This window comes from Pseudomonas sp. xss_4, assembly GCF_043104125.1.
GTDB lineage: Bacteria > Pseudomonadota > Gammaproteobacteria > Pseudomonadales > Pseudomonadaceae > Aquipseudomonas > Aquipseudomonas parafulva_B.
This window is the reverse complement of sequence record NZ_JBICKJ010000093.1, coordinates 55796-109417: the sequence shown is the minus strand read 5'-3', so window position 1 is coordinate 109417 and position 53622 is coordinate 55796. Positions and strand designations below refer to the sequence as shown.

59 protein-coding genes, 3 tRNA genes and 2 pseudogenes (1 of these 64 running past the window's edge) are annotated in these 53622 nt (G+C 60.0%); 26 read left to right on the top strand and 38 right to left on the bottom strand.

What is annotated here, in order from left to right; translation table 11 throughout:
- Window positions 1-56: 56 nt before the first annotated feature.
- The 8 genes from ACF8GB_RS21270 to thrS all read right to left on the bottom strand — a co-directional run bounded on the left by ACF8GB_RS21270 (window position 57) and on the right by thrS (window position 7356).
- A complete protein-coding gene (locus tag ACF8GB_RS21270) occupies window positions 57-413 on the bottom strand; it encodes a MerR family transcriptional regulator (RefSeq protein WP_003250681.1) in 357 nt (118 codons plus the stop codon).
- Window positions 394-696: an integration host factor subunit alpha gene (gene ihfA, locus ACF8GB_RS21265; RefSeq protein ID WP_003250679.1), complete on the bottom strand. Its 303-nt coding sequence runs from the start codon at window positions 694-696 to the stop codon at window positions 394-396. Before ihfA ends, ACF8GB_RS21270 begins: the two co-directional genes overlap by 20 nt.
- Before the next feature lie 4 nt (window positions 697-700).
- Window positions 701-3082 (bottom strand): phenylalanine--tRNA ligase subunit beta, encoded by a 2382-nt coding sequence (gene pheT, locus ACF8GB_RS21260; protein ID WP_392527610.1) that lies wholly within the window; start codon window positions 3080-3082, stop codon window positions 701-703.
- Between the two features lie 33 nt (window positions 3083-3115).
- On the bottom strand, window positions 3116-4132 hold the full coding sequence (gene pheS, locus ACF8GB_RS21255) for a phenylalanine--tRNA ligase subunit alpha (protein ID WP_058603341.1): 1017 nt from the start codon (window positions 4130-4132) through the stop codon (window positions 3116-3118).
- A 109-nt stretch (window positions 4133-4241) separates the two neighbouring features.
- On the bottom strand, window positions 4242-4598 hold the full coding sequence (rplT, locus tag ACF8GB_RS21250) for a 50S ribosomal protein L20 (RefSeq protein ID WP_003250671.1): 357 nt from the start codon (window positions 4596-4598) through the stop codon (window positions 4242-4244).
- Window positions 4599-4625: 27 nt separating this feature from the next.
- On the bottom strand, window positions 4626-4820 hold the full coding sequence (gene rpmI, locus ACF8GB_RS21245; protein WP_003250667.1) for a 50S ribosomal protein L35: 195 nt from the start codon (window positions 4818-4820) through the stop codon (window positions 4626-4628).
- Window positions 4821-4882: 62 nt separating this feature from the next.
- On the bottom strand, window positions 4883-5434 hold the full coding sequence (gene infC / locus ACF8GB_RS21240; protein WP_178091251.1) for a translation initiation factor IF-3: 552 nt from the start codon (window positions 5432-5434) through the stop codon (window positions 4883-4885).
- Entirely contained in the window at window positions 5434-7356 is a 1923-nt protein-coding gene (gene thrS / locus ACF8GB_RS21235) for a threonine--tRNA ligase (protein ID WP_196186773.1), read from the bottom strand. The genes infC and thrS overlap by 1 nt, the downstream gene beginning before the upstream one ends.
- 334 nt (window positions 7357-7690) lie before the next feature.
- Here thrS and ACF8GB_RS21230 point away from each other — a divergent pair, with 334 nt between their 5' ends.
- Both ACF8GB_RS21230 and ACF8GB_RS21225 read left to right on the top strand, forming a co-directional pair.
- The gene (locus tag ACF8GB_RS21230) at window positions 7691-7996 is read left to right on the top strand and encodes a hypothetical protein (RefSeq protein WP_058637782.1); all 306 of its coding nucleotides are present in this window, start codon (window positions 7691-7693) and stop codon (window positions 7994-7996) included.
- Window positions 7997-8158: 162 nt separating this feature from the next.
- Window positions 8159-8371: a cold-shock protein gene (locus ACF8GB_RS21225; protein WP_038413369.1), complete on the top strand. Its 213-nt coding sequence runs from the start codon at window positions 8159-8161 to the stop codon at window positions 8369-8371.
- 106 nt (window positions 8372-8477) lie between these two features.
- Here the strand turns inward: ACF8GB_RS21225 and ACF8GB_RS21220 are convergent, their stop codons facing one another.
- Window positions 8478-8798: an I78 family peptidase inhibitor gene (locus ACF8GB_RS21220; RefSeq protein ID WP_058637784.1), complete on the bottom strand. Its 321-nt coding sequence runs from the start codon at window positions 8796-8798 to the stop codon at window positions 8478-8480.
- Between the two features lie 259 nt (window positions 8799-9057).
- Here ACF8GB_RS21220 and ACF8GB_RS21215 point away from each other — a divergent pair, with 259 nt between their 5' ends.
- Complete coding sequence (locus ACF8GB_RS21215; protein WP_058637785.1) at window positions 9058-9270, top strand: hypothetical protein; 213 nt, start codon at window positions 9058-9060, stop codon at window positions 9268-9270.
- Here ACF8GB_RS21215 and ACF8GB_RS21210 read toward each other — a convergent pair.
- The 7 genes from ACF8GB_RS21210 to ACF8GB_RS21180 are packed head-to-tail and all read right to left on the bottom strand — an operon-like array spanning window position 9242 to window position 16157.
- A complete protein-coding gene (locus ACF8GB_RS21210) occupies window positions 9242-10243 on the bottom strand; it encodes a nucleoside hydrolase (protein ID WP_058637786.1) in 1002 nt (333 codons plus the stop codon). The two genes, ACF8GB_RS21215 and ACF8GB_RS21210, sit on opposite strands and share 29 nt — an antisense overlap.
- Before the next feature lie 49 nt (window positions 10244-10292).
- Window positions 10293-10691, bottom strand: coding sequence for a D-ribose pyranase (gene rbsD, locus ACF8GB_RS21205; protein WP_182138751.1), 399 nt, complete (start codon window positions 10689-10691; stop codon window positions 10293-10295).
- Window positions 10688-11596: a ribokinase gene (gene rbsK, locus ACF8GB_RS21200; RefSeq protein WP_058637788.1), complete on the bottom strand. Its 909-nt coding sequence runs from the start codon at window positions 11594-11596 to the stop codon at window positions 10688-10690. Before rbsK ends, rbsD begins: the two co-directional genes overlap by 4 nt.
- A 9-nt stretch (window positions 11597-11605) precedes the next feature.
- Window positions 11606-12628: a LacI family DNA-binding transcriptional regulator gene (locus ACF8GB_RS21195; RefSeq protein WP_078478397.1), complete on the bottom strand. Its 1023-nt coding sequence runs from the start codon at window positions 12626-12628 to the stop codon at window positions 11606-11608.
- A gap of 3 nt (window positions 12629-12631) precedes the next feature.
- Window positions 12632-13627, bottom strand: coding sequence for an ABC transporter permease (locus ACF8GB_RS21190; RefSeq protein ID WP_058603349.1), 996 nt, complete (start codon window positions 13625-13627; stop codon window positions 12632-12634).
- Window positions 13624-15177, bottom strand: a complete 1554-nt coding sequence (locus ACF8GB_RS21185; protein ID WP_392527607.1) for a sugar ABC transporter ATP-binding protein — start codon at window positions 15175-15177, stop codon at window positions 13624-13626. Before ACF8GB_RS21185 ends, ACF8GB_RS21190 begins: the two co-directional genes overlap by 4 nt.
- Before the next feature lie 20 nt (window positions 15178-15197).
- Window positions 15198-16157, bottom strand: coding sequence for a sugar ABC transporter substrate-binding protein (locus ACF8GB_RS21180; RefSeq protein ID WP_196185403.1), 960 nt, complete (start codon window positions 16155-16157; stop codon window positions 15198-15200).
- 374 nt (window positions 16158-16531) lie between these two features.
- Between ACF8GB_RS21180 and ACF8GB_RS21175 the strand changes: the two genes are divergently transcribed.
- Window positions 16532-17620, top strand: a complete 1089-nt coding sequence (locus tag ACF8GB_RS21175; RefSeq protein WP_196185402.1) for an asparaginase — start codon at window positions 16532-16534, stop codon at window positions 17618-17620.
- A gap of 48 nt (window positions 17621-17668) precedes the next feature.
- Here ACF8GB_RS21175 and ACF8GB_RS21170 read toward each other — a convergent pair whose 3' ends face one another.
- The gene (locus ACF8GB_RS21170) at window positions 17669-19711 is read right to left on the bottom strand and encodes a TonB-dependent receptor family protein (protein ID WP_392527618.1); all 2043 of its coding nucleotides are present in this window, start codon (window positions 19709-19711) and stop codon (window positions 17669-17671) included.
- Between the two features lie 266 nt (window positions 19712-19977).
- On the opposite strand from ACF8GB_RS21170, the gene ACF8GB_RS21165 reads away from it, so the two are divergent.
- Together ACF8GB_RS21165 and ACF8GB_RS21160 are read left to right on the top strand one after the other, a co-directional pair.
- Window positions 19978-20223 carry a DUF1654 domain-containing protein gene (locus ACF8GB_RS21165; RefSeq protein ID WP_058603354.1) on the top strand — a complete coding sequence of 82 codons (246 nt, stop codon included), beginning with the start codon at window positions 19978-19980 and terminating at the stop codon, window positions 20221-20223.
- Window positions 20224-20229: 6 nt separating this feature from the next.
- Entirely contained in the window at window positions 20230-20919 is a 690-nt protein-coding gene (locus ACF8GB_RS21160) for an endonuclease (protein WP_058603355.1), read from the top strand.
- Window positions 20920-20937: 18 nt separating this feature from the next.
- Here the strand turns inward: ACF8GB_RS21160 and ACF8GB_RS21155 are convergent, their stop codons facing one another.
- The 3 genes from ACF8GB_RS21155 to ACF8GB_RS21145 all read right to left on the bottom strand — a co-directional run bounded on the left by ACF8GB_RS21155 (window position 20938) and on the right by ACF8GB_RS21145 (window position 21952).
- Window positions 20938-21507 (bottom strand): SPOR domain-containing protein, encoded by a 570-nt coding sequence (locus tag ACF8GB_RS21155; RefSeq protein ID WP_078478390.1) that lies wholly within the window; start codon window positions 21505-21507, stop codon window positions 20938-20940.
- A 133-nt stretch (window positions 21508-21640) separates the two neighbouring features.
- Window positions 21641-21717 (bottom strand) — tRNA-Val (locus ACF8GB_RS21150).
- Between the two features lie 158 nt (window positions 21718-21875).
- Window positions 21876-21952, bottom strand: a tRNA-Val gene (locus ACF8GB_RS21145).
- 199 nt (window positions 21953-22151) lie between these two features.
- Here ACF8GB_RS21145 and ACF8GB_RS21140 point away from each other — a divergent pair.
- On the top strand, window positions 22152-23435 hold the full coding sequence (locus ACF8GB_RS21140) for an FAD-binding oxidoreductase (RefSeq protein ID WP_058603357.1): 1284 nt from the start codon (window positions 22152-22154) through the stop codon (window positions 23433-23435).
- A gap of 135 nt (window positions 23436-23570) precedes the next feature.
- Here ACF8GB_RS21140 and ACF8GB_RS21135 read toward each other — a convergent pair.
- A pseudogene (locus tag ACF8GB_RS21135) lies at window positions 23571-24273 on the bottom strand (peptidase C39 family protein).
- Between the two features lie 204 nt (window positions 24274-24477).
- Between ACF8GB_RS21135 and ACF8GB_RS21130 the strand changes: the two are divergent.
- Window positions 24478-24654: a hypothetical protein gene (locus ACF8GB_RS21130; RefSeq protein ID WP_178091250.1), complete on the top strand. Its 177-nt coding sequence runs from the start codon at window positions 24478-24480 to the stop codon at window positions 24652-24654.
- A 49-nt stretch (window positions 24655-24703) separates the two neighbouring features.
- On the opposite strand, the gene ACF8GB_RS21125 is transcribed toward ACF8GB_RS21130, so the two are convergent.
- Together ACF8GB_RS21125 and ACF8GB_RS21120 are read right to left on the bottom strand one after the other, a co-directional pair.
- The gene (locus tag ACF8GB_RS21125) at window positions 24704-25456 is read right to left on the bottom strand and encodes a TerC family protein (RefSeq protein ID WP_027916097.1); all 753 of its coding nucleotides are present in this window, start codon (window positions 25454-25456) and stop codon (window positions 24704-24706) included.
- Between the two features lie 29 nt (window positions 25457-25485).
- Entirely contained in the window at window positions 25486-25725 is a 240-nt protein-coding gene (locus tag ACF8GB_RS21120) for a hypothetical protein (RefSeq protein WP_058637795.1), read from the bottom strand.
- Window positions 25726-25857: 132 nt separating this feature from the next.
- Here ACF8GB_RS21120 and nhaR point away from each other — a divergent pair, with 132 nt between their 5' ends.
- The 3 genes from nhaR (at window position 25858) to ACF8GB_RS21105 (ending at window position 28770) form a co-directional block, all read left to right on the top strand.
- Entirely contained in the window at window positions 25858-26751 is an 894-nt protein-coding gene (gene nhaR, locus ACF8GB_RS21115) for a transcriptional activator NhaR (protein ID WP_197843813.1), read from the top strand.
- 84 nt (window positions 26752-26835) lie between these two features.
- Entirely contained in the window at window positions 26836-28047 is a 1212-nt protein-coding gene (gene sstT, locus ACF8GB_RS21110; protein ID WP_058637797.1) for a serine/threonine transporter SstT, read from the top strand.
- Between the two features lie 75 nt (window positions 28048-28122).
- Window positions 28123-28770 (top strand): YceH family protein, encoded by a 648-nt coding sequence (locus ACF8GB_RS21105; RefSeq protein WP_058603363.1) that lies wholly within the window; start codon window positions 28123-28125, stop codon window positions 28768-28770.
- Window positions 28771-28773: 3 nt separating this feature from the next.
- Here the strand turns inward: ACF8GB_RS21105 and ACF8GB_RS21100 are convergent, their stop codons facing one another.
- The 8 genes from ACF8GB_RS21100 to ACF8GB_RS21065 all read right to left on the bottom strand — a co-directional run bounded on the left by ACF8GB_RS21100 (window position 28774) and on the right by ACF8GB_RS21065 (window position 36193).
- The gene (locus ACF8GB_RS21100) at window positions 28774-28962 is read right to left on the bottom strand and encodes a hypothetical protein (protein ID WP_058603364.1); all 189 of its coding nucleotides are present in this window, start codon (window positions 28960-28962) and stop codon (window positions 28774-28776) included.
- A gap of 146 nt (window positions 28963-29108) precedes the next feature.
- Window positions 29109-30671: an alkyl hydroperoxide reductase subunit F gene (gene ahpF, locus ACF8GB_RS21095; RefSeq protein WP_167339646.1), complete on the bottom strand. Its 1563-nt coding sequence runs from the start codon at window positions 30669-30671 to the stop codon at window positions 29109-29111.
- Between the two features lie 187 nt (window positions 30672-30858).
- On the bottom strand, window positions 30859-31422 hold the full coding sequence (gene ahpC / locus ACF8GB_RS21090) for an alkyl hydroperoxide reductase subunit C (RefSeq protein WP_028686434.1): 564 nt from the start codon (window positions 31420-31422) through the stop codon (window positions 30859-30861).
- A gap of 246 nt (window positions 31423-31668) precedes the next feature.
- Entirely contained in the window at window positions 31669-33024 is a 1356-nt protein-coding gene (gene gorA / locus ACF8GB_RS21085; protein ID WP_392514779.1) for a glutathione-disulfide reductase, read from the bottom strand.
- A 147-nt stretch (window positions 33025-33171) separates the two neighbouring features.
- Window positions 33172-34011, bottom strand: a complete 840-nt coding sequence (gene galU / locus ACF8GB_RS21080) for a UTP--glucose-1-phosphate uridylyltransferase GalU (RefSeq protein ID WP_392527603.1) — start codon at window positions 34009-34011, stop codon at window positions 33172-33174.
- Between the two features lie 183 nt (window positions 34012-34194).
- A complete protein-coding gene (locus tag ACF8GB_RS21075) occupies window positions 34195-35106 on the bottom strand; it encodes a c-type cytochrome (protein ID WP_058637801.1) in 912 nt (303 codons plus the stop codon).
- Window positions 35103-35753 carry a c-type cytochrome gene (locus tag ACF8GB_RS21070; RefSeq protein WP_392527601.1) on the bottom strand — a complete coding sequence of 217 codons (651 nt, stop codon included), beginning with the start codon at window positions 35751-35753 and terminating at the stop codon, window positions 35103-35105. Before ACF8GB_RS21070 ends, ACF8GB_RS21075 begins: the two co-directional genes overlap by 4 nt.
- 77 nt (window positions 35754-35830) lie before the next feature.
- On the bottom strand, window positions 35831-36193 hold the full coding sequence (locus tag ACF8GB_RS21065) for a hypothetical protein (protein WP_058637940.1): 363 nt from the start codon (window positions 36191-36193) through the stop codon (window positions 35831-35833).
- Window positions 36194-36352: 159 nt separating this feature from the next.
- Here ACF8GB_RS21065 and ACF8GB_RS21060 point away from each other — a divergent pair, with 159 nt between their 5' ends.
- The 8 genes from ACF8GB_RS21060 (at window position 36353) to csrA (ending at window position 42123) form a co-directional block, all read left to right on the top strand.
- Complete coding sequence (locus tag ACF8GB_RS21060; RefSeq protein ID WP_027916110.1) at window positions 36353-36655, top strand: DUF1883 domain-containing protein; 303 nt, start codon at window positions 36353-36355, stop codon at window positions 36653-36655.
- An 8-nt stretch (window positions 36656-36663) separates the two neighbouring features.
- Window positions 36664-36834 carry a hypothetical protein gene (locus ACF8GB_RS21055; protein WP_182138763.1) on the top strand — a complete coding sequence of 57 codons (171 nt, stop codon included), beginning with the start codon at window positions 36664-36666 and terminating at the stop codon, window positions 36832-36834.
- A gap of 39 nt (window positions 36835-36873) precedes the next feature.
- Complete coding sequence (locus tag ACF8GB_RS21050) at window positions 36874-37950, top strand: nitronate monooxygenase family protein (protein ID WP_197843817.1); 1077 nt, start codon at window positions 36874-36876, stop codon at window positions 37948-37950.
- A 107-nt stretch (window positions 37951-38057) separates the two neighbouring features.
- Window positions 38058-38810 (top strand): molybdate ABC transporter substrate-binding protein, encoded by a 753-nt coding sequence (gene modA, locus ACF8GB_RS21045; RefSeq protein ID WP_197843818.1) that lies wholly within the window; start codon window positions 38058-38060, stop codon window positions 38808-38810.
- Entirely contained in the window at window positions 38810-39490 is a 681-nt protein-coding gene (modB, locus tag ACF8GB_RS21040) for a molybdate ABC transporter permease subunit (protein ID WP_058637805.1), read from the top strand. The genes modA and modB overlap by 1 nt, the downstream gene beginning before the upstream one ends.
- A 1-nt stretch (window position 39491) precedes the next feature.
- A complete protein-coding gene (gene modC, locus ACF8GB_RS21035) occupies window positions 39492-40583 on the top strand; it encodes a molybdenum ABC transporter ATP-binding protein (RefSeq protein ID WP_197843819.1) in 1092 nt (363 codons plus the stop codon).
- Between the two features lie 71 nt (window positions 40584-40654).
- Window positions 40655-41677: a DNA topoisomerase IB gene (locus ACF8GB_RS21030; RefSeq protein ID WP_058637807.1), complete on the top strand. Its 1023-nt coding sequence runs from the start codon at window positions 40655-40657 to the stop codon at window positions 41675-41677.
- A gap of 254 nt (window positions 41678-41931) precedes the next feature.
- Window positions 41932-42123, top strand: coding sequence for a carbon storage regulator CsrA (csrA, locus tag ACF8GB_RS21025; protein WP_058637808.1), 192 nt, complete (start codon window positions 41932-41934; stop codon window positions 42121-42123).
- 41 nt (window positions 42124-42164) lie between these two features.
- Here the strand turns inward: csrA and ACF8GB_RS21020 are convergent, their stop codons facing one another.
- From ACF8GB_RS21020 to ACF8GB_RS21010, 3 genes and pseudogenes are all read right to left on the bottom strand, one after another.
- Entirely contained in the window at window positions 42165-42518 is a 354-nt protein-coding gene (locus ACF8GB_RS21020; protein ID WP_182138769.1) for a response regulator, read from the bottom strand.
- A gap of 11 nt (window positions 42519-42529) precedes the next feature.
- Window positions 42530-43975: an ATPase domain-containing protein gene (locus ACF8GB_RS21015; protein ID WP_058637810.1), complete on the bottom strand. Its 1446-nt coding sequence runs from the start codon at window positions 43973-43975 to the stop codon at window positions 42530-42532.
- Window positions 43976-43985: 10 nt separating this feature from the next.
- Window positions 43986-45138: pseudogene (locus ACF8GB_RS21010) on the bottom strand (nitrogen regulation protein NR(II)).
- A gap of 291 nt (window positions 45139-45429) precedes the next feature.
- Here ACF8GB_RS21010 and ACF8GB_RS21005 point away from each other — a divergent pair.
- Window positions 45430-45514, top strand: a tRNA-Leu gene (locus ACF8GB_RS21005).
- A gap of 59 nt (window positions 45515-45573) precedes the next feature.
- On the opposite strand, the gene ACF8GB_RS21000 is transcribed toward ACF8GB_RS21005, so the two are convergent.
- Entirely contained in the window at window positions 45574-45765 is a 192-nt protein-coding gene (locus ACF8GB_RS21000; protein ID WP_078478384.1) for a hypothetical protein, read from the bottom strand.
- A 435-nt stretch (window positions 45766-46200) separates the two neighbouring features.
- Here ACF8GB_RS21000 and adhP point away from each other — a divergent pair, with 435 nt between their 5' ends.
- The gene (gene adhP / locus ACF8GB_RS20995; protein WP_058637813.1) at window positions 46201-47211 is read left to right on the top strand and encodes an alcohol dehydrogenase AdhP; all 1011 of its coding nucleotides are present in this window, start codon (window positions 46201-46203) and stop codon (window positions 47209-47211) included.
- A 101-nt stretch (window positions 47212-47312) separates the two neighbouring features.
- Here adhP and ACF8GB_RS20990 read toward each other — a convergent pair whose 3' ends face one another.
- Complete coding sequence (locus ACF8GB_RS20990; RefSeq protein WP_058637814.1) at window positions 47313-47546, bottom strand: hypothetical protein; 234 nt, start codon at window positions 47544-47546, stop codon at window positions 47313-47315.
- A 365-nt stretch (window positions 47547-47911) separates the two neighbouring features.
- Here ACF8GB_RS20990 and ACF8GB_RS20985 point away from each other — a divergent pair, with 365 nt between their 5' ends.
- From ACF8GB_RS20985 to ACF8GB_RS20965, 5 genes are all read left to right on the top strand, one after another.
- Window positions 47912-48133, top strand: coding sequence for a hypothetical protein (locus ACF8GB_RS20985; RefSeq protein WP_144964533.1), 222 nt, complete (start codon window positions 47912-47914; stop codon window positions 48131-48133).
- Window positions 48134-48169: 36 nt separating this feature from the next.
- A complete protein-coding gene (locus ACF8GB_RS20980; RefSeq protein WP_392474930.1) occupies window positions 48170-48406 on the top strand; it encodes a hypothetical protein in 237 nt (78 codons plus the stop codon).
- Between the two features lie 129 nt (window positions 48407-48535).
- Window positions 48536-49522: a DUF1852 domain-containing protein gene (locus tag ACF8GB_RS20975; RefSeq protein ID WP_197843822.1), complete on the top strand. Its 987-nt coding sequence runs from the start codon at window positions 48536-48538 to the stop codon at window positions 49520-49522.
- A gap of 27 nt (window positions 49523-49549) precedes the next feature.
- A complete protein-coding gene (locus tag ACF8GB_RS20970) occupies window positions 49550-50587 on the top strand; it encodes a methionine synthase (protein WP_196185384.1) in 1038 nt (345 codons plus the stop codon).
- Between the two features lie 72 nt (window positions 50588-50659).
- The gene (locus tag ACF8GB_RS20965) at window positions 50660-51094 is read left to right on the top strand and encodes an N-acetyltransferase (RefSeq protein ID WP_145254811.1); all 435 of its coding nucleotides are present in this window, start codon (window positions 50660-50662) and stop codon (window positions 51092-51094) included.
- A gap of 124 nt (window positions 51095-51218) precedes the next feature.
- Here the strand turns inward: ACF8GB_RS20965 and hcnC are convergent, their stop codons facing one another.
- The gene (hcnC, locus tag ACF8GB_RS20960; protein ID WP_197843823.1) at window positions 51219-52457 is read right to left on the bottom strand and encodes a cyanide-forming glycine dehydrogenase subunit HcnC; all 1239 of its coding nucleotides are present in this window, start codon (window positions 52455-52457) and stop codon (window positions 51219-51221) included.
- 1 nt (window position 52458) lies between these two features.
- Window positions 52459-53622 carry the 3' portion of a cyanide-forming glycine dehydrogenase subunit HcnB gene (gene hcnB / locus ACF8GB_RS20955; protein WP_197843824.1) on the bottom strand. 231 nt of this gene lie beyond the right edge of the window, so only the last 1164 of its 1395 coding nucleotides appear in the window; its start codon lies beyond the right edge, outside the window; the stop codon is at window positions 52459-52461.

Genomic DNA, 53622 nt, shown 5'->3' with positions numbered 1-53622 from the left:
ACCTTTTGATTAATGGAAGCTTTTTTTCAAAAATTTCCACTCATCCTAAACAACGGTCACTTCTTCAGCACCACCAACACATCTTCCAACTCGACAATCATCTGACGAATCAGCTGTTTGTACTGGCTCGACTCATCCTTGGCCTCATCACTGGAAAGCCGCAACCTCGCCCCGCCAATGGTGAAGCCCTGGTCGTAAAGCAGGGCGCGAATCTGGCGGATCATCAGCACGTCTTGGCGCTGGTAATACCGCCGGTTGCCCCGCCGCTTCACAGGATTGAGCTGATCGAACTCCTGCTCCCAATACCGCAACACGTGCGGTTTTACAGCGCAAAGTTCGCTGACCTCACCAATGGTGAAGTACCGTTTGCCCGGTATGGGGGGCAGTTCGTCGTTATGGCTTGGTTCCAGCATAGGCCTCAACCCGGGCCTTCAACTTCTGCCCTGGACGAAAGGTGACGACGCGCCGTGCGGTGATCGGGATTTCTTCCCCAGTCTTGGGGTTGCGGCCCGGCCGCTGGCGTTTATCGCGAAGGTCGAAGTTGCCGAAACCGGACAACTTGACCTGCTCGTTCTCTTCAAGTGCGTGCCGAATTTCTTCGAAAAACAGCTCGACCAGCTCCTTGGCCTCACGCTTGTTAAGCCCCAGCTCCTCGTACAGCCTCTCGGCCATCTCAGCTTTCGTCAGAGCACCCATGCCGTTATTTCCTTAACGTGGTGTTCAACCTTTGTTCGAGCGAGGTGAGGATAGTGTGCAAGGTAGTGTTCACCTCATCGTCGTTAAGAGTGCGCGATGGATGCTGCCAGGTCAAGCCGACTGCCAGGCTTTTTCTATCAGGATCAATGCCTTTACCCTGGTAGACATCAAACAGCCTGAGGTCTGTGAGCCATTCGCCTGCATTGTCACGAATTACGTCAAGCACGTCTTGAGACGCTACATCACGACCTGCGATCAACGCCAGGTCACGACGGGTTTCCGGGAACTTGGACAACTCGCTGAATTTCGGCAATCGGCCTTCGACCACATCGGCCAGCACCAGCTCGAAAACGAAGACCGGGCGGTCCAGGTCCAGGGCTTTTGCAAGCTCTGGATGAAGCGCGCCCAGATAGCCAACGGTCTTACCTTCACGCTGGATTTCGGCGGTCTGACCAGGGTGCAAGGCTGGATGCTTGCCAGCGACGAAGGTGAAGTCGCCCAACGCACCAGAATAACCCAGCAGGGCTTCCACATCGGCCTTCACGTCGAAGAAATCGATGGTGTCGCGGCCGTTGGCCCAGCCTTCAGGCAAGCGGCTGCCTGTAGCGACGCCGGCAATCATCGGTTCCTGTGCCAAGTTGCCTAACTGGCCAACGAAACGTAGGCCACTTTCGAACAAGCGCACGCGGTCCTGCTGGCGATTGAGGTTGTGCTGCAATGCCTTGACCAGGCCCGGCCACAGAGAGGCACGCATGGCCGCCATGTCGCTGGAGATGGGGTTGGCCAACAACAGTGGCTCTACGCCTGGGCTGAACAGCTCGAACAGTTTCGGATCGATGAAGCTGTAGGTAATGGCTTCCTGGTAACCACGCGCAACCAGCAGACGACGCAGGTTTGGCAGCTCGCCACGGGTTTCCGGGCGTGCTTGCGGCGCCAGGCGCGCTTGCGGGTAGCGCACGGGCAGGTTGTTGTAACCGTACAGACGCGCGAGCTCTTCGATCAAGTCGACTTCGAGGCTGATATCGAAGCGGTGGCTCGGAACGTTGACCGTCCACTGCCCTACTCCGTCTGCCTGGGTAGCCAGACCAAGGTTGTTGAGCAACTGCTCGACCTGGGACGGGTCCATTTCCATGCCAAGCATCTGGGCGATGCGATCGGCACGCAGGGTAACCGGGGCAATGCGGGGCAAGTGTTGCTCGCTGACGGCTTCAACGATAGGGCCGGCTTCACCGCCTACCACTTCCAGCAGCAATGCGGTCGCGCGCTCCATGGCCTCGCGGGCCAACTGGGAATCGACGCCGCGCTCATAACGGTGCGAGGCGTCGGTGTGCAGGCCGTAGGAGCGGGCCTTGCCTGCAACGGAAATCGGCTCGAAGAAAGCGCTTTCCAGGAACAGATCACGGGTTTTAGCGGTGTCGACGCCGCTGTGCTCGCCGCCCATGACGCCGGCGATGGCCAGGGCGCGGGTGTGGTCGGCAATGACCAGGGTGTCGGCACGCAGTGCAACTTCCTGGCCGTCGAGCAGCACGAGCTTCTCGCCTTCCTCGGCCATGCGTACGCGAATGCCGCCGTTGATCTCTGCCAAGTCAAAGGCGTGCATCGGCTGGCCGAGTTCGAGCATCACGTAGTTAGTGATGTCTACGGCAGCGTCGATGCTGCGCACGTCGCTGCGGCGCAGACGCTCGACCATCCACAGCGGCGTCGGCTTGCTCAGGTCGACATTGCGGATGACCCGCCCCAGGTAACGTGGGCAAGCTGCCGGCGCATGGACCTCGACTGGGCGCACTTCGTCGTGCGCGGCAGCCACGGCTGGCACCAGCGGGCGGGTAACCGGCACGTCGTACAGCGCGCTGACGTCGCGCGCCAGGCCGGCGATTGACAGGCAATCACCCCGGTTGGGCGTAAGCCCGATTTCGATGCTGGCATCATCCAGGCTCAGGTACTGGCGAATGTCTTCGCCTACCGGTGCATCGCTGGCCAGTTCGAGCAGGCCATCGTTTTCTTCACTGATCTGCAGTTCGGCCGCCGAGCAGAGCATGCCGAATGACTCCACACCGCGCAGCTTGGCCTTCTTGATCTTGAAGTCACCAGGCAGTTCGGCGCCGATCATGGCGAAGGGGATCTTGATCCCTGGCCGTGCGTTAGGCGCGCCGCAAACGACCTGGAACGATTCCTGACCATTGCTGACCTGGCACACACGCAGCTTGTCGGCGTCTGGGTGTTGTTCAGTGGCAAGGATTTCACCCACCACAATACCGCTGAACTGGCCGGCAGCGGGGGTCACGCTGTCGACTTCCAGGCCGGCCATGGACAGGCGGGCCACCAGTTCGTCACGGGAGACTTGCGGGTTTACCCAACCGCGCAGCCACTGTTCACTGAATTTCATGCTGTTCTTCTCCTGAAGGTTGCGTCGATTGGCTTAGCGGAATTGGGCTAAGAACCGCAGGTCGTTGTCGAAGAACAAACGCAGATCGTTGACGCCATAACGCAGCATGGCCAGGCGCTCGGCACCCATGCCGAAGGCGAAGCCCTGGAATTGCTCAGGATCAATGCCCGACATGCGCAACACGTTCGGGTGCACCATGCCGCAGCCCATTACTTCCAGCCAGCCGGTCTGCTTGCACACGCGGCAGCCATTGCCCGAGCACATGACGCACTGGATATCCACTTCGGCAGACGGCTCGGTGAAGGGGAAGAACGATGGACGGAAACGCACCGCCAGTTCTTTTTCGAAGAACACGCGCAGGAATTCTTCGATGGTGCCCTTGAGGTCGGCGAAATTGATGCCACGGTCGATCAGCAGGCCTTCGACCTGGTGGAACATCGGCGAGTGGGTGATATCCGAATCGCAGCGGTAGACGCGGCCAGGACAGACAATGCGAATAGGTGGCTGGGTCGACTCCATGGTCCGCACCTGCACCGGCGAGGTGTGGGTACGCAGCAACATGTTGGCATTGAAGTAGAAGGTATCGTGCATCGCCCGGGCCGGATGGTGGCCGGGGATGTTGAGCGCTTCGAAGTTGTGATAGTCGTCTTCGACTTCAGGGCCTTCGGCAATGCCGTAGCCAATGTGCGTGAAGAACTGTTCGATGCGTTCGAGTGTACGGGTGATGGGGTGCAGGCCACCGGTGGCCTGGCCGCGGCCTGGCAGGGTCACATCAATGCATTCGGCAGCCAGACGAGCGCTGAGCTCGGCTTCTTCAAAAGCTGCCTTGCGTGCGTTCAGCACAACGGTGACGCGCTCTTTGGCGTCATTGATCAGCGCGCCCACTTTGGGCCGCTCCTCGGCTGGCAGGTTGCCCAGGGTCTTCATCACCTGGGTCAGCTCGCCCTTCTTGCCGAGATAGTTGACCCGGATCTGTTCCAGGGCATTGATGTCTTCAGCGCGCTCCACGGCCTCCAGGGCTTGGGAGACCAGCGCATCCAGGTTTTCCATGTACAGACTCCAGATACGAAAATAGGGGAAGAGCTTTGAAGGCTCTTCCCCTATCGATGACGTTCAATGCCCGGCGACGCAGGCGTCGCCGGGTGATTGTCGCGGGTACTTAAGCCAGAACGGCTTTAGCTTTCTCGACAATCGCAGCAAACGCCGCTTTTTCGTTCACTGCCAGATCGGCCAGAACCTTACGGTCGATTTCGATCGAAGCCTTTTTCAGGCCAGCAATCAAACGGCTGTAGGACAGACCGTTGGTGCGGGCACCGGCGTTGATACGAGCGATCCACAGTGCGCGGAACTGACGCTTCTTCTGGCGACGGTCGCGGTAGGCGTATTGGCCTGCCTTGATGACCGCTTGCTTGGCAACACGGAATACGCGCGAGCGTGCACCGTAGTAACCTTTAGCCAGTTTCAGAATTTTCTTGTGACGCTTACGAGCGATGACGCCACGCTTAACACGAGCCATGAGTAACTTCCTCTATCTTAACCAGAATTAACGTACGCGCAGCATGCGCTCGACTTTTGCCACGTCGGACGGGTGCAGCAAGCTGGCACCGCGCAGTTGACGCTTACGCTTGGTCGACATTTTGGTCAGGATGTGGCTCTTGAAAGCGTGCTTGTGCTTGAAGCCCGAAGCGGTCTTCAGGAAGCGCTTCGCAGCACCGCTCTTGGTTTTCATTTTTGGCATGTTGGAACTCCGCATTCGATAAAAATTACACAATAATCATCAGGCCTGCCGTGCCCGGGAGATTATTTCTTCTTTTTGGGGGCGATGACCATCATAAGCTGGCGTCCTTCCATCTTAGGATGCTGCTCGACGGAACCGTATTCGATCAGGTCAGCTTCAACCCGCTTCAACAGCTCCATGCCCAGCTCCTGGTGGGCCATCTCACGACCACGGAATCTCAGAGAGATCTTGGCCTTGTCCCCTTCGGTAAGGAAACGTACCAGGTTGCGTAGTTTTACCTGGTAATCCCCTTCTTCCGTCCCTGGACGAAACTTGATTTCTTTAATCTGGATCTGTTTCTGGTTTTTCTTGGCTTCGTTGGCCTGCTTCTTCTTCTCGAAGAGGTGCTTGCCGTAGTCCATCACCTTGCAGACGGGTGGAACCGCGTCTGCAGAGATTTCCACCAGATCCAGCTTCGCTTCTTCAGCGATACGAAGCGCTTCATCAATCGAGACGATGCCAACCTGCTCGCCGTCTGCGCCAATTAACCGAACCTCGCGGGCCGAGATATTCTCGTTGATCGGGGCCTTCGGTACAGCACGTTTATCATTTCTCATTTCACGCTTAATAGTCATTACTCCGTTGTTTGGCGACCACGCCGGGAAACCGCTTGCGTCAGGAGCTCAGCGAACTGGGCGACGGGCATGGAGCCCAGGTCAGCGCCTTCGCGAGTACGCACTGCTACGGTCTGCGTTTCGACTTCGCGGTCCCCTATAACCAAAAGGTACGGGACCTTGAGCAAAGTATGCTCACGGATTTTAAAGCCGATCTTCTCATTTCTCAAGTCCGACTTGGCACGGAAACCGCTACCATTCAGAGTTTTCTCAACCTCAAGGGCGAAATCGGCCTGTTTGTCGGTGATATTCATAATCACCGCCTGCGTTGGCGCCAGCCAGGCAGGGAATACGCCGGCGTAGTGCTCGATCAGCATGCCGATGAAGCGCTCGAACGAACCCAAAATGGCGCGGTGCAGCATGACCGGGCGCACGCGGCTGTTGTCTTCGGCAATGTAGCTGGCGTCCAGGCGCTCCGGCAGGTTCGGGTCGTACTGCAGGGTGCCGCACTGCCAGTTACGGCCAAGGCAGTCACGCAGGGTGAACTCGATCTTCGGCCCGTAGAAAGCGCCCTCCCCTGGCTGGTATTCCCACTCCAGGCCAGATTCATTCAGGGCATCGGCCAACGCTCCCTCGGCACGGTCCCACAGCTCTTCAGAGCCAACGCGCTTGGCCGGACGAGTAGACAGCTTCATGGCGATGTCGCTGAAGCCAAAGTCCTTGTAAACGTCCAGGGTCAGCTTGATGAAGTCGGCGGCTTCTTTCTTCACCTGTTCTTCGGTGCAGAAAATGTGGGCATCGTCCTGTACGAAGCCACGCACACGCATGATGCCGTGCAATGCACCAGACGGCTCATTGCGGTGGCATGCGCCAAACTCGGCCAGACGCAGCGGCAGGTCGCGGTAGCTCTTGAGCCCCTGGTTGAAGACCTGCACGTGGCACGGGCAGTTCATCGGCTTGACCGCGTAGTCACGGCTCTCGGACGAGGTGGTGAACATGTTCTCGGCGTAGTTGGACCAGTGGCCGGAACGCTCCCACAGGATACGGTCGACCACTTGCGGGGTCTTGATTTCCTGATAACCGTTCTCGCGCTGAACGTTACGCATGTACTGCTCGAGCACTTGGTAGACAGTCCAGCCATTGGCATGCCAGAACACCATGCCCGGTGCTTCTTCCTGCAGATGGAACAGGTCGAGCTGCTTACCGATCTTGCGATGGTCGCGCTTCTCGGCTTCTTCGATGCGCTGGATGTAGGCCGCCAGCTGCTTCTTGTCAGCCCAGGCGGTGCCGTATACCCGCTGCAACTGTTCGTTCTTGGCATCGCCGCGCCAGTAGGCGCCGGACAGCTTGGTCAGCTTGAATGCCTTGAGGAAGCGGGTGTTGGGCACGTGCGGGCCGCGGCACATGTCCACGTATTCCTCGTGGTAGTACAGGCCCATGGCCTGTTCGTTTGGCATGTCCTCGACCAGGCGCAGCTTGTAGTCTTCGCCACGGGCAGTAAACACGTCGATGACTTCGGCGCGCGGGGTCATTTTCTTGATGACGTCGTAGTCAGTATCGATCAGCTGCTGCATGCGCTTCTCGATGGCCGCCAGGTCATCCGGCGTGAAGGGCCGCTCGTAAGCGATGTCGTAGTAGAAGCCTTCGTCGATCACCGGGCCGATCACCATCTTGGCGGTCGGATACAGCTGCTTCACCGCATGGCCAACCAGGTGGGCGCACGAGTGACGAATGATCTCCAGTCCCTCTTCATCTTTGGGGGTGATGATCTGCAGGGTAGCGTCGTTCAGGATCAGGTCGCAGGCGTCGACCAGCTTGCCATCTACCTTGCCGGCAACGGTGGCCTTGGCCAGACCGGCGCCGATGGATGCGGCGACCTCGGCAACGGACACGGGGTGATCGAACGAACGTTGGCTGCCATCGGGAAGAGTAATGGTGGGCATTGGCGCCTCCTCTCCTAGTGGTGACCCCTACCAAAGGTCACGTGGGTTGGGATGAGCCAGTACAAGATCCGAACCTGCCTTCCGTTGACGGGAAGCCTGCCTCACAGTGGCAGAAGCCTTTGGGCTTGCGGGGACGAACCAGAGTGACTGGAAAGAAAATAGAACTGCAGCGGGGACGTTCTCAGCTGCAAGCCGGGCATGCTAGCACGCAGTCAGAGCCGCGCGCAGGAATATTTGGAAATTGCCACTGATGGTGAACTTCCGCGACAGCTTCCCTATCAGACGTGTGGAAACAACTACTCTTGATGAGAACTGACCCAAGGAGTAATCGGTTATGCGAGTTCCGTCTCTTCTGGCCCTGGCGGCCGCTGGCGCCCTGCTGATGCCAATGGCCGCGAACGCCGGCAACTTCCCTGCCGGCAAGGAAGGTGCCTATATGGCCCAATGCACGCAAGTTGCCGCTGGCCAGGGCGTTGATGCCGCCGCAGCGAAAAAGCACTGCGAATGTGGTGCACAAGCGATCAAGAAGAATTTCTCCGACGCTGAAATTGCTGACCTCGACAGCAAGGATGGCGTGGACGCCAAACTCATGCAAAAGGCGCAAAACGTCGTTAAACAGGCCTGCGCACCTAAAAGCTGATGTTATGTAGCTGCGCGTGTCCGGCGATAAATTGCGCTGGATCAACCTGCCACGAAGGTAAAAAGACGCGACAGCCGCAGAATTAGACTATGATGTACCGGTGCTCCGTAGCTTTGGCCGCATTGCACCACCGAAAATACTAAATGTTCTGGAGATTCACCCATGTCCAATCGCCAAACCGGCACCGTCAAATGGTTCAATGATGAAAAAGGCTATGGCTTCATCACTCCACAAGGCGGCGGCGACGACCTGTTCGTTCACTTCAAAGCCATCGAATCTGACGGATTCAAGAGCCTGAAAGAAGGCCAAACTGTTTCCTTCGTCGCCGAGCGCGGCCAGAAGGGCATGCAGGCTGCGCAGGTTCGTCCGGAGTAATTCGGACAGCCGTAAAAAAACCCGCCCCCGTGGCGGGTTTTTTTGAGTTGGCTTTGACAGCTCAACGCGCACAGGGCACTGATGCCCTCCATACGCGAGGCAAATCTTAGCCGCAGTTAACGCGTGTTACACGCCCTTGCTCATCGACATTCAAGTTCAGCCGCTCCGAGCGGTATTCCAGGGTGACCACATCGTGGGGTTTGAGTATGCGCGCCATTTGCGAGCCGCTCGCCTTGCGGGCCTGCTCCAGCAGCTCTGCACTACCCATCTTGCCCACTGCAAAATCAGCGCCGCTGGCCTGGCAGCGACCATCATCGCCCGCAGGTGCCTCAGGCACTTGACCGCCACTGGAGTCGCCACCAGTGCTGCAGCCTGCCAGGACAGCAGCCACCGCCAGGGTCGCCAGATAAGCACGGGTACGTAACATTAAGCCTCCTAGATCATTTGGGAACTGCCTGATCCGACAGCCCCACCCTAAATTCGTTGCAAAACTCGCCAAGTCTGCACCATCCCGGCGGCTGATGGGGGAAGACAATCGTGACCGAATTTTACCATTCGGCCCACACGCCGCTTGGTTTGGCCTGCAAAGTCATGATTTACTTTAAGAAGTGAAGGCATAGTGCCTGCTACGAATACCCGGTTTGGTCATTCGTTCTTTCATCCCGCGCCGCAAGCGAGAGCTTTTCATGAGCACCCACAGCATCGATGCCGACATCAAGGTCAAATGGGCCGAGGGCCAGAGCGCCTATAGCCCCAGCACCCCGGAGGAGCTGCTGCTGATCGCCATCGACCTCCTGGTACGTGACCGCGGCGCAGAAGCAGCGCGCGGCTTCATCGACCAGGTGGTCGAACGGTATGCACCACGCCCTGCTACTTTAAACGCGCCAACCGCTCGCTGAGCAGGTCGAACAGCCCCTGAGCATCCCCCTCCTCCACCCACATGACATTGGCCGGTTGCTTGAGCACCCCGTACCAATCAGCCACGGTCTGGCCGAAGGTAGGGCCCTCGCGGGTATCGATTGACATGTGAATGCGCCGGCCGCTGAACTGCTGGGGTCTGAGCAGATAGGCAATGACGCTGGCGTCATGCACCGGGCCGCCGGGCATCCCGTACAACGCCATGTCATGGGTGATGTAGGCATTGAGGATATCCACCACACGCTTGCTGGCCTGCGTATTGACGCCAGCCAGTTGCTTGAGCCGTGCTTCGCTGGTCAACAGCTTATGGGTCACATCCAGGGGCAGGTAGGTCAACGGCACGCCACTTGCCAGCACCACAGCGGCCGCGTGCGGGTCGGCATACAGGTTGAACTCGGCCACAGGCGTGATGTTGCCACCGTTAAAGTGAGCCCCGCCCATCACCACCACTTCCTTGATGCCCTGAGCGATCTCCGGGCGCTGTATCAAGGCCAGGGCCAGGTTGGTCTGCGGACCGAGCATGGCCAGGGTCACGCTGTGTGGCGGCGCCGCACCTAGGGTGTCGACCAGGTACTGAACAGCGTTGCCGCTCGCCAAAGGCTGCTTGGGTTCATGCACTTCAACCCCGGTGACGCCTTCTTCGCCGTGCACTTCAGCCGCGTAGATCGGGGCGCGCACCAAGGGGCGACCCGCACCGGCGTATACCGGGACATCCTCGCGACCGGCCCACTCACGGGCTAGGCGAGCGTTACGTGCGGTCTTCTCCAGGCGCACATTGCCGGCGACTGTCGTGATGGCACGAATTTTCAGCTCATCAGGCGAGGCCATGGCCAGGAACAGGGCCACCAGATCGTCAGCCCCCGGATCGGTGTCGATGATCAGGTCGATAGGTGCCGCTTGTATGGCAGACGCTGCAGCCATGAGTGCGAGTCCTTGAAGCAGGGGTTTTAGCATGACGAGGGCACTCCTGTTGCCAGTGGATATCGAGTAAGGACCGTCGGTGTCAGAAGGTTACACCGGACACCAGGGCGATGTTGCTGTAAGGCTGGCACTCGCCCGTGCGCACCATGGCCCGGGCCTTGCGCGACAGCATCTTGAACGCTTCGTGGGGCATGTATTCACGCTCGCCCAGCGTGTCGCTCAGGCGCTCGATTTCTGCAAACGCCGGCGGCTCCACGGTTTGTATCTCTTCAGCCAGCACGTGCCGCTCGACCTGCAGCTCGCTCAGGACGCACCGCAGCACACTGGCAAAGTCAGGCAGCCCTGGGGTGACAGCCAAGTCGATCAGCTCCACGCCGTGCGGTACGGGCAACCCGGCATCGCCGATGATCAGGATGTCGCCATGGCCCATGCTGGCAATGGCCCGAGACAGTGCAATGTTCAGCAGCGGCGTCTTCTTCATGGCAGCAGCTCCGCGAGCCTGGGGATGGAAGGTTGCGCGCCGGCCCGGGTCACCGACAGGGCAGCCGCCCGTTGCCCGAAGCGGATTGCCTCGCCCTCCTCCAGGCCCTGCACCAACCCCGCCGCAAAGCCTCCGATGAAGGTGTCCCCTGCAGCGGTGGTGTCCAAGGCTTTTACCACGGGTGCCGGATAATGCTGGTGGCCATCGGGCGTGATCAGCAAGGCACCTTGGGCGCCGAGGGTAATGATCACTTTGCCAGCTCCCAGCGCGAGCAGGCGCGTGCCTGCCAGTAAAGCGCTGGCCTGATCATGCACGGCAACACCGGTCAACGCCTCGGCCTCGCTTTCGTTGGGCGTGAGGTAGTCGACATGGTTGAACCATTCGGCGGGCAGCGGCCCTGTTGCTGGCGCTGGGTTGAGTATCACCCGTTTGCCGAGCTGACGGCCTCTGGCCAAGGTCCAGGCCACGGTAGGCAATGGCACTTCAAGTTGGCAGATGATCACCTGCGCCGCCTGCAGCAAGCCGTCGAAGCGCGCTACGGCGTCGGGTACCAGCAACCCATTGCCCCCAGGCACAATGACGATGCAGTTCTGGCTGGCCGCGTCGACGGTGATCATCGCCACCCCCGTGGACACGCCGGCGCAGGTGACCACGCCCTGACAGTCAATGCCTTCCACTTCCAGGGCATTGCGCAATTGCAAACCGTAGGCGTCGTCGCCGACGCAGCCGATCATTGCCGCGCTGGCGCCCAGCCGCGCGACCGCCACGGCCTGGTTGGCACCCTTGCCTCCGGCAGCGGTGAAGAAGGTATCGCCGGCCAATGTCTCGCCAGGCCGTGGCAGGCGCTGAGCGCGCGCTACCAGGTCCATGTTGAGGCTGCCGACTACCACGACCTTGGCACTCATGCGGTTTCCTTAGCGGTAATCGTTGAACAGATCCGGGCGCGGCCCGGTGGACTCGCGCAACACGATGCGCGGGGTGACGATGCGCTGCTGCGCCGAGCTATTGCGAGGCTGAGCGATACGCGCCAGCAGCAGCGCCGCAGCGCTCTCGCCAAGCTCGCGGATGGACTGCCCCACAGTGGTCAAGGGTGGGTAGACGTAGCGGCTCAGCTCGATGTCGTCGAAGCCGATCACCGACAGCGCACCCGGCACGTCGATGTGGCGCTCGGCCGCTGCGCGCAATACGCCGAACCCGATCATGTCGTTGCCCGCAAAAATGGCCGTCGGCCGCGGCCCTGCCAGCAGCTCGGCAGCTGCAGCGTGACCGCCTGGGCTGGTGAAGTCACAATGGCGCACACGCTCAGGGGCCACGGTGACGCCCGCCTCGGCCAAGGCTCGACGAAAACCGCCCAGGCGCATCTGCGTCACCCCGGTTTCTGCTGGCCCACCGATGTAGGCGATATCCCGATGGCCAAGCTCCAACAGATGGCGCGTAGCCAGGTAGGCGCCCAGCTCATGATCGATCCGCACCAGATCGGCATCGACGCCTTCGAGCTCTCGGTCCACGATGACCATGGGTGTGCGCACCTCTGCCAGGCTTTGCAACAAGTCGTCATCCTGCCCTACCGACCCGACCACCAGCCCATCGATGCGCTTTTCCAACAGCACCCGCAGGTAATTACGCTGCTTTTGAGGGTCGTCGTCGGAATTGCACAGGATCACGCAATAGCCATTGCGCTCGCACGCGTCTTCAATGCCGCGGGCCAGCTCGGCGAAATAGGGGTTGACGCTATTGGGCACAAGCAAGCCGATGGTGGCCGTGCTGCGTGCCTTGAGCGACCGCGCGACGGCGCTGGGCACGTAGTCAAGCTCCCGTATGGCGGCCTCGACTTTGAGCCGAACAGGCTCGCTCACCGGCCGCGTTTTGTTCAACACGTGGGACACGGTGGTGTAAGAAATCCCCGCCAGGGCCGCGACGTCTTTGATGGTTGCCATGGTTCAGTTCCGCCGGGCTGCGCGCCGGCTGCGATAAGTGTCGAGCACCACGGCAATGACGATCACAGCGCCGGTAATGATGCGTTTGGTTGGCTCGCTGGCACCGATCTGCGCAAGGCCCGCTGCCAGCACGGAAATGATGAGCACGCCAAAAAAGGTGCTGATGACCGAGCCACGCCCACCCATCAGGCTGGTACCGCCGATCACGACGGCGGCAATCACCTGCAACTCCAGGCCGGAGCCCGCATTGGGGTCGGCCGCCTCCAGGCGCGACACCTGAAACAACGCAGCCAGGCCAGCCAGCAGCCCCATCAGGGCGAAGACCAGTACCTTGTAGGGGCGCGGGTCGATACCAGCCAGGCGCACGGCTTCTTCATTGGTGCCGATCCCGATCAGGTAGCGCCCGAATACGGTACGGGTGAGCACCAGGTGAGCGATTACGATCACCAGCAAGGCGATGATGAACGCGGGTGATATACCGAAGGCTATCGGGTTGGAGAACCAGGCATAGGCATCGCCGATGTAGGCCGTGCGCGAATCGGTGAACTGGTAGGCCAGGCCGCGGGCCATTTCCAGCACGCCCAACGAGACGATGAACGAAGGGATGCGCCAGGCCACGGTGACGACGCCGGTAACGCTGCCAGCCAATGCGGCCACCGCCATGCCCAGCAGTGCAGCCGGCACGATGCTCCAGCCCCAGCCAAGAATCGCAACGCTGACTGTCGATGCGGCCAGGGCCAGCACCGAACCGACCGACAGGTCGATGCCGCCGATGATCAGCACGAACGTCATGCCCACGGCCAATACCATCAAGTCAGGTATCTGGTTGGCCAGGGTACTGAACGTACCGTATGACCAGAAATGGCTGCTCAGCATCGAGAACAGCACGATCATCGCCAGCAAGGCGCCGGCCAGCCCCAGGTAAGTACCAAGGCCCAAGTAGGTGCCGCTGCGGCGCGCCGGGGCAGCGCTTTGGTTTTCGAGCGGTGTGGTTTTCATGCGTCCATCCTGGGGGCTGCAGGGTGCAGCAGTGCGTCACGTTTCTGATAGCCGGCGAAGGCTGCCGCCAGCAACTGGTCCTGGGTCCAGTGGTCACGTTCGAAGGTGTCGATCAACCGACCGGCAGACAAGACCGCAATGCGGTCGCAGATCAGCATCAACTCGCGCAGATCGCTGGAGACCACGACCAGGGCCTTGCCCTGCCGAGCGAGTTCGGCGAGCAAACCGTAGATGTCGAACTTGGCACCGACATCGATGCCGCGCGTAGGCTCGTCGAACAGCAAGACCCGGCAATCGCGCTCGAGCCAGCGGCCGATCACCACCTTCTGCTGATTACCACCAGACAGCTCGCCGACCACTTGATCAGCGCCGGCACTGCGAATGCGCATGGCCTGTATTTGCCGCTCGGCCAAGTCGCGTTCGGCTTGGCGGTCCAGGACGCCAGCCCGCGACACCGCACCCAGGTTGCCCAAGGCGATGTTGGCGCTGATCGACTGGCTCAACAGCAGGCCTTCGCCTTTGCGATCTTCGGTGATCAGGGCAATACCCGCGTTGACGGCGGACTTTGGCGAATCGATGGTGACGGGCAGCGGCGGCTGGCCCAGGGCAATGCTACCGCTGTCGGCGCGGTCGGCGCCGTAGATCAACCGCAGAAGCTCTGTACGGCCCGCGCCGATCAGCCCGGAGATACCGAAGATCTCCCCAGCACGGACTTCAAAGGATACCTCCCGCACCTTCTCGCCCCGGCTGAGCTTGTCCACCCTGAGCAGTGGACCACCTAATGAGCGGCGGCCCAGGTCGATGTGTTCGCCCAGTTCACGCCCAACCATCAGGTTGACCAACTCGGCGCTGCTGTAGCGCTGAATCGATTCGTCACACACCAGCCTGCCATCGCGCAGCACGACGATACGTTGAGCGACGCGCTGCAGTTCTTCGAGCCGATGGGAGATATAGACGATAGCCACCCCCCGGGCGCGCAAGCGCTCGATCTGGGTGAACAGCAATTCCACCTCGCGCGCGGTCAGCATGGCGGTAGGCTCATCGAAGATCAGCACGTGGCAATCTCCGATCAGGTTGCGGGCAATCTCGACCATTTGCTGGTGACCGATGCCCAACTCTCCGACCGGGATATCGGGGTCAATGGCCTCCAGCCCCACCTGGGCCATGGCATCGACGGCCATCTGGCGCAGGCGCTTCTGGCTGATCCAGCCGAGGCGGCTGGGCAGGTTGTCCAGAAACAGGTTTTCTGCCACGGTCAGGGTGGGCAACAGGTTCAGTTCCTGCATCACCATGCGCACGCCGAGGCGCTCGGCCTCGCGGCGACTGGCCGGCGCATAGGCCTGCCCGCGGTAGAGCATGTGCCCGGCAGTGGGGGTTTCCAGGCCGCTGATCAACTTGGACAAGGTGCTCTTGCCAGCGCCGTTTTCGCCAGTCAAGGCCAGCACCTCGCCGGCACGCAGCTCCAGGCTCACCTCGCCCAGCACCGGCTGGGCGTACGTCTTGCCGAGGCCGCGGGCAGCCAGGACCACATCATGGATCGATGCGGACATCGCCGTGTCTCCTGGCAGTATCAAGGTTGCTTCGTGATCAGTTCGACCGGGGTCTGGATGACGTTATCGGCATCCACATCCGGCTTCTCGCCCTTGACCATTTTCAGCGCGGCCTGGATACCGAAAACGGCTTGCTGACTGGCTGCCTGATCAAGCGTGGCCAGTACGCGGCCGTCGGCAATCATGGGTTTGATGGCATTGATGTTATCGTAACCGACCACCTGCACCTGGCCAGCCTTGCCAGCCGCGCGCACCGCCGAGACCGCACCCAGGGCCATGCTGTCGTTGCCTGCCAGCAATGCCTTGAGATCAGGGTATTCGTTGAGCATGGACGCGGCGACGGCATTGCCTTTGTCGATTTCCCAATTGCCGCTCTGCGTGGAGACGATCTTGATCTGTGCAGCGTCCATCGCATCCTTGAAGCCTGCGGTACGCTGCTGGGCATTGGTCGTGGTCGGCACCCCTTCGATGATGCCCACCTGATCGCCCGCCTTGAGTTTTTCCGTGGCCAAGTATTCGCCCACCAGGCGCGCGCCCTTGCGGTTGTCAGGGCCTACGAAGGGTACGCTGATGCCTTTGCTCTTGAGCAGCTCGGGGTCAAGTCGGTTGTCGATGTTGATCACCACCACACCCTGGTCCATTGCTTTTTTCACAGCTGAGACCAGTGCTTTGGAGTCTGCCGGCGCGATCACCAGCGCCTTGGCACCGGCGTTGACCATCTGCTCGACGATGCGGATCTGCTCGCCTGTGTCGGTCTCGTTCTTGATGCCGTTGGCCACCAGATCGAATTCGCCTGCGTGGGTTTGCTGGTAGGCCTTGGCACCGTCTTCCATGGTGCGGAAAAACTCATTGGCCAATGATTTCATGACCAACGCCACCTTGGGCTTGTCTTCGGCATGAGCCGCCGAAAATGGCATGGCAATGGACAAGGACGAAAGAACAGCGACGGCCAGCAAGCGGCCTGGGAACGGCAGTTTCATGGGCGATGACTCCGAATCTTGTTTTTTTGTCGGAAAGCAAACGTTTGCGCTGAGTAACTATGCGAACGCGCCAAGCGTTTGTCAAATACGCTCAGCTGACTCCCGGGCAAGATTATCCGTAAATTTCCGGATAACCGAACACGTTTTCCTACAAATATTCGGGTTTTCGAATGAAATACTTCCGACCCTGATTGCGCACGTCATTCGACCGCCTAACAAGACGTCACCCTCATCACGCACGAGGTAGGGTTGAGCCTGCCCAAACGCTATGTCACGAGTTGTTACAGAGGCTATTGGCGATCTGGTACGGAACATGCCTTAGCGACTGCGCGACGCACTAAAAATCATCTCATTAGGAAGAGAGCACAAAAACGATGAATGCCGCACTGAAATCCTTTGCCCCCAGCGCACTCGCCCTGCTGCTGATCCTGCCCGCTACGGTTTCGGCCGATCAAGCCAAGTCCCAGCAAAAGCTCGCCAACGTGGTCATCCTGGCGACCGGCGGCACGATTGCCGGGGCCGGTGCCAGCGCCGCCAATAGCGCTACTTACCAGGCCGCCAAGTTGGGCGTCGACAAACTGATCGCCGGCGTGCCTGAACTGGCAGACCTGGCCAACGTGCGTGGCGAACAGGTCATGCAGATCGCCTCCGAGAGCATCTCTAACGACGATCTGCTCAAGCTGGGCAAGCGGGTGGCTGAGCTGGCCGACAGCAAGGACGTGGATGGCATCGTCATCACCCACGGTACCGATACCTTGGAAGAAACCGCCTACTTCCTGAACTTGGTCGAGAAAACCGACAAGCCTATCGTGGTCGTCGGCTCCATGCGCCCCGGCACCGCCATGTCGGCAGACGGCATGCTCAACCTGTACAACGCCGTCGCCGTCGCCAGCGACAAGCAGTCGCGTGGCAAGGGCGTGCTGGTGACGCTCAATGATGAAATCCAGTCGGGCCGTGACGTCAGCAAGTCCGTGAACATCAAGACCGAGGCCTTCAAGAGCGCTTGGGGCCCGATGGGCATGGTCGTGGAAGGCAAGTCCTACTGGTTCCGCCTGCCAGCCAAGCGCCACACCCTGGACTCGGAATTCGACATCAAGCAGATAAGCAGCCTGCCTCAGGTGGACATTGCCTATGGCTACGGGAACGTGACCGATACCGCCTACAAGGCGTTGGCACAGAACGGCGCCAAGGCGCTGATTCACGCAGGTACCGGCAACGGTTCGGTGTCTTCGCGCGTGGTGCCTGCACTGCAGGAGCTGCGCAAGAACGGCGTGCAGATCATTCGCTCTTCCCACGTCAACCAGGGCGGTTTCGTGCTGCGCAACGCCGAACAGCCTGACGACAAGAACGATTGGGTAGTGGCCCATGACCTGAACCCGCAGAAAGCGCGCATCCTGGCCATGGTCGCCATGACCAAGACCCAGGACAGCAAGGAGCTGCAGCGGATTTTCTGGGAATACTGATCCCATCAACGCTGGAGCCGATCATCGGCTTCAGCGTTACCAGGCACCCTATCTGAACTGATATTCCAAGCCAGCACCGGCGTACCATGAACGCCCCGGGGCTGCCTCGTAATAGCGTTTGTTGCTGTCACCGACAATCACCGAACCCACGTACTGACGGTCGAACAGGTTGTCCAGGCGCACCAGCTGATGGAACGTCCAAGGGCCGACCTGTTGCTCGAAGCGCGTGCGCCAGTTGAACACAGCATAGGCAGGCGCAGCTTTCTGCTGGTTGCTGTCCTCAACGAACACCTTGCTGCGGTACTGCCCCTCGAACCCCATGCTGACCGACGTGGTGGGTTTCCACACCACTTCTGCATACAGGTTGTCTCGCGGCACACCTGGCAAGCGGTTGCCACTGTCGATGACTTGTCCGCCTTGCTTGAAGTCGTCGGCATAGCGAGCGTCGGTATGGGTGTACACCCAAGTGGTCTGCCAGCGCTCGGCAAGGTCGCTCTGCAAGCTGGCTTCGAAACCACGGCGCACGGTCTGCCCGGCATTGTGGTAACTGGTGCGACCGTAGGTGGCGTTATCGACCACGATTTCGTTATCCGTACGGATCTCGAACAGGGCTGCGTTCAGCCGCGTGGCGGCGCCCAGGCGATATTTCACCCCTAGCTCATATTGCTTGCTGGTGGCAGGTTCCAGCCCGAAGTTGAAGCTTTCCTGCAAGCCTGGCGCATAGGCCATTTCGGCCTGTGTAGGCGTTTCGAAGCCCTTTCCTAGGCTGGCGTAGCCACGCAGATCAGGCGTGAAGGCATACATCACAGACAGCGTCGGGTTGGCCTGCTGATAGCGCTTGGCACCGCTGGCGTCACCGTTTTCCAGGTAGTGGTCATCGACCTTCATCTTCATGGTGCTGTAGCGCACGCCCAGCTCGCTGGTCCAGTTGCCAATTTCCCAGTGCGCCTGCACATACGGGTCCAGGCTGGTAGCGATATCTTTCTCGTCGCGCTTGAGCTCGCCCTTGACCCCAAGCTGCTCGCCACGGAAGTTCTGATAGCCCCTGCGGTCATCCGTACTCTGGTCGTAGTCGGCCCCCACGGTGAACGTGAAATGCCCAGGCACGGCCAGTACCGGCTGAATCCAGCGCAGCGTACCGCCGTGAAACTCGCGGTCAAAATCGACCACACCGCCACCGCGCTGGCTGTTGGAGTCGCGCTCAGAACCACTCAAACCAGCTTCACGCTGTCTGTTGAAACTGTCCGGCCGAGGAATCGACAGGTACTGCACCACGCTCCGGCGCCCTGCGTAGAGATTGAACTGAAGGGTAGCGTCGCCAACGTAGCGTTCGTAGTTCATGCCCACCTGTTGGTGGTCGATACTCTTGCGCGTGTTGTAGGCCCTTGCGCCATCAGCGACCGAACGTGGGTCGTGCTTGTAGCTGGACCAAAGCTGACCCAGCGGGTCTTGCGTGTTGTTCTGTTCCAGGCTGCTATAAATCAGCGCCAGGCGTGAATCGGCGTCCGGCTTGATGTGCACCTTGGCGAACGTCTGGTCGCGCTTGGCCGCGCTATGGTCACGGTAACCATCGGTGTCCATACGCGAAGCATCCAGCACGAAACCACCGATCTCGTTGCCCCCTTGCGCCGACAGGTGATGCTTGCTGAAGCCATCGCTGCCAAATGTTGTTTCGGCACCAAGGCGAGCCGGCCCTTCCCCATCACGGCTGAACATCTGGATGACACCGCCAGCGTTGCTGCCATACAGCGTAGCGGCCGGGCCACGCAGTACCTCGATGCGGTCGGCCACATCCAGGTTCAGCGTGGCTGCCTGACCCTGTCCGTCTGGGGTGCTGGCGGGGATACCATCGCTGAGCAGCTTGATGCCGCGTACGCCGAACGCAGAGCGAGCACCAAAGCCGCGTGATGATATCTGCAGGTCCTGGGCATAGTTCTGGCGATTCTGTACCACCAGGCCAGGGACCTTGGTCAGGACCTCTGACAAGTTGACGCCAAGTTGGCCATCCGTGCCATTGGACAGGTCGACCGTGTCCACCGAAAACGGCAGGTCGAAGCTGCTGGTAGGGGCGTAGGCGCCAGTGACGACCATCGGATCGATAACGATCGCGGTCGACGGGTCGGCCCAGGCCTCAGTGTGAGCAGTAACACCACCGACAAACAGCAAAGCGAGGTGTGTGGAAGAGGTAACGCGTAAGACCAATCGATACATGAGCAATTTCCGGAAAGTGCCGCTATTACAGCAGACCTTGGCCTGGATCGCGAACATGACGAGGACGAGCCGCAGAACTTTCCCTTCAAGCTGTTGCGAAATCCCTTACAGTGAAATACTGTACGTGCATACAGCAAAACAAGGAAATGCCTGTGTCTACCTCCTCGCCCTCACCTGCCAGCTACCAACAATTGGGCATGCGCATCCAGAAAATCATCAACAACCCCATTGCCCAGCGCAGCCGGGCGGCTTTGATCTTTCGCCTGGAACAGGAAACACCGGAGGACTGGGACACGTTGCTGGCCGAGATTGCCGAAAATGACAATGTCACCCTCGCCCACCGTGACGATGGCGGCGTACAGATTTTCTGGACTGTGCCCAAGGAAGACTGACCGCGCATGAGAGTTTCGCTTATTGCAGCTGCCTGCCTGCTGATGGCTCCGCTTGCCCATGCCGATGCGCCCCGTACGTTCCAGGAGGCCAAGAAGGTCGCCAGGCAACTCTACGCACCACAATCCACCGAGTTCTATTGCGGTTGCAAATACAACGGCAACAAAGTCGATATGGCTTCATGTGGGTATACACCACGCAAGAATGCCCAACGCGCTTCACGCATCGAGTGGGAACACATCGTGCCGGCCTGGCAAATCGGCCATCTGCGCCAATGTTGGCAAAGCGGCGGTCGCAAGGCCTGCTCGCAGCACGACGAGGTATACAAACGCGCCGAAGCCGATCTGCACAACCTGGTGCCAAGCGTGGGAGAGGTCAACGGCGACCGCAGCAACTACAGCTTCGGCTGGCTGCCAGAGCAACGCGGGCAATACGGCAAGTGCCTTACCCAAGTGGACTTCAAGGCCAGAAAGGTCATGCCGCGGCCTTCGATCCGCGGCATGATTGCACGCACCTACTTCTATATGAGCAAGCAATACAATTTGCGCCTCTCCAGGCAGGACCGTCAGCTATTCGAGGCGTGGAACAAGACGTATCCGCCGCAGCCTTGGGAATATCAACGCAACCAGCGGGTTGGGTGCCTGATGGGGCGCGGCAATGAGTTCGTGGGACCGGTCGACCTCAAGGCGTGTAGCTGATCGACCGGCTACGAGCGCTTAGCGGGCTGCGCCGTGCTGGATGACCACTGAATCGGTGCCAAGCTTGGCCATGACTTCATCGCGACGGGCCTGCGCCTGCTCCCGGGTCGGAAATGGCCCCAGCAGGACCACAGGCTTGCCGTCCCGGTACTCCACCGAAGACGGTATGCCCTTCTCGATCAGACGCGCGGTCATGTCGCTGAGTGCCCCCATGTTGGCGCCCTGGATGACTTCGACGTCCCATCCCTCTGGCGCGGGCTCACCTTCGAGCGCCTGCGCACGGCGCTGCAATTCGGCACCCCCGCACAGCTCTCGGATACGCAGGTTATTGCCATTGTCGTCGACAATGATTTCGTACTGACCGTCGCGTTTGATGGCCACATAACTGCGGTAGGCCTGGTATTGGCCGGCATCGTCCTTACCACGCACCTGACCGCAGATCGTACCCTGGGTATCAATGCGCACGTTACCGAACTTGGCGGTCTTGGGGTTTTGCAGGTGTTCGGCCACACGCTTGTGCACGCCCTCCACCTCGTTGTCACACCCCGCCAGGGCCATTACTGCCATTACCACCGCCAGTTTGCGCACGCGTCTACCTCCAGGTTGGAAGAGGCGGATTCTACCACGCGAGGCCGTGAACCGGACTGCGGCCAAAGGTTACACGCTGATTCAAGCAGACATGCAAAAAGGGCGACCATTTCTGATCGCCCTTTTTGGGATTTGGTAGGCACAATTGGACTCGAACCAACGACCCCCACCATGTCAAGGTGGTGCTCTAACCAACTGAGCTATGTGCCTGTCGTGTGGTGCGCATATTAGAGATCTGCTGAGCACCTGTAAAGCTTTTTTTCGATATAAATCAGAAACTTTCGAACACGGCTCGGACGGGGGCCATGCCAAACTTTCCCACGCCAAACGCAAGAAGGGTGACCCTTTCGGATCACCCTTCTTTGATTTGGTAGGCACAATTGGACTCGAACCAACGACCCCCACCATGTCAAGGTGGTGCTCTAACCAACTGAGCTATGTGCCTGTCGTGGTGCGCATTCTACGTAATTACAAAAGCGTGTCAACAGTTTTTTTTGCGCTAACTCACTGAATTGCAAACTCTTTATAAAGAAGCACCAGACGCAGGCGGTGTTCATGATTTTCAGTGGATGACTAGCGGGTGTTTATTATTATTGATAGCATCGCTACATTCGTTAAAAATATAAAACACGAGGTTCTGCAGCATGGCTAACACCCCCTACCCCCAGTCCTACTACGCCGCCTCGGCCAACCCGGTGCCGCCACGTCCGGCGCTGCAGGGTGAGGTGCAAACCGATGTCTGCATCATCGGCGCAGGCTACACCGGCTTGTCCAGTGCCCTGTTCCTGTTGGAAAACGGCTTCAAGGTCAGCGTCGTCGAAGCAGCCAAAGTTGGTTTCGGCGCATCGGGCCGCAACGGTGGCCAGATCGTCAACAGCTACAGCCGCGACATCGATGTCATCGAGCGCACCGTGGGTGCCCGCCAGGCGCAGCTGCTGGGCGAAATGGCCTTCGAGGGCGGGCGCATCATCCGCGAGCGGGTGGCCAAGTACAACATCCAGTGCGACCTAAAGGATGGTGGCGTTTTCGCTGCACTGACCAGCAAACAGATGGGTCACCTGGAATCGCAAAAGCGCCTATGGGAACGTTTCGGCCACAACCAGCTGGAGCTGATGGATCAACAGCGCATCCGCGAAGTGGTGGCCTGCGACAACTATATCGGCGGCATGCTCGACATGAGCGGCGGTCATATCCATCCGCTCAACCTGGCCCTCGGCGAAGCTGCTGCCGTCGAATCGCTGGGTGGTACCATCTATGAGCAAACCCCGGCCGTGCGCATCGAGCGTGGCGCCAACCCGGTCGTGCATACCCCACAGGGCAAAGTGCGCGCCAAGTTCATCATCGTGGCGGGCAACGCCTACCTGGGCAACTTGGTCCCAGAGCTTGCCGCCAAGTCCATGCCCTGCGGTACGCAGGTCATCACGACCGAACCCTTGGGCGATGAACTGGCGCGTACCTTGCTGCCGCAGGACTACTGCGTCGAAGACTGCAACTACCTGCTCGACTACTATCGCCTGACCAGTGACAAGCGCCTGATCTTTGGTGGCGGCGTAGTATATGGGGCACGGGACCCGGCCAACATCGAGGCGATCATCCGTCCGAAGATGCTCAAGGCCTTCCCGCAGCTGAAGAACGTCAAGATCGATTACGCCTGGACCGGCAACTTCCTGCTGACGTTGTCGCGCCTGCCACAAGTAGGCCGGATCGGTGACAACATCTATTACTCCCAGGGGTGTTCGGGCCACGGGGTCACCTATACCCACCTGGCAGGCAAAGTCCTGGCCGAGGCGATGCGTGGCCAGGCGGAGCGGTTCGATGCCTTTGCCGGGCTGCCGCACTACCCGTTCCCGGGCGGTCAGATGCTGCGCGTGCCTTTCAGTGCCTTGGGCGCTTGGTACTACAGCCTGCGTGACCGCCTGGGCTTCTGAGCTAAGGCATGGCAGCCCGTAAAGGGCTGCCACTTGGCGTGATGCTGTTCATTCGATATCGCTGGGCCGTAGCCGCTCCGGCGCCCCGTCAAGGCCGCTCTTACAGTGACCGCGTGACGCTTGATGCGAGCGGTCTCACTTGATGCTGTCCAGGGCCTGCCTGGCCGCTAATTCCTGACCCGCACGCGCCAGTTCGTCAGCGGCCTGCAGCCAGCGCTGACGATCGACGTTCGCCGGCAACTGCCCCGGCGGCTGCACCAGAATTGCCCAGCGCCCCTCCTTCGCCCAGGCAGAGGCGAAATCGTCGAATGCCATCACCAGACGGCGTTGCATGCCTGCACGCATCAGCACGCGCTGTTTGTACCGGTCATACCCTATCAAGACCGCATACCTGGGTTCGCTCCACCATGCCGAACCGTCCTGATAGCGAACCAGCACCGGGTTTCCAGCGGCAACCTGCGTCAACAAGGCATCGAGCCGCTTGTCCAAGGGGTACACCACCCTCCCGTAGTCCCGCGCAACGCGCGCAATGCTGGTATCGAGGCTGTCGAGGCCCATGGGCAGGTTCAGCGGCTGATCGAGCAACCCTGGCGTGATGGGCGCACCTTGCTGCGACAGGACCGCGGCCAATGCCATGGCTGCGCTGTGGTTGGCGTTACCGCGGTAGAACGGAACGCTGCTGAGCTCCACCCGCTGGGGCAGGCCCTGGAGGGCGGTAGAGGGTGTCCCGGCACAACCTGCCAAGGTGACACCCAACCAACACGCCAGGATGAGCTGACGAACGGCCTTGGTCGGCGACGACGAGGTGAAAGTGGGCATGGGGTACTCGCTTGCTCAAACGCAGGGCAGGCAGCGCCCTGCTGTGTTCGCGATGATAGGTCCCACAACAGCGGCGGTACAGTCCGACAGGGCATGTTGGCGAATCAGCTCGGCGCCGCAGGCGTTATTCGATGGAACGTAACGACGCAGGGGCTACACTAATCAAGTGTCTGGAAGGCAATCGCTGGCGTATCAAGCGCTCGCCGTAGAGATGGAGGCACGAATGAATATGACCTTGGCAATCATCATGTTGGTGTGCATGTGGCTCAGCGTTGCGGTGGCCATGCTCTGGGGCGTACTGCGCATCGCACGGCGGCACGCTCAACCCGTTGCGCAAACACAGCCACGCCCTCAACCCGCCCCTGCACGGCGTGCTCCACGCGCAGCAGCGGCGCACTGACCCCACCCGAAACATGCAGCGAATGGGGCGCCATGCGCCCCGCCTGCTGTCATCCTTGCTTGGCCTCACGCTTGAGGCGTGCCCGACGTGCCAGAATATTCAGAATCTCGATAGCGGTCGAGAATGCCATGGCCGCATACACATAGCCTTTGGGCACGTGGGCGCCGAACCCCTCGGCGATCAATGTCATGCCAATCATGATCAGGAAACCTAGCGCCAGCATGACAACGGTAGGGTTGTCGTTGATGAAGTTGGCCAACGGATCGGCCGCCACCATCATCACGATCACGGCAGTAATCACGGCGATGATCATGATCGGCAAATGTTCGGTCATGCCTACGGCAGTGATAATGCTGTCTACCGAGAACACGATATCGAGCAACAGAATCTGGAAAATCGCTGCGGCAAAGCCCAAGGTGACGGTAGAAGAAGCCTTGGACTCTTCCTTGGCACCGTGTGGGTCGACGTTCTCGTGAATTTCCTTGGTGGCCTTCCACAGCAAGAACAGGCCGCCGGCAATCAGGATCACATCCTTCCAGGAGAAGGCGTTGCCAAACACCTCGAACACAGGGTCGGTCAGTTGCACGATCCAGGCAACGGTGCTCAGCAGTGCCAGACGCATCACCAGTGCCATGCTGATACCGATGCGACGTGCCTTGGAGCGATACGCAACGGGCAACTTGTTGGTCAGGATGGAGATGAAGATAAGGTTGTCGATACCCAGTACTACTTCCATGGCCACCAGCGTGGCAAGCGCCACCCAGGCTGTGGGGCTAGCGGCAAGTTCCAGCAAATATTCCATTGTTCACATCCTGTCACGCGGGTTGGGGATCAAATGTCCTGGGTTTTGGAGGCAGGGTCATCTTGCTCGGGCTCTTGCTTCTCGGGCCCCAGCGCGTCGCTCAGGGCCTGCTGGGCAGCCTGATTGGTTTGCTCGATAACCTGCTGAGCCGACTTCGCTGCCTGGTCCAGCACCTGCTGCGCAGACTTCTCAGCCTGATCACAGCCGGCCAGTACTATCAGCGTCATGCCCATGACCAGCGCAGTACCCATTGATTTGAAATACAGCATAGGCGCCTCCGGAATGATGTGCGCAGGCTCGTATCAGCCTGAATGATGTGGATTCTAGTCGGCGCAACACTTCTGTAAAATTCGTATTTTCAAGCGATATACTTCGGTTTTTTCGAATTGGCCTTTGCGCTCATGCTTAACTATCGCCAGCTTCACTACTTCTGGGTGGTAGCCCGAACCGGCAGCATCGTTCGCGCCAGCGAGCAATTGAACTTGACGCCACAGACCATCAGCGGGCAGATCACGCTGTTGGAACAGGCTTATGGCGTCGAGTTGTTCCAGCGGGTTGGTCGGCAATTGGAATTGACTGAAACCGGACGCCAGGCGCTCACGTACGCCGAGCAGATGTTCCAGCTAGGGGGAGAGCTTGAAGCCATGCTGCGTGCCGGCCCCCAGGAGCAGATTCTGTTCCGGGTCGGGGTGGCTGACGTGGTGCCCAAATCCATTGTCTATCGATTATTGGCACCGACCATGGAGCTTGAGAATGTGCTGCGCATCAACTGCCGTGAAGACAAGCTGGAGCGCCTCCTGGCCGACCTTGCCATTCAGCGACTGGACCTGGTCATTTCAGACAGCCCGATGCCGCCGCACCTGGACATCAAAGGCTATAGCCAGAAACTGGGAGAATGTGGCCTGAGCTTTTTCGCAACCCCAACATTGGCCCACCGGCATGACGGCCTGTTCCCGGAGTGCTTGCACGATGCACCGCTGCTCATACCCGGGCAGGAAACCGTACTGCGCAGCCGCCTTCTGCGCTGGCTTGGTGAGCAACATATCCAACCGCGTATCGTCGGCGAGTTCGACGACAGCGCCCTGATGCAGGCGTTCGGGCAGTCTGGCAGTGGCATCTTCGTGGCGCCCAGCGTAATTGCCGAAGAAGTGTGTCGCCAATATGGCGTACACCTGATCGGACAAACCGAGGCCGTGAACGAGTCCTTCTACGCTATTTCAGTCGAGCGCAAGGTCAAGCATCCTGGCATCGTTGCCATCACTGAAGGGGCACGACGCGAACTGTTCAACTGGTAGCGTTTCCTGACAACGGCCAGCAAGTGCCTGACCAAGGTCTATGGTAAAGTCCAGCCCTTTTCAGATTTCGGGACCTCGCTGCGCATGACACCGCTCCTTCGCCTTCTCAACCGCACCGGCCTGGTGACGCAAATCGTGATCGGTCTGGTGGCAGGTATCGCCCTTGCCCTGATCGCGCCAGCCGTCGCCCGCGACCTGGGCTTTTTCGGTACGGTGTTCGTCAGTGCCTTGAAGGCGGTGGCACCCGTGCTGGTATTCATCCTGGTCATGGCATCGATTGCCAATCATCGACACGGACAGGAAACCCACATCCGTCCCATCTTGTGGCTGTACTTGCTCGGCACGTTCGCCTCGGCTGTCGTGGCGGTGGTTGCCAGCATGATGTTTCCTTCGCACCTGGTACTGAACGCAGCCGACGCCACCCTAAGTGCACCGGGCGGCATCAACGAGGTGTTGAAGAACCTGCTGCTCAGTGCGGTCGACAACCCGATCAACGCGCTGCTCAACGCTAATTTCATCGGTGTGCTGACTTGGGCGATCGGCCTGGGCATCGCATTGCGCCACGCCGGTGACACCACCCGCAAGGTGGTCGACGACCTGTCCAATGGCGTTACGCTGATCGTGCGCATTGTCATTCGCTTTGCGCCACTGGGCATCTTCGGCCTGGTCACCTCCACCTTGGCTCAGTCCGGGCTGAAAGCGATGCTGGGGTACCTGCACCTGCTGGCGGTACTGATCGGGTGCATGCTGTTCGTCGCTCTGGTCATGAACCCGCTGATCGTGTTCTGGAAAACCCGTCGCAATCCCTACCCGCTCACCCTGCTGTGTCTACGCGAAAGCGGTATTACTGCATTTTTCACCCGCAGTTCGGCAGCCAACATCCCGGTGAACATGGCGTTGTCCGAACGGCTTGGGCTGCACGAGGATACCTATTCGGTATCCATTCCGCTGGGGGCCACGATCAACATGGCCGGCGCTGCAATCACCATCACCGTATTGACGCTGGCGGCGGTACACACCTTGGGCATTCCCTTGGATCTCCCCACGGCCGTGTTGCTCAGTGTGGTAGCGGCGGTCTGTGCTTGCGGTGCGTCAGGCGTGGCCGGCGGTTCCTTGCTGCTCATCCCGCTGGCCTGCAGCCTGTTCGGTATTCCCAGTGAAATCGCCATGCAGGTCGTGGCGGTGGGGTTCATCATCGGCGTGCTGCAGGATTCCGCCGAAACCGCACTCAACTCCTCCACCGACGTGCTGTTCACTGCAGCCGCTTGCCAGGCCGAGGAGCGCCGCAGCGCCTGATTCAGCCGGGCCGTCTTGCGGCCCTCCCCTCATTTACCTACGCTAATGGCCTTTTCCCAGCAATGAGACAGGGCCATGTCCGAGCAAGACACCACCACTGAAGGTCGCTTGAACAGCGTCGAGATTCGCGTGCTCGGCTCGCTGATCGAAAAACAGGCCACCAGCCCGGAAAGCTACCCACTCACCCTCAACGCCCTGCTCCTGGCCTGTAACCAAAAGACCAGCCGCGAACCGGTGATGAACCTCACCCAGGGCCAAGTGGGCCAGGCGCTGCGCAGCCTCGAAGCACAACAGATGGCACGCCTGCAGATGGGCAGCCGCGCCGATCGCTGGGAACACCGGGTGGACAAGGCGCTGGAATTGGTGCCTGCACAGCTGGTGCTGATGGGGCTGATGTTCCTGCGTGGCCCGCAGACCCTCAGCGAGTTGCTAGCCCGCAGCAACCGCCTGCACGACTTCGACGACACTGACCAGGTCCGCCACCAGCTCGAGCGCCTGGTATCACGTAACTTGGCCGTGCACCTGCCGCGTCAGGCCGGTCAGCGGGAAGACCGTTACACGCATGGGTTGGGTGACCCGGCGGAGATCGAAACCATTCTGGCCGCAAGGCAGCAGGAAGGTCCAACGCGCAGCGGTACCGGCGCGGCCGCGCAGGATCGAATCGAAGCACTGGAAGCGCGTATCGCTGCATTGGAAGCTCGCCTGGACGCACTTGGCGGCTAGGCTTCAACGGTCTGATTTGGGGAAGTTGCGGCAGCTCTTGCGCTCGGCCATTTCACGATCGCTTGGGCGCTGATCGACGAATACGGTGTGGCCGTTACTGTAGATCTCAAGGTAGCCCCAGTGCAGGTCTTGTTCAGTCTGCCCAGGCTTTGGCGGCACTAGCCACCAGGGTTCGCGGCTGATCAGGGTCATGGCGTGGCTCCTGAAGGGTCTGCATGTAAGCATAGACACCCTCATGCCACGGGGGTTTAGCCAGGCCCATGACAAAACCCCCGCATGCGCTGCGCCGTAGAGCACGGCCAGTACATGCGAGGGTTGCGGCTCTGCCGAAATGTCGCTTATGCAGGGGCCGAGGTGCGGATCAGGTGGTCGAAGGCGGCCAGAGACGCCTTCGCCCCTTCGCCTACGGCGATCACGATCTGTTTGTAGGGCACCGTCGTCACGTCACCTGCGGCGAACACGCCCGCAATACTGGTCTGCCCCTTGGCATCGACGATGATTTCGCCGCGTGCCGACAGTTCAACGGTGCCTTTGAGCCAATCGGTGTTCGGCAACAGACCGATCTGAACGAAAATCCCCTCCAACGCCAGCTCATGTTCGATGTCGCTGGTCCGGTCCTTATAACGCAGGCCAGTTACTTTTTCGCCATTGCCGATCACTTCGGTGGTCAGTGCCTGGGTGATGACCGTCACGTTAGGCAAGCTGTGCAACTTGCGTTGCAGCACCGCATCGGCACGCAGCTGGCTATCGAATTCAATCAACGTCACCTGCGCCACGATACCTGCCAAATCGATCGCCGCTTCCACGCCGGAGTTACCGCCACCGATCACCGCCACGCGCTTGCCCTTGAACAATGGGCCATCGCAGTGCGGGCAGTAGGCCACGCCGCGGCCACGGTATTGCTGTTCACCCGGTACATTCATCTCGCGCCAGCGAGCGCCGGTGGCCAGGATGACGGTCTTGGCCTTGAGCGAAGCCCCGCTCGCCATGCGCACTTCATGCAGGCCGCCGTCGGTAGCCGGAATCAGTGCTTCACCGCGCTGCAGGTTCATGATGTCCACCTCGTACTGCTTGACGTGTTCTTCAAGCGCGGTGGCCAGTTTCGGGCCTTCGGTTTCATGCACGGACACAAAGTTCTCGATGGCCATGGTGTCGAGCACCTGCCCACCGAACCGTTCGGCGGCCACGCCGGTGCGGATACCCTTGCGCGCTGCATAGATGGCGGCAGAGGCACCTGCCGGGCCACCGCCCACGACCAGTACATCGAACGCCTGCTTGGCATTGAGTTTCTCGGCCTGACGCGCGCCGGCGTTGGTGTCGATCTTGCCAAGAATTTCCTCAAGGCCCATGCGCCCCTGGCCGAACACCTCACCGTTAAGGTACACGCTGGGCACGGCCATGATCTGGCGGGCATCGACTTCAGCCTGGAACAGTGCACCGTCGATGGCCACGTGGCGTACGTTGGGGTTGAGCACCGCCATCAGGTTCAATGCCTGGACCACATCCGGGCAGTTCTGGCAGGACAGCGAGAAGTAGGTCTCGAAGCTGAACTCCCCTTCCAGCGCCTGGATCTGCTCGATCACTTCCAGGCTGGCCTTGGAGGGGTGGCCGCCCACTTGCAGCAGCGCCAGTACCAGGGACGTGAACTCGTGGCCCATGGGAATGCCGGCGAAACGCAGGCTGATGTCGCCGTTGGGGCGATTGAGCGAGAACGAAGGGCGGCGGGCGTCGTCGCCATCGGCTCGCAGGGTGATGAGGCTGGACAAGCCGGCGATTTCCACCAGCAGGTCGTGTAATTCGCGGGACTTCGCACCGTCGTCGAGGGAAGCAACGATCTCGATCGGCTGGGTGACCCGCTCCAGGTAGGTTTTCAGTTGCGATTTAAGCGTGGCGTCCAACATACGGGCGATTTCCTTTTTCAAAACTCGGATACAAAAACGCCCAGGCGAAGTCGCCCGGGCGTTTAACGGGGCGGTAAGTGGTTCAGCTGTGGCGGCTGCTTACCGCCCGCGTATGGCACATGACTGGCTGATCTCCCCGCAAGGCCTGCGCGGCGCTGCCGCGGCACAGGCGCTTATCGGGCGAGAATCAGATCTTGCCGACCAGATCCAGCGACGGCGCCAGAGTAGCCTCGCCTTCTTTCCACTTGGCTGGGCAGACTTCGCCTGGGTGCGCGGCGACGTATTGGGCAGCCTTGACCTTGCGCAGCAGCTCGGTAGCGTCACGACCTACACCACCATCGTTCAGCTCGACGATCTTGATCTGGCCTTCGGGGTTGATCACGAAGGTACCGCGGTCAGCCAGGCCGGCTTCTTCGATCAGTACGTCGAAGTTGCGAGCGATCACATGGGTCGGGTCGCCGATCAGTGGGTACTGAATCTTGCCGATGGTGTCCGAGGTGTCGTGCCACGCTTTGTGGGTGAAGTGGGTGTCGGTGGAAACACCGTAGATCTCAACGCCCAGTTTCTGGAACTCGGCGTAGTTGTCAGCAAGGTCACCCAGCTCGGTCGGGCACACGAAAGTGAAGTCGGCTGGATAGAAGAACACGACAGACCATTTGCCTTTCAGGTCGGCTTCGCTGACCGGGACGAACTCGCCCTTGTGGTAGGCAGTGGCGTTGAACGGTTTGACCTGGCTGTTGATGATAGGCATGAGAGACGCTCCTTCATGGGTTGAAATCAGTTGACGGAGAGAATCCTAACCGCATGGACCGATAAAGGCTCATTGGCAAACCTGATGCTTATGATTGGTTTTGGCTATGAGCCAGACCGGTCAAGGGCTGCCTAGCCCGGTGTTGCCCAAGCGGGCGGCAACCCATGGATGCGGCGGCGTGGAGGCTGCGGCTCGTTAACCGCCACCCCGCAACCAGGCCGCACGTTGCGTGCGGCCTGGGTTGAGTCAGCGAGTCACCGTGCGCATGGTCACGAATTCTTCCGCTGCCGTGGGGTGCACGCCGATGGTTTCATCGAACTGTTGCTTGGTCGCGCCCGCTTTGAGCGCGATGCCCAGGCCCTGGATGATCTCGCCTGCATCCGGCCCGACCATGTGGCAACCGAGCACCTTGTCGGTCTTGGCATCCACCACCAGCTTCATCAGGGTCTTTTCCTGGATGTCGGTGAGGGTCAGCTTCATGGCGCGGAAGCGGCTTTCGAAGATCTTGACCTCATAGCCCTGCTCGACAGCCTGTTCTTCGGTGAGCCCTACCGTGCCGATAGGCGGCTGGCTGAACACTGCCGTGGGGATATTCTGGTAGTCCACGGGGCGGTACTGCTCCGGCTTGAACAAACGCCTGGCCACGGCCATACCTTCAGCCAGTGCCACAGGCGTCAGTTGCACGCGGCCGATCACATCACCAATGGCCAGGATCGAGGGCGCCGTGGTCTGGTATTGATCGTCTACTCGCACATACCCCTTGTCATCCAGTTCGACGCCGGTGTTTTCCAAGCCAAGGTTGTCCAGCATCGGACGCCGGCCGGTGGCGTAGAAGATGCAGTCGGCAACCAGTTCCCGCCCGTCCTTGAGCGTCGCCTTGAGGCTGCCATCCTCGAGTTTGTCGATGCGCTGGATGTCAGCATTGAACTGCAAGTCGAGCCCGCGTTTTTCGAGCTCTTCCTTGAGGTGGGTACGCACCGAACCATCGAAGCCGCGCAGGAACAGATCGCCGCGATACAGCAACGTGGTCGCGGCGCCCAGCCCCTGGAAGATCCCGGCGAATTCCACCGCGATGTAGCCGCCGCCCACCACCAGCACCCGCCGCGGCAGGTCCTTGAGATAGAACGCTTCGTTGGAGGTGATCGCCAAGTCCTTGCCAGGGATGTCGGGTACCTGGGGCCAGCCGCCGGTGGCGATCAGGATGTGCTCGGCGCTGTAGCGCTGGCCTTCGACCTCGACCTCGTTGGGACCGGTCATGCGCGCATGGCCTTGAACCAAGGTCACGCCGCTGTTGATCAGCAGGTTGCGGTAGATACCGTTTAGCCGTTCGATTTCACGGTTCTTGTTGGCAATCAGCGTACCCCAGTCGAAGTGCCCTTCTTCCAGGGTCCAGCCGTATCCCGCAGCCTGCTCCAGCTCGTCAGCCACATGGGCGCCATACACCAGCAGCTTTTTAGGCACACACCCCACGTTGACACAGGTGCCGCCCAGGTAGCGGCTCTCGGCAACCGCTACCTTCGCGCCAAAACCGGCAGCGAACCGTGCGGCGCGCACGCCACCGGAGCCGGCGCCAATCACGAACAGATCAAAATCGTAGGCCACTTTTCGTTCTCCAAAAAAAAGCTGCAAGCTTCAAGCGGCAGACTGCACAACGGGCAGCGTGGCTTGTCACTTGCAGCTTGGTACCGGCAGTTTCAAGCTTCAAGCATCAGGCGGCAAGAAAAAACGCGCCTGGCTTGCAGCAGGGGCTCAGTAGGCCTTGCCGGTCTTGTAGTAGTTCTCGAAGCAGAAGTTGGTCGCGTCGATGTAGCCTTCGGCGCCACCGCAGTCGAAACGCTGGCCTTTGAACTTGTACGCGATTACGCAGCCATTCTGGGCCTGTTGCAGCAAGGCGTCGGTGATCTGGATTTCGCCGCCCTTGCCGGGTTCGGTATTGGCGATGATGTCGAAGATATCCGGGGTCAGGATGTAACGGCCGATGATCGCCAAGTTGGACGGGGCATCTTCAGGTTTTGGTTTCTCTACCATGTTGGTCACACGGAAGATGTCGTCCCGGATCATGTCGCCGGCAATGACACCGTACTTGTTGGTTTCCTGCGGATCGACTTCCTGAATGGCGACGATCGAGCAACGGAACTGGTTGTACAGCTTCACCATTTGGGCCAGCACGCCGTCGCCTTCAGGGTTGACACACAGGTCGTCCGCCAGCACTACGGCGAAGGGCTCGTCGCCGATCAGCGGACGGCCGGTGAGGATAGCATGGCCCAGGCCTTTCATCTCGGTCTGACGGGTGTAGGAGAACGAGCACTCGTCCAGGAGGCGACGAATGCCTACCAGATATTTCTCCTTGTCGGTGCCCTTGATCTGGTTTTCCAGCTCGTAGCTGATGTCGAAGTGATCTTCCAGCGCGCGCTTACCGCGACCGGTAACGATGGAGATCTCACTCAACCCTGCATCCAATGCTTCCTCAACGCCGTACTGGATCAACGGCTTGTTGACCACTGGCAGCATTTCCTTCGGCATGGCTTTGGTGGCGGGCAGGAAGCGAGTGCCATAGCCGGCTGCCGGGAACAAGCATTTCTTGATCATAAACGTCCTTAACAAAGGCTAGGCCTGGGGGTTACGGCGCAGTCTAATCAGGCGGCGGTCACCTTACAATGCCCCGCCTGTGGCCGATCGTTGGGAACATAGAGGCAACCGCTAACGGATAGTTCAAAGGGTCGCCCAATATTCCTGACCGGTACGTCACCCCTCCAGGCCCTTGCCCGGTCATCAGTGACCGGTGCCCTGCCCGATCAATACCCCCTCGACCTTCTGGCCATAGAGGTTGACCCCGTCATTGGCATGGAACTTCAGGCGCGTTTTCTCGATGGAGCCCTCCACCAGCCGTGGGTCCTGGGGCCGCTCGTGCCGGTTTATCCAGGCCGCCACATCCCAGGCCTGCTGGTCGCTGAGCGAACCCGGTCGACCCAGTGGCATGTTGTACTTGATGAATGACGCCGCCGTGTTGATCCGGTGCATGCCCGCCCCCCAGTTGTAGGCGTCCCTGCCCCAGAGCGGCGGCATCACATACTCGCCCGCCACCTTCTGCCCTTCGCCCTGCTTGCCGTGGCAGATCGCACATTGTTCGAGATACACCTTCTGCCCACGCGTGAAGTCATAGCCACCCGCTGGCGGCGCCACTTCCGGATAACCTCGCCCGGCCAACTCGACCCCGGTCGGCGCCTTGGTAGAAAGCCAGTAGGAATAAACCGACAGCGCAGTCATCTGCGGACTGTCAGCCGCCGGCGGCTTGCCGTTCATGCTGAACTGAAAACAGCCTTGGATTCGCTCGGCATAGGTGTTGACCTTGTCGTTTTTCTTGCGGTAGGCCGGGTACATCGGATAAGCGCCCCACAGGGGAGCCGAGTGCGCCATGCGCCCTTGATCTAGGTGGCAGTTACTGCAGTTCATGCCGTTGCCAACCGCTTCAGGCATCAGTCGCCGGGTATCGACGAACAGGGCATGACCCTCGCGCACCATCTTGCCAAACGCATTGTCCGGCAACTGGCCCTCGGCCGGCGGCACGAAGCGCGGCTGCGCCTGTGCATCCGGCACCTTGAGCTGGGACTGGTCCTCCATGGTCACGGGGTTGGCGTGAGCGCTGCCTGCGGCCAGCAGCAGGGCTGTAAGCAAGGGCTTCATGGCTTGGCCTCCAGGTTGGCGGGACGGGCGAAAAACTCGGCAACGGCCGTGATCTCGTCAGGGGTCATGGCCTTGGCCACGCCGACCATCAGCTGGTTGGGATCGTTACTGCGCGTTCCATCCCGCCAGGCGTTGAGTTGTGCCACCAGGTAAGCTGCAGGCTGGCCAGACAACGGAGGGAAGTGCTCGCCCACCCCGCCACCGCCAGGGCCGTGGCACTGGATACATCCGGGGATGTGCCGATCCCAGTCGCCATAAAGCGCAAGCCGCAGCGTTGGATCATCGGCAATTTGCTGACGGCGCAGCTCACCGGTTGGCGGTGCCGGCAAGCTGGCCAGGTAGGCGCTCACTGCCGTGATCTCGTCCTCGGACAACGCCTTCGCCAAGGGCGCCATTACTGCCTGCTGTCGAGTACCCCTGCGCCAGTCATGCAATTGCTTGCTCAAGTACGAGGCCGGCAGGCCAGCGAGCCTGGGGAAGCCTGCTGCGCCGATGCCGTTGCCATCGGCACCGTGGCACCCGATGCAGGCCAGGGCAGCGGGGTCGGCGCCCCCTTGGGTAAAGACTTTCTGGCCATCTGCAGCGTGGGCCGATGCCCAGGCCAGGGACATCAGGCCACCGATCACCATGACGCTGAACGGTCTCATCACGAACCTCCTTTTCTATTGTTATATGCTTAGGCCCAAAACATATAAGCAAAAGGAGGATGGTCACTTGCGCTGGGTCAATCCCCGGAAATACAAGCCGTCGCGGCTTTGCGCACATCACCCGGGCGCAATGGGAAGTTGCTCAGACGCTCATGCAACTTGATGCTGCTGCCATTGTTGCTACGCTGGCTGATATCCAGGAGCGCGCCTGGGCCCTCGCCTGGCGAGAACTTCTGCGGCACGATCAGACGCAATCCATCGCCGCGTTTCTCTTCCGTCAACGGGCCACGCGAGTCGGCCAGGCGGGCCTTCACGCAGTCGGCATATTCACGTGGCGTCTTGCCTGACATCACATCCATCGTCTCATGGGACTGTTCAAGGTCAGACACACTGGCGCACCCGGCCAGGGTCAGCATCCACGCCGCCAACATCCACTTCATCTGCTGCACCTCTGTCATCACGAACCCCGTTCGACCGTGATCTGGCTCTTTTGCTCCCTGGACTGGCAGATTTATCTGCGCCCGATCAGCCGCCCGGCGCGCTCACCGCGCATCGTGGTATCGTGCGCGTTTGCAAAACCAGACTTTGCGGAGCCACACATGAAATTCGTACACCAGCGCGAGCACCTCAACGAGGACGATATCGTCGTCATCGAGTGTTCCCAGCGCTGCAACATCCGTCTGATGAACGACGCCAACTTTCGCAGCTTCAAGAATGGCGGTCGTCACACCTATCACGGCGGCCACTTCGACAAGTTCCCCGCCAAGATCACCGTGCCCAGCACCGGTTTCTGGAACATCACCATCGATACCGTGACGACCCGTCCGATCTCGGTCACGCGCAAGCCCAGCCTCACGCACAAGATCAAGATCATCCGCCGTTCCTCGTCGCAACTCAGGTAAGGCCAGCCATGACCCAGACCATCAAGTACGTCATCAAATACAAGCTCGAAGGCCAGCGCCGCTGGGATTTCGCCCTCATGTCAGACGACTCTCCGGAACAGGCCCTGCAAGCCCTGCGCAAGATCCATGGTGACGACGTCGACAAGGTCAGCGACATCCAGGTCAGCAAGGCACTCTAATCGCCCAGTCCCCATTCACCGCGCTTGAAGGAGCTTCGCATGAGTCAGTGGCCCGATCGCCGTATTCTCGATTTGCTGGGTATCGAACGGCCCATCCTTCAAGCGCCGATGGCTGGGGCATCGGGCACGGCGATGGCCATTGCGGTAAGCCAGGCTGGTGGTCTGGGCGCCCTGCCTTGCGCCATGCTCACTCACCAGCAGGTACGCGAGCACATCGCGGCCTTTCGAGCTGCCAGCCCTGGCCGCGCCCTGAACCTGAACTTCTTCTGCCATCAGGTGCCGGCTTGCGATGCCGACGCCCTGACCGCGTGGAAGCAGACGCTTGAACCCTACTATCGAGCACTGGGGGCTGATTTCGAAGCACCTGCGCCGGCGTCTAATCGCGCCCCTTTCGACGAACAGAGCTGCCAGCTGGTTGAGGAACTGCGCCCTGAAGTGGTGAGTTTCCACTTCGGCCTGCCTCAGGTTGACCTGCTACGCAGGGTCAAAGCCAGCGGGGCCCGGGTACTGTCCAGTGCCACCACTGTCGAAGAGGCGCGCTGGCTACAGGACCGTGGCTGCGATGCGATCATCGCCATGGGCTATGAGGCTGGCGGGCATCGCGGCATGTTCCTCAGTGAAGACATCACCACCCAAATCGGTACGCTTGCGCTGGTGCCGCAAGTGGCCGATGCCGTTGATGTACCGGTGATCGCGGCCGGTGGTATTGCCGATCACCGTGGTCTGCTGGCCGCATTGGCACTGGGCGCTTCTGCGGTGCAGATCGGCACTGCTTACCTGTTCTGCCCTGAGGCAAACGTGTCGTCGTTTCACCGGCAGGCGCTGGACAGTGCACCGGCCAGCGACACGGCCCTGACCAACTTGTTCACTGGTCGCCCGGCCCGCGGCATCAATAATCGCCTGATGCGCGATCTGGGCCCCATGAGCGCGCAGGCACCGCGGTTTCCACTGGCAGGTGGCGCGTTGATGCCGTTGCGAGCGATCACTGAGGCTCAAGGCGACAGTGGCTTCAGCAACCTTTGGGCAGGCCAGGCACTGCGCCTTGGCCGGCACATGTCCGCTGCAGACCTGACCCGTGACATTGCAGACAATGCATTGGCTCGACTAAGCCGCTAATCGGACCGCTTGAAACTTGCTCCAACCGCTATTTAACAAAAACAGCTGCAGGCAACTGGCGAAGCGCTATATAGTCAGGCATATAACGAAAACCAGGAGCTGTCCCAATGCGTTCTCGCCTGCCCTATCTAGCCGCCCTCGCCAGCCTGATCATGCTGAACACCGCCTGGGCCGACGAGGTCCAGGTGGCTGTCGCTGCCAACTTCACCGCGCCAATCCAGGCCATCGCCAAGGATTTCGAGAAGGACACCGGCCATACGTTGATCGCAGCCTACGGCGCTACCGGGCAGTTCTATGCCCAGATCAAGAACGGTGCCCCCTTCGAAGTGTTCCTGGCCGCAGACGACAGCACCCCGGCCAAGCTCGAGCAAGAGAACGCCATCGTGCCGGGCTCACGCTTTACCTACGCCATCGGAACACTGGCCCTGTGGTCGGCCCAGCCTGGGTATGTGGATGACAAGGGCGCGGTCTTGCAAGGCAATGCCTACAAGCACCTCTCACTCGCCAATCCAAAGACCGCGCCGTATGGCCTGGCGGCCACGCAAGTGCTGGAAAAGCTCAAGTTGACCGAGGCGACGCGCGCCAAATGGGTCGAGGGTCAAAATATCACCCAAGCCTTCCAGTTCGTATCTACCGGTAATGCAGAGCTGGGCTTCGTGGCGCTGTCGCAGATCTTCAAGGATGGCAAGGTACAGAGTGGTTCGGCCTGGATCGTCCCGGCTTCCTTGCACGACCCCATCCGCCAGGACGCAGTGATCCTGAAAAAAGGCAAGGACAACCCGGCTGCCAAGGCCCTGGTGGACTACCTCAAGGGCCCCAAGGCTGCTGCGGTAATCAAAGCCTACGGCTATGAAATCTGATGCCGCTCGATGCCAGTGACCTTGGCGCCATCTGGCTTACCCTGAAGCTGGCCAGCCTGACCACCCTGATCCTGTTGATCGTGGGCACACCCATCGGCTGGTGGCTGGCACGCACCCGGTCATGGCTTCGCGGCCCGATAGGTGCCATCGTTGCCCTGCCTCTGGTGCTGCCGCCTACGGTGATCGGGTTCTACCTGCTGATTGCACTAGGCCCGCATGGCTGGCTTGGCCAAGCGATTGCAGCACTGGGCCTGGACAGTGTGGTGTTCAGCTTCTCGGGCCTTGTGATCGGCTCGGTCATCTACTCGATGCCCTTTGTGGTCCAGCCGCTGCAAAACGCTTTTGCCGCCATCGGTAAACGCCCCATGGAAGTGGCGGCCACGCTGCGCGCCGGGCCGTGGGACAGTTTCGTGCACGTGGCGCTACCACTGGCCCGTCCTGGCTTCATCACTGCCAGCATTCTGGGTTTTGCCCACACCGTAGGCGAGTTTGGTGTCGTGCTGATGATCGGTGGCAACATTCCCGACAAGACCCGCGTGGTGTCCGTGCAGATTTTCGACCATGTCGAGGCGATGGCCTACACCCAGGCTCACTGGCTCGCAGGCGCCATGCTGGTGTTCTCTTTCCTGGTGCTGCTGTTGCTGTACGCAGGCAAACGCGGCAATACGGGCTGGAACTGACATGACGCACTCGATCGTGGCACGCCTGAAACTGGCACGCGACGCTTTCACGCTGGACGTCGACCTGCAACTGCCAGGGCGCGGTATCAGCGCCTTGTTTGGGCACTCCGGGTCAGGCAAAACCAGTTGCCTGCGCTGCCTGGCCGGCTTGGAGCGCCCTGGTCAGGCGTATGTGCAAGTCAATGGCGAGGTCTGGGAGGACACCGCTCGCGACGTCTTTCTACCGCCCCACCAGCGCCCGGTGGGCTACGTTTTCCAGGAGCCCAGCCTGTTTGCGCACCTGAGCGTACGGGGCAACCTGGAGTTCGGCTGGCGCCGTGTCCCGTCGAGCCAGCGCAAGGTAAGTCTGGAACATGCCAGCGAGCTGTTGGGCATCAGTCACCTGCTGGCGCGCCGACCTTCGACGTTATCGGGGGGCGAGGCGCAACGCGTCGGGATTGCCCGTGCGCTGCTCAGCAGCCCCCGACTGTTGCTGATGGATGAGCCCCTGGCCGCTCTTGACGGGCCCCGCAAACGCGAAATCCTGCCTTACCTCGAGCGCTTGCACGAGGAGCTGGACGTACCCGTGGTCTATGTCAGCCACGCCCAGGACGAAGTGGCACGCCTGGCGGACCATGTGGTGCTGCTCGAGCACGGACGTGTGGTGGCAAGCGGTCCGGTTGCGCCTACCTTGGCTCGTCTGGACTTGTCGCTGGCCCAGGGCGATGACGCCGGTGTGGTGCTCGAAGGCCAGGTGACAGGGCACGACCCGCACTACGACCTGCTTGAGCTGCGCCTGCCTGGCAACAAAGGGCTCGTATTACGTTGCGCACACCCCATGCGCGCCCTGGGCAGCGCCTTGCGGGTCAAGGTCCATGCGCGCGACGTAAGCCTGGCGCTCACCGCTGACGGCACCTCAAGTATCCTCAACCGAGTGCATGTTCAGGTACGCGACACCCACGCTGCTGACAACCCAGCCCATCTGTTGGTCAGCCTGGATGCCGACGGTAGCATCCTGCTCGCCCGCATTACCCGTTTCTCGGCGGACCAGCTTGGGGTGCACCCAGGCCAGCGCCTGTATGCACAGATCAAATCGGTTGCATTGCTCAGCTGACGTGCGGAAATGGAGCAACGGCCAAGCGGCTGTTGTCCATTGATCAGTGACTTGATCGAGGCCTGCCGCCCATGCTCGACTGCCCGCTTCCCGAAACGCTGCATTACGTCGACGACAGCCAGCCCGGTTTGACTCGCCGCCGCTGGCGCGACCGCTTCATCTACCTGGATGCCAACGGTGAACGGGTACGCGACCCCGAAACACTGGCACGTATCGCTGCACTGGTAATCCCACCGGCCTACACCGATGTCTGGATATGCGCCGACCCGCAAGGGCACCTGCAGGCCACTGGCCGCGATGCCCGTGGCCGCAAACAGTACCGTTATCATGCCCAGTGGCGTGAAACCCGTGACCAGCACAAGTACGGCCGCATGCTCGCCTTCGCCCAGGCGTTGCCAAAGCTGCGCTCACAACTGGAAGCCCACTTGTCTCGACCGGGCCTTGACCGTGAAAAGGTCATGGCCCTGGTGGTCAGCCTGCTGGACCATACCCTCATCCGCATTGGCAACCAGCGCTATATGCGCGACAACAAGTCCTACGGGCTGACAACCCTGCGTAATCGACATGTAGAGGTCAAGGGCAGTACCATCCGCTTTCAGTTCCGCGGCAAGCGTGGTGTCGAACACGATGTAACGCTGCGCGACCGACGCCTGGCGGCCTTGCTCAAGCGTTGCATGGAACTGCCCGGCCAGGCACTGTTCCAGTATCTCGATGCCGATGGCCAGCGTCACAGCATTGGTTCGAGCGACATCAATCAGTTTCTGCAACAGCTGACTGGCGCCGACTTCACGGCCAAGGACTACCGTACCTGGGCCGGCAGCAGCCTTGCGCTGGACCTGCTCAGGCCCTTGGCCTGGGAGCCGGAAACCGAGGCCAAACGCCAGGTCGCTGCCATCGTCAAGCAAGTCGCCTCGCGCCTTGGCAACACCCCTGCGGTATGCCGACGCTGCTACATCCACCCAGCGGTACTGGAGCACTACACGCTCGGGCGCCTGGCCGCTTTGCCCAAGAGCCGAGTACGCAAGGGGCTGGACCCGGAAGAGGTCGCGTTGCTGGTCTTTCTCAAGGCATTGGAACAGCAGGCCGCACATTGAGCGCGTCTATCCAACCGATGATGCAAAGGTATTTCCCATTGAACGGCGCCCCCACTATCCTTGCAAACGAAGCACCTTGTCCTACGAAGCTTTCATCGTGTGCCTAGCTGTCCACATACCCGCTGCGTGCCACAGATTTTGACATTCTGGGAATTACTAGGCTTCGAAAGCGTCTGTAATGAGAAGGAAAAGGGATATGCTCCCACCGCCAGCGCACATGGCCTGCGGACTTTTTTATCACCAAGGAGAAGTACATGCTGATACTCACCCGTAAGGTTGGCGAGAGCATCGTCATCAACGACGACATCAAAGTCACCATTCTGGGCGTCAAAGGGATGCAGGTGAGGATAGGCATCGACGCACCCAAGGATGTTCAAGTGCACCGCGAGGAGATTTTCAAACGCATCCAGGCCGGCAGCCCGGCGCCTGAGAAGCAGGACGATTGATACTGATCATTCAAGCGGGTAGCAGGGATGCGCCCATAGCCTCAGCCACTCAGTAGGCCATGCACCTTCGCAATCATCTCGCCCATGTCGAATGGCTTGTCGAACACTGCTGCGAATAATGTCGGGCATCCCTCACTGGCCTGGGCGCCGCTCATGAGAATAACTGGCAGCGTTCGCAGTGCAGGGTCTGCTCGCATGGCACGGACCAGTTCCTGGCCGTTGAGCACGGGCATCATGTAGTCGGTGATAACCAACTGCACCTGCACGCGGCTGAGTATTTCTAGCGCTTTCTGGCCGTTACTCGCCTTTTCGATCGCATACCCTTCATCCTCCAGGGCAAACCCCAGGATGTCGGCTATCAGGTATTCGTCGTCGACGATCAGCACGGTCTTCATGTAACTGAAACCTACAGGCTCCCTTGCGGCACAGCTGTGCCAGAGAGGGCCCCACTTGTGCCTTCGAATGCTCTGCGCAGTGTGATTCCCGTTGAAGCGATCACAAGCTCATGCAAGGACGCGTCGTGAGCACTGTCGCGCACTTTGAGAATTGAGAGCATGCGGCGCAAGGTGCCGTCATGCTCCACGAATCGCATCAGCACCAGGTTGTCGACGATGCTGGACAAGTCGGGCGCCGGCGCGCTGATCTCCGCACCGAAGATATCGCGCATTTCCCAGGTCAGCATCACACTCACCTGGCGAGCGCGCAGCTCCCCGGTCAGCGCGCGAAAGAAGGCATTCAGGCGCCCGGGTTCCGTGGCCAGGCGGCTCAACGCACCCAGGCTGTCGATCAGTACTCGCTTGGCGCCGGTTGCCTGTACCTGTTCGATCAAGCGCGCACCCAGCTGGTCCAACAGCACCTGCGTACTGGGCTCCCAGCACAGTGTCAGGCTCTGGGCCTGTTCCATGGCTGCAAAGTCGTACCCCAGTAAAGCCGCCTTGCTGTGCAGGCGATCGGGTGATTCATAGAAGCCGAAATGCAAACCGGGGGCCTGGGGTGTGCTGGCCGCCAGAAATGCCATGCCCAGCGACGTCTTGCCAATGCCCGAGGGGCCCATCAGCAGCGTGACCGATGCGGCGGACAGACCGCCATCGAGCATGTCGTCGAGCGCCGACACACCGCTGCTGATTCGTGATGCGGCTGCATTGCAGGGCCCAATGGGCTTGGCGAACAAGGACTCCAGACGTGGAAACACCGTCACACCGGTATCGTCTATCAGGCACTCGTGGCGCCCGGACAAGGCGCCACTGCCACGGGTCTTGCGCAACTGAATCGTGCGAACGGCGCGGCTACCCACCATCTGCTCACCCAGTTCGATCACGCCGTCGACCATCGTGTGCTCAGGGCTGCCTTCCTCAAGCCGCGCACTGGTCAACAACAGTACGGTGCAGCCGGCAAAAGCCGCATGACCTTGTAGTGCCGAGACGAATTTTTTGGTATCGAGCGATGTTTCGGCATGTACGCGAGCATTGAGTACGCCATCGACGATCAGCAGGCTGGCCTTGTGTCGACTGATCTCCTGCCTGAGCAACCGGACCACGGCATCAAGGCCATCCTGTTCCAGGGTATCGAAAGCGCTAACGAACTGAATCTGGTCGCCGACCATCGAAGGGTCGAAGAAGTCCAGCGTGCCCAGGTACTGAAATAACCGCTCATGGGACTCGCTGAGCAAGGTTGCCACCAGCGCCCGCCCTCCCTTGCGCACATGCTCGCAGGCCATCTGGTTGGCCAGGATGGTCTTGCCTGCCCCAGGTGGGCCCTGCACGATATACGACGCCCCTGTCACCAACCCACCTTTGAGCAGGGCATCGAGCCCGTCGATACCTGTCAGCAATCGCTTGAGTGTCTGAGTCATGCTGCGCCCCTTACGGTTCGATACCTGGCTGGCTTGAATGGACGGGCAAATATAGCCGCATGCGGGTGCCGACCCTCAGCTCGCTGTGCACACTGATGGCACCGCCGCTTTGCCTGGCAAATCCGTACACCTGGCTCAGGCCCAGGCCGGTGCCCTTGCCGAACGGCTTGGTGGTGAAGAAGGGTTCGAAAATACGTGGCAGCACATCCACCGCCATGCCCTCGCCGCTGTCCTGCACCTCGAAGCACACGAAGCGGCCATGCAGGCCGTCGACCTCGCCTGTCAGCAACACCGCTTCGACGGTCAGGACGATGTGGCCTTCCTCGGCAATGGCATCCCGGGCATTGAACAGCAAGTTGAGCAGCACCATTTGTAACTGACCAGCATCCACTTCAATGCTGGGTAGATCAGGCTGCACCCGCGCATCCAGTGTGACCGAACTGGGCAGTGCATGAACAAGCAATCCATGGGTAGCGTCGATCAATTTGGCCGGCTCGATACAGGTCACCTCAAACTTGCGATGACGGGCAAAGCTGAGCAGTTGACGGGTCAGGTCGGTGCCGCGTTGGCCAGCCTCGAGAATATTGTGCAGCATGCGCTGAGCGCGTTCTGGGTCGGGTGCAGCAAGGGCCAAGCGCGCAGAGCTGAGAATGATGGTCAGCAGGTTGTTGAAATCATGTGCCAGCCCCGGTCAGCTGACCCAGCGCCTCGAGCTTCTGGGCCTCGAACAATTGCGCTCTAACGGCGTCCAGCTGCATCGCCGACTCGCGCCGATCGGTAATGTCCCGCGTGACCTTGGCAAGCCCGACGATCTGGCCTTGATCATCGCGCACCACATCGAGGGCCACCAGTGCCCAGAAGCGCGTGCCGTCTTTGCGCTGGCGCCACCCTTCATGCCGCGACACGCCGTGTTCAAGCGCTTGACGCAGCAATTGCTCCGGCTTGCCTTCGGCGCAGTCTTCAGGCGTGAAGAACAGAGAAAAATGACGGCCCACCACTTCATCGGCGCTATAGCCCTTGATTCTCTGGGCGCCAGCATTCCACGAGGCGATATGACCGGTGGTATCCAGCATGTAGATGGCATAGTCCACCACGGACTGGACCAATTGCTCGTAACGATGAGCAGGCATTTCTGAATTGACCTGGCAATCAGTTGAAACCATGCGAGCTCCACCGGTACGGCAGGTAAACATAATCCAAACGACTACATCTCAGGCATTGACACACGCTGTTCACCGTCGTTGCGCAGTCGTCAGCCCGACCATCACATCCAGTGACTTGGCTAACATTGGGCCAAGCTCATGCCACTGTCAATCGGCTGCTCGCGATGGGATGTGATGTGCGGAATACGTCAGCCAAGGTTGACTCTGCTATAACGGTGGGTTATAAAGCCGCCTTGATTGCACAGCCCTTCTGTCTGAAGCGAGCCGGCCACCCGTGGCCCTTTCAAGCGTGCGAGTGTGGTGGAATTGGTATACACAGCAGACTTAAAATCTGTCGGCGTGAGCCTTGCGGGTTCGAGTCCCGCCACTCGCACCACATCCTGAAGAAGGCGCCTAGGGCGCCTTTTTTGCTGCCTGCCTTTTGCTAGCCTGCCACTACTCATCATCGCAGTCGTCGAACCACGCAGGATGATTGCGCTCGTCCTCTTCGAGTTCCTCAAACGACGGCTCCTCGATCTCGTCTTGCGCCCCATGAGCATCCGGCTCGAACGCGTCTTGTTCGTCATGAAGAAACTCATGATCCAGCAAATGATCATGCTCAGGTTCGTGCAGTTCGTCGTCGTGCATATGGGCCTCAATTCAAGTGGCACGCTTGTATAGGCTCAACTGCCTCTGAGGTCAACGCCGCAGTGATTTAATTCCAGGTTAATTCCACGCGTCCAATGTAGCGGCTCTCCCTTCAAAACGTCCTTGGCCCGCTGATTCCTGGCGGGCGTTTTTTTGTCGGTCGCTCAGCAGGGCCCGTCACCGCCGTCTCGTACATTTTCTTGGCGCACGACGCATCCATCACCTTCCCTTCACGAAATGATGACATTCACCTTGGCAATCTGAACCTGCTCCGTATGTTCTTGCAGCCCGCCGCATTCTTGCCGCGGGCTTTTCTTTTTGTCCCCGCCCTCCACGCCCCTGACTTTCTATGACCTGCGGCAGTTTCCCACATGCACGGTGGCGCTATTGTGCGTGGGCTATTTTCAAGTCAACCGGATAGACACGGAGGTTCACATGAAAGCTGCTGTCGTAGCCCCAGGCGGTCGCGTTGAGGTGGTCGAAAAAAGTATTCGCCCACTCGAATACGGCGAGGCGTTGTTGAAAATGCAGTGTTGCGGCGTTTGCCACACTGACTTGCACGTCAAGAACGGCGACTTCGGCGACAAGACGGGTGTTGTGCTGGGCCATGAAGGCATTGGCGTGGTGCAAGAAGTCGGTCCTGGCGTAAGCTCCCTCAAACGAGGCGACCGCGCCAGCGTGGCCTGGTTTTATGAGGGCTGCGGTCACTGCGAGTATTGCACCAGCGGCAATGAGACGCTGTGCCGACAGGTCAAGAACGCCGGTTACACCGTAGACGGTGGCATGGCCGAAGCCTGCATCGTCAAGGCCGACTACTCGGTAAAGGTACCGGAGGGGCTAGGGTCCGCCGCGGCCAGCAGCATTACCTGCGCAGGCGTGACGACTTACAAGGCAGTAAAGACATCCAATATCCGTCCCGGCCAATGGATCGCGATCTACGGGCTTGGCGGACTGGGCAACCTGGCACTGCAATACGCCAAGAATGTTTTCAATGCCAAGGTCATTGCGGTCGATGTCAACGAAGAACAACTGCGCTTTGCGACAGAAATGGGTGCCGATCTTGCCATAAACCCTTCCAGCCAGGATGCCGCGAAGGTCATCCAGGCACAGACCGGTGGCGCCCATGCCGCTGTGGTTACCGCCGTGGCCAAGGGCGCTTTCGATTCGGCCGTTGACGCGCTGCGTGCCGGTGGGCGACTGGTTGCCGTAGGGCTACCATCGGAAGCGATGAACCTGAACATCCCCCGCCTGGTACTCGATGGCATTGAGGTCATCGGTTCGCTGGTGGGGACGCGCCAGGACCTGCAAGAGGCCTTCCAATTTGCTGCCGAAGGCAAGGTGGTGCCAAAAGTCAGCTTGCGTCCCATCGAGGACATCAACCAGATTTTCGAAGAGATGCTCGATGGGCGCATCAAGGGCCGAATGGTGATTCAGTTCGAGGGTTGAACCAGGGGCACTTCACTCGAGCTCTGCGCAATAGGCAGCGGCCCTGCCCGTCAGGGCCGCAGGCCACTGCGGTGGCGGTTGTAGACTGATGAGCGCCGCGCTCAACGACCATGACTTCGAACCGCGTAGGCTGATGTGGGAGCTTTACGGCTGCGCCCCTCATATACCCACACTTGAGATACTGGCAGCTGTGCCATGACCTCGGCATCCTCCGCTTCGGTATGCGGCTTTTTACCTGTGTCCTTGGCCTTTACACACGCCTGCACACGCTCACGCTCGTCCGATGCCGCCTCGAGCATCTTGTTCAAAGATTCGACCATGCTGGAATAGTCCATTGCCTGACTCCTTTGCGGAAGGTGTTCACCTGATGAGCCTGATCATAGCGAGCCAACCTTTCAGAAACTGGCAACGCAAAACGCAATAAATCGTGGGTCTCCTACTTGATGACCCCTACTGCCGCGCGAGGTTCAGCCAAAGCGATCAACAGGTACCTTGAGACTAGCAGCCCTTGCTGTGTTTATCTGTCCCGACATCACATCAGCCCTGATCTACGCCGGCCTTGAACAGCTATCAGGTCTGTTACGTTCGTCGGAGAAGGTCACCAAGGGCCACATACTGCGCTCTACTTAAACAGGCATCCCCGTTTCCGGTCCAGAATCCACGGAACGTGGACGTCTCTGATTCAACAGGAGCCATTGTCATGACAGAAGAAGAAGCGCGCGATGTTGTAGAACGAATCCAACATGAACTCAGCCACCAGGCGCGGGTTGCCACGCGCATTGAAATACATGATTTGGGCCTGTGGGCGCGTCTGGAGAAGGCGCACTTCACAACAAGCACTCACGGCAACCTGTTGTTCGAAAAACCGGTCGTAATCGTACCCAAGTGTGATGCGTCCTACACCATCCTCTACACCTGTTGAGCCCACTCATTCAACCGTTCAATACAGGAGTCTCGGATGAGTATCCGTAGCCTTACGAGGAACCTGCCTGCCGATCCTTACAATCCAGGGTGGGTACTGGGGTGGGGCGTATTGAGAGACCGTCATCCGTGGCACTTTGTCGACGTTTACGCTGATCAGCTTACGGCCTATATCGAAGCCCAGCGCCGAGGGACGGGGTATGTGGTGGAATATGGCGCTCATCGCCTGGGCTCGAACGAATTTGTCTGTGGTGTCAGCCTTCCTGAAGGCTGACACGTGCGCCTGGCTTCATGAGCAGTCTTGATCCTGTGCTGAAATCAATTCAGTAGGGACACGGGTGCGCTCACTCTAAGATGGTCCCAACTTTACAGGGACAGACTCGACGAGTGGACCTCAATACTCATGACGCCTCAGAACATTACCTACTCGCTCAAACGCACGCGCTTTGACGAACATTATTGCCCGTGCCAAAACACGCGGCTGACCACAAACTTTGCCAACCTGGCCAGGGGTTCTCGCCGCGAACAGAACCTTCGCCAAACACTGGACATGATCAATAATCGCTTCAACGCGCTGGCGCACTGGGATAACCCTGCCGGTGACCGCTACACCGTGGAACTGGATATCGTATCGGTGCACATGCATTTCACAGCCGGGGTCACGAATACGCTGCTGCCCTTGATCGAAATACTGTCCACTACGGTGATCGATCATCATGCAGGCAAGCGTTTACCGGGTGTAGTCGGCAACAACTTTTCGTCCTACGTGCGCGATTATGATTTCAGTATTGTGCTGCCCGCCTATAACGCTCATCGCCCAAACTTCAGTGCCCCTGCCGATTTTGGAGCGCTCCACGGCAAACTTTTCAAAGGGTTTGTGGGCTCAACCGTTTACCAACAAACCTTCATCAAGCCGCCGGTCATTTGCCTGAGCGTGTCAAGTAGCAGAACCTATGAGCGCACGGGGCATTACCACCCCGTATTAGGGTACGAATACCGGCAAGACGAATATTCTTTGACCGATGCGTATTTCCAGAAAATGGGCTTGCGTGTTCGTTATTTCATGCCTGCCGGCAACAGGGCGCCGCTGGCCTTGTACTTTTCCGGCGACTTGCTCAATGACTACACCCCCTTGGAGCTGATCAGCAGCCTGAGCACGATGGAGACTTTTCAGAAAATCTATCGCCCCGAGATTTATAACGCCAATGCAACGGCTGGCGCCACCTATCAGCCCAGCTTGCAACACGAAGACTACTCCTTGACGCGCATTGTTTACGACCGTGAAGAGCGCAGCCGTTTGGCCATTGAACAAGGAACGTTTGCTGAAGCCCACTTCATCAAGCCTTATCACATGCTGCTCGAACAATGGTCTGCACACTTCGCAGACTGATCGCCTCTTCGCACAAGGTCGAATTTCATGAACAAATTGCTTCCCACCTCTACCGCTGGCAGCCTGCCCAAGCCGACCTGGCTCGCTCAGCCCGAAACCCTCTGGTCGCCTTGGAAACTGCACGGCGATGCCCTGCTAGAAGGCAAGCAGGACGCACTGTGCCTGGCGCTGCAGGAGCAGTCGAGCGCTGGGATAGACATCGTCAGTGACGGCGAACAGACGCGCCAACATTTCGTGACCACCTTCATCGAACACTTGAGCGGCGTGGACTTCGAGAATCGGCAGACTGTACGCATTCGTGATCGCTACGACGCCAGCGTCCCGACAGTGGTGGGTACGGTCGCCAGGCGCAAGTCAGTATTCGTCGACGATGCCAGGTTCCTGCGTAAGCAGACTCGACAGCCCATCAAGTGGGCGCTCCCAGGGCCCATGACCATGATCGACACGCTGTACGACAGCCACTACAAGAGTCGCGAGAAGCTCGCGTGGGAGTTTGCCGTACTGCTCAACCAGGAAGCCAGAGAGTTGGAAGCTGCGGGTGTCGACATCATTCAGTTCGACGAGCCCGCCTTCAACGTGTTCTTCGATGAAGTGAACGACTGGGGCATTGCCACGCTCGAGCGGGCATTGGAAGGCCTGAAGTGCGAGACAGCCGTGCATATCTGCTACGGGTACGGGATCAAGGCCAACACTGACTGGAAGAAAACGTTGGGTACCGAGTGGCGCCAGTATGAAAAGGCATTTCCCAAACTCCAGAAATCCAGCATCGACATCGTGTCGTTGGAATGCCAGAACTCGCGCGTGCCCATGGACCTTATCGAGTTGATCCGTGGCAAGAAAGTCATGGTCGGCGCAATCGATGTGGCCACGCACATTGTCGAAACACCCGAGGCCGTTGCCGATACATTGCGCAAGGCGCTGGCATTCGTTGACGCCGACAAGCTCTACCCCTGCACCAATTGCGGCATGGCGCCCCTGCCCCGCTCGGTTGCCCAAGGCAAGTTGCGGGCCCTAAGTGCGGGTGCTGCAATCGTGCGGCAGGAATTGTCAGGTGCAGATCAGTAATAGGCGCACGTCAACTTGCGTTTGACGTTAGGGTCGCTTAGGGTCCTGCGGCGTCAAACAGGAGGTCATGACATGCTACGCCCCTATGTACTGCCGGATACCGATGCGGTACTGCAGATCTGGCTCGATGCATCGGTCCAAGCTCACCACTTCGTGCCTCGCGCCTTCTGGGAGGGCCAGCTCGAAGCGATGCGGACCGTTTACCTGCCCGCTTCGGAGACGTTCGTCTTCGAGCAGCACGCAACCGTCGAGGGCTTCATTTCTCTACTCGGGGAAACGGTAGCTGCGCTGTTCGTCGCGCCTGCGTCACAAGGCATGGGCATCGGTAGCCGCCTGCTCGACTACGCCAAGCAGCGCTCGGCACGCCTGGAATTGAAGGTGTACAGCGCTAATGAAAGCGCGGTCGCGTTCTACCAACGTTCTGGCTTTTCAATCGTGGCCCATGGTGAAGATGAACACACCGGTGCCACTGAGCTGACCCTTCAGTGGCTGGCGGCGACCTCTTGAATCCATAGCTTGCGCTTCACTGCCTGCCGCACCCTTTGCCATGGGTCAACCGAGTAGCCACATTTTAATGCATTGCCTGACGCACAGCCTGGCGAGCCGCTTTCACACGACCCGCCAGCCCCTCTCATGCCGGCATTGCCGCCTTGCTGAACCGCTCCGCCAGAAACGGGGTGATGTCCAATGGCAACGCCTCCTCGTGGATCACCTTGTCCAGCATTACCCCCGTGATCGCCGAGGTCAGCACCCCGGTGCGGAAATGCCCGCAGGCGTTGAAGTAACCCTGCATGTCATCCACGGGCCCGAGGATGGGTAGCTCATCGGGCGAGCCTGGCCGCAGGCCGGCCCAGGTACGCTTGAGGTTGACCTGTTCGAGTGCCGGCATGCAGCGTATGGCGCCCTGGACCAAGCTGCTTATCTCCGGGAAGGTCGTGGTGACATCGAAGCCTTTCTCCTCGGTGGTGCTCCCGATGAGAATCTCCCCATTGTCCTTCTGCGCCATGTAGCAGTCACTGGTGGTGATGCAGCCATCAAGCAGCTTGGGTAGGCGCTCGGTCAATACGATCTGCCCCTTGACGGGTTTGACGGGGATGGACGTGCCCGTGGCCCACTCACTCAATTCGGCGGCCCAGGCGCCAGCCGCATTGATCAGTGTGTCGCAGCGGAAGTCACCGGCCTGTTCGGTACGAACTCCTTTGATACGTCCGCCTGGGTGCAACACGTCGGTGACACGTGTGTTGAGATACAGATCGACGCCATTTTGCCGCGCGCCTTCCATGTACGCGTCGCCCAGGCGAAACGGGCTGAGCTGGTGGTCGCAGAGAAACTCCAGCGCACCGTGCGCGCTTTCGGTGATCGATGGCTCCGCCTTGCGCAGTGCCTGGCGGTCAAGCCAACGGATCTGCGACTGCAGGTGGGGGATGTGCTTGACGATGTGCTCGGCGTAAAGCTGATCTTCATCGTCCTGGATCACGTACTTGAGCCCAGTGCGCTCGAACTTGAAGTCCATCCCGTGGCGCTCGATCAACTCCTGGTGCAGTTGCGGGTAAAGCGCGTTGGACTCAAGCGCCAGATCGAAGAAGCATTGCGGCAGGATATGCGGTGTGCTCGAGTCCACGGCCACCGCCGCGCCATGGGCCTGGCGCTTGGCCTGGGAAGACAGCATGCGAAAGAAAATCACCCCACAGCCCAGGCCCACCGATTCGCCAATGGCCCATAGCCCACCTGCCGAGGCACGCGTGGCATTGCCGGGGCGCTTGTCGTCGATCAGGGCGATGCGCAGGTTGCCGCGCTTGGACAGCTGGTACGCGCAGGACGCGCCAATTACACCGGCACCGGCAATCACGATGTCATAGGTCTTGTTCATGTCAGGCCTCCGTGCCCACGTGCTTGAATGCCGAAAACGGTACCGGGTCTACTGGGAATCGAGGACGCAACCAACCTACGTCAGCGCGGCCAGTGGCGGCGCGCAGTCGATCGCTGCAATAGCCCACGCACATGCGCCCCTGGCAATCCCCCATGCTCACCCGCGTGCGCATCTTCAGCCCGGCCATGTCTTGAACCCCTTGCTCCAATGCTAGATCAATGGCGTCGCGCGTCACCTGCTCACAGCGGCAAATCACTGTGTCAGCCTGTGGCAACTCGACCTGCGCTGGCCCCCGCGCGGTATAGCGCTCGACGCCGGAGCGGAAACGCTTGATGCCTGCCAACTGGCCCAGGTAACGCTCGCGCCGTTCAATGGCCTGCGCGGCGTTCAGCACGCCACGCTGCTGCAGAATTGACACAGCCGCGATGCGCCCGGTCAGCATGGCCGCCTCCCCGCCGCGGATGCCGGCCATGTCGCCTGCCAGGTGAATATGTTCCAGGCTGCTTTGCTGCCATACGTTGCACTCGGCGCGCAGATAGCCATCGGTGCTGTAGCCATGGGCAAGGCCCAATTGCTGGCTGAGCTGCGTACGCGGAATGAAGCCGTAGCCTACCGCCAGCGTCTGCACCGACTCGCGGCGCACCTGGGTCATGTCCGCCCTCCAGGCATCGTCGTACGGCGCCACGCTGACTTCGGCCAACTCACCTTCGCCGCGCGCCTGGACCACGCCCCAGCCGTAGTGCATGGGAATGCCGTGCAACTTCAGGTAGGCCAGCATGCTCAGGCCGTCGAGGAACAGCTGGGGCTTGTTCATCAGCGCCAGGCTCTGGCGCGCGATACGGTTGAACGCACAGGCCTCGTACACACCCGCCACCTTGGCACCGGCGGCGTGCAACTGACAGGCAACCAACGGCAGTAAAGGGCCTGTGCCAGCGATCAGGGTCGCGCCCAGTGGCTTGACCACGTTACTTTTGATCTGCAGTTGCAACCCGCCGAGCAGAATGACGCCCGGCAGGGTCCAGCCTGGAAACGGCACATTGCGCTCATGGCAACCGGCTGCCAGGATCAGCTGCTCGAAGGCCAGCGGCTGCAACTGCTCCTGCTCGTCGAGCACTACCAGGCTACGGTCATCACCGCCCACGACGCGGCTATTGAGCCGCAGGTC

Bases quoted from the DNA above. Each gene is read 5' to 3' on its own strand.
- ACF8GB_RS21130 (WP_178091250.1), top strand. From the start codon at position 24,478: ATGAATATGACCTTGGCAATCATCATGTTGGTGTGCATGTGGCTCAGC.
- ACF8GB_RS21185 (WP_392527607.1), bottom strand. From the start codon at position 15,177: ATGTCCGCATCGATCCATGATGTGGTCCTGGCTGCCCGCGGCCTCGGC.
- ACF8GB_RS21055 (WP_182138763.1), top strand. From the start codon at position 36,664: ATGACCCAGACCATCAAGTACGTCATCAAATACAAGCTCGAAGGCCAG.
- rpmI (WP_003250667.1), bottom strand. From the start codon at position 4,820: ATGCCAAAAATGAAAACCAAGAGCGGTGCTGCGAAGCGCTTCCTGAAG.
- ACF8GB_RS21140 (WP_058603357.1), top strand. From the start codon at position 22,152: ATGGCTAACACCCCCTACCCCCAGTCCTACTACGCCGCCTCGGCCAAC.
- ACF8GB_RS21215 (WP_058637785.1), top strand. From the start codon at position 9,058: ATGAGCACCCACAGCATCGATGCCGACATCAAGGTCAAATGGGCCGAG.
- ACF8GB_RS21065 (WP_058637940.1), bottom strand. From the start codon at position 36,193: ATGAAGTGGATGTTGGCGGCGTGGATGCTGACCCTGGCCGGGTGCGCC.
- ahpF (WP_167339646.1), bottom strand. From the start codon at position 30,671: ATGTTGGACGCCACGCTTAAATCGCAACTGAAAACCTACCTGGAGCGG.
- ACF8GB_RS20965 (WP_145254811.1), top strand. From the start codon at position 50,660: ATGCTACGCCCCTATGTACTGCCGGATACCGATGCGGTACTGCAGATC.
- galU (WP_392527603.1), bottom strand. From the start codon at position 34,011: ATGATCAAGAAATGCTTGTTCCCGGCAGCCGGCTATGGCACTCGCTTC.
- ACF8GB_RS21160 (WP_058603355.1), top strand. From the start codon at position 20,230: ATGAGAGTTTCGCTTATTGCAGCTGCCTGCCTGCTGATGGCTCCGCTT.
- ahpC (WP_028686434.1), bottom strand. From the start codon at position 31,422: ATGCCTATCATCAACAGCCAGGTCAAACCGTTCAACGCCACTGCCTAC.
- rbsD (WP_182138751.1), bottom strand. From the start codon at position 10,691: ATGAAGAAGACGCCGCTGCTGAACATTGCACTGTCTCGGGCCATTGCC.
- ACF8GB_RS21225 (WP_038413369.1), top strand. From the start codon at position 8,159: ATGTCCAATCGCCAAACCGGCACCGTCAAATGGTTCAATGATGAAAAA.
- ACF8GB_RS20985 (WP_144964533.1), top strand. From the start codon at position 47,912: ATGACAGAAGAAGAAGCGCGCGATGTTGTAGAACGAATCCAACATGAA.
- rbsK (WP_058637788.1), bottom strand. From the start codon at position 11,596: ATGAGTGCCAAGGTCGTGGTAGTCGGCAGCCTCAACATGGACCTGGTA.
- ACF8GB_RS21075 (WP_058637801.1), bottom strand. From the start codon at position 35,106: ATGAAGCCCTTGCTTACAGCCCTGCTGCTGGCCGCAGGCAGCGCTCAC.
- hcnC (WP_197843823.1), bottom strand. From the start codon at position 52,457: ATGAACAAGACCTATGACATCGTGATTGCCGGTGCCGGTGTAATTGGC.
- modC (WP_197843819.1), top strand. From the start codon at position 39,492: ATGACGCACTCGATCGTGGCACGCCTGAAACTGGCACGCGACGCTTTC.
- rplT (WP_003250671.1), bottom strand. From the start codon at position 4,598: ATGGCTCGTGTTAAGCGTGGCGTCATCGCTCGTAAGCGTCACAAGAAA.
- ACF8GB_RS21015 (WP_058637810.1), bottom strand. From the start codon at position 43,975: ATGACTCAGACACTCAAGCGATTGCTGACAGGTATCGACGGGCTCGAT.
- ACF8GB_RS21030 (WP_058637807.1), top strand. From the start codon at position 40,655: ATGCTCGACTGCCCGCTTCCCGAAACGCTGCATTACGTCGACGACAGC.
- ACF8GB_RS20970 (WP_196185384.1), top strand. From the start codon at position 49,550: ATGAACAAATTGCTTCCCACCTCTACCGCTGGCAGCCTGCCCAAGCCG.
- ACF8GB_RS21165 (WP_058603354.1), top strand. From the start codon at position 19,978: ATGCCTGTGTCTACCTCCTCGCCCTCACCTGCCAGCTACCAACAATTG.
- nhaR (WP_197843813.1), top strand. From the start codon at position 25,858: ATGCTTAACTATCGCCAGCTTCACTACTTCTGGGTGGTAGCCCGAACC.
- ACF8GB_RS21070 (WP_392527601.1), bottom strand. From the start codon at position 35,753: ATGAGACCGTTCAGCGTCATGGTGATCGGTGGCCTGATGTCCCTGGCC.
- ACF8GB_RS21020 (WP_182138769.1), bottom strand. From the start codon at position 42,518: ATGAAGACCGTGCTGATCGTCGACGACGAATACCTGATAGCCGACATC.
- adhP (WP_058637813.1), top strand. From the start codon at position 46,201: ATGAAAGCTGCTGTCGTAGCCCCAGGCGGTCGCGTTGAGGTGGTCGAA.
- ACF8GB_RS20975 (WP_197843822.1), top strand. From the start codon at position 48,536: ATGACGCCTCAGAACATTACCTACTCGCTCAAACGCACGCGCTTTGAC.
- ACF8GB_RS21195 (WP_078478397.1), bottom strand. From the start codon at position 12,628: ATGGCAACCATCAAAGACGTCGCGGCCCTGGCGGGGATTTCTTACACC.
- csrA (WP_058637808.1), top strand. From the start codon at position 41,932: ATGCTGATACTCACCCGTAAGGTTGGCGAGAGCATCGTCATCAACGAC.
- infC (WP_178091251.1), bottom strand. From the start codon at position 5,434: ATGACTATTAAGCGTGAAATGAGAAATGATAAACGTGCTGTACCGAAG.
- sstT (WP_058637797.1), top strand. From the start codon at position 26,836: ATGACACCGCTCCTTCGCCTTCTCAACCGCACCGGCCTGGTGACGCAA.
- ACF8GB_RS21060 (WP_027916110.1), top strand. From the start codon at position 36,353: ATGAAATTCGTACACCAGCGCGAGCACCTCAACGAGGACGATATCGTC.
- ACF8GB_RS21120 (WP_058637795.1), bottom strand. From the start codon at position 25,725: ATGCTGTATTTCAAATCAATGGGTACTGCGCTGGTCATGGGCATGACG.
- ACF8GB_RS21125 (WP_027916097.1), bottom strand. From the start codon at position 25,456: ATGGAATATTTGCTGGAACTTGCCGCTAGCCCCACAGCCTGGGTGGCG.
- ACF8GB_RS21210 (WP_058637786.1), bottom strand. From the start codon at position 10,243: ATGCTAAAACCCCTGCTTCAAGGACTCGCACTCATGGCTGCAGCGTCT.
- ACF8GB_RS20990 (WP_058637814.1), bottom strand. From the start codon at position 47,546: ATGGACTATTCCAGCATGGTCGAATCTTTGAACAAGATGCTCGAGGCG.
- ACF8GB_RS21100 (WP_058603364.1), bottom strand. From the start codon at position 28,962: ATGACCCTGATCAGCCGCGAACCCTGGTGGCTAGTGCCGCCAAAGCCT.
- ACF8GB_RS21220 (WP_058637784.1), bottom strand. From the start codon at position 8,798: ATGTTACGTACCCGTGCTTATCTGGCGACCCTGGCGGTGGCTGCTGTC.
- ACF8GB_RS21230 (WP_058637782.1), top strand. From the start codon at position 7,691: ATGCGAGTTCCGTCTCTTCTGGCCCTGGCGGCCGCTGGCGCCCTGCTG.
- modA (WP_197843818.1), top strand. From the start codon at position 38,058: ATGCGTTCTCGCCTGCCCTATCTAGCCGCCCTCGCCAGCCTGATCATG.
- ACF8GB_RS21000 (WP_078478384.1), bottom strand. From the start codon at position 45,765: ATGCACGACGACGAACTGCACGAACCTGAGCATGATCATTTGCTGGAT.
- ACF8GB_RS21175 (WP_196185402.1), top strand. From the start codon at position 16,532: ATGAATGCCGCACTGAAATCCTTTGCCCCCAGCGCACTCGCCCTGCTG.
- ACF8GB_RS20980 (WP_392474930.1), top strand. From the start codon at position 48,170: ATGAGTATCCGTAGCCTTACGAGGAACCTGCCTGCCGATCCTTACAAT.
- pheS (WP_058603341.1), bottom strand. From the start codon at position 4,132: ATGGAAAACCTGGATGCGCTGGTCTCCCAAGCCCTGGAGGCCGTGGAG.
- pheT (WP_392527610.1), bottom strand. From the start codon at position 3,082: ATGAAATTCAGTGAACAGTGGCTGCGCGGTTGGGTAAACCCGCAAGTC.
- thrS (WP_196186773.1), bottom strand. From the start codon at position 7,356: ATGCCCACCATTACTCTTCCCGATGGCAGCCAACGTTCGTTCGATCAC.
- ACF8GB_RS21170 (WP_392527618.1), bottom strand. From the start codon at position 19,711: ATGGTCGTCACTGGCGCCTACGCCCCTACCAGCAGCTTCGACCTGCCG.
- ACF8GB_RS21190 (WP_058603349.1), bottom strand. From the start codon at position 13,627: ATGAAAACCACACCGCTCGAAAACCAAAGCGCTGCCCCGGCGCGCCGC.
- ihfA (WP_003250679.1), bottom strand. From the start codon at position 696: ATGGGTGCTCTGACGAAAGCTGAGATGGCCGAGAGGCTGTACGAGGAG.
- ACF8GB_RS21180 (WP_196185403.1), bottom strand. From the start codon at position 16,157: ATGAAACTGCCGTTCCCAGGCCGCTTGCTGGCCGTCGCTGTTCTTTCG.
- ACF8GB_RS21270 (WP_003250681.1), bottom strand. From the start codon at position 413: ATGCTGGAACCAAGCCATAACGACGAACTGCCCCCCATACCGGGCAAA.
- ACF8GB_RS21050 (WP_197843817.1), top strand. From the start codon at position 36,874: ATGAGTCAGTGGCCCGATCGCCGTATTCTCGATTTGCTGGGTATCGAA.
- modB (WP_058637805.1), top strand. From the start codon at position 38,810: ATGCCGCTCGATGCCAGTGACCTTGGCGCCATCTGGCTTACCCTGAAG.
- ACF8GB_RS21105 (WP_058603363.1), top strand. From the start codon at position 28,123: ATGTCCGAGCAAGACACCACCACTGAAGGTCGCTTGAACAGCGTCGAG.